Below are 56,873 nucleotides of genomic sequence, written 5' to 3'. Positions count from 1 at the left end.
TGGACGGCCTGGACGCCAGACTGCTGCTGTTGCTCACCGACGAGCCCCGGCTCGGGGTGCTGGAGTGCTCGCGCCGGTTGGGCGTGGCCCGGGGGACCGTCCAGGCGCGGCTGGACCGGCTGGTCGCGCGGGGCGTGCTGACCGGGTTCCCGCCGGCGCTGGACCTGGCCGCGATGGGGTACGGGCTGACCGCGTTCGCGGTGCTGGAGATCGCGCAGGGGCGCCGGCAGGAGGTGTCGGAGGGCCTGGCGGCGATCAACGAGGTGTGCGAGGTGCACGCGACGACGGGTCAGGGCGACCTGTTCGTGCGCATGGTGGCCCGCTCGAACGACGACCTGCAGCACGTCATCGACGAGATCGTGGACGTGCCGGGGGTGCAGCGGCTGTCCACGTCGATCGCGTTGTCGACGCCCGTCCCGCCGCGCGTGCGGCCGTTGCTGGAACGCATCCGCTGAGCAGGCCACCCACGGCGGGGGTCACACGGCGGAGGTCACACGGCGGAGGTCACACAGCGGGGGTGACACCCAGCGGGAGGGCGACACACAGCGGGAGGGCGACACACAGCGGGAGGGCGACACACAGCGGGAGGGGCGGCCACCTCGTCTCGGCGGCCGCCCCTCCCGGTGTCTGTGGGATCAGCCCGCGTACGGCACGGCCTTGATCAGTGTCACCTTCATGGTGCTGCCGTTGGGCAGTTCGTACTCGCGGGTCTCGCCGTCCTTCGCACCGTTCAGCGCCTTGCCCAGCGGGGACGAGGGGGAGTAGACCTCCAGCGCGCCGTGCGCGCCCTCCTCGCGGGTGGCGAGCAGGAACTCCTCGGTCTCGTCGTCGCCTTCGTAACGGACCGTGAGCACCATGCCGGGGGCGGCCACACCGGCCACGGTGGGCGCCTCGCCGACCTTGGCGACCCGCAGCAGCTCCTGGAGCTGGCGGATCCGGGCCTCCTGCTTGCCCTGCTCCTCGCGGGCCGCGTGGTAGCCGCCGTTCTCGCGGAGGTCGCCCTCTTCGCGGCGCGCGTTGATCTCCGCAGCAATGACCGGGCGATTCTCGATCATCTCGTCCAGCTCTCCCTTGAGCCGGTCGTAGGCCTCCTGGGTCAGCCAGGTCACCTCAGTGTCGCTCACGGTCACCAACTCCTCGTCTTGCTCCGGCCCACGGCGTGGGCTGGCAGTTCCCGGACGCACGCGCCCGGAACGGAAAAACACGGCCCGCGCCGGGGCCGTGCTGAAAGGCCAGAGTAACACGTTCACAACGTTCAGCGACGGCGTTTTGTTCCCGGGACGGCCGTTAAACCCGCAGATCACCCGCTTGGCCGCTACCTTGTGGACAGGTACGCGGGGACCTGGTAGGAGCAGCCGAACACTTCCCCGGTGGCCGGCTGTTTCGACGTTCGCAGAACCGTTGTCGCGTAGGCCGTGTCGGCGCCGGGGGGGACCAGGACCTCCCGCCGGCCCGCCTCGTCGCCGTCACCGGAGCGTGCCCGGACGATGCACACGACCGCCTGGTCGGGTGTGTCCCGGACCACCTCGAAGGTGATCTCCACCGACTGCTCGTCCAGGACCTCGAACGCGGTCTGCTTCGCCTCCACGGGCTGGGTGCCCAGGTTCCGGTAGCCGACCCAGGCCACCACCGCGCCGACCAGCACCGCCACCACCGGCAGTGACCAGCGGGCCCACTTGGGCAGGGGGCGTCGGGGCTTGCCGTACCGGCCCTCGGGCAGTGCCACTTGTCAACGCCTTCCTGCCCGTGGGGAACAATGACCCTCGATCGCCGCGTTGAGTGTCGCAGGGGCCGAGGGGGCTCCGTTCGGCAGGGGCCAAGGAGGACCACCACCGTCATGGTTGAGAAGCTGCGCCTGATGGCGGTGCACGCGCACCCCGACGACGAGTCGAGCAAGGGCGCCGCCACGATGGCGCGCTACGTGGCCGAGGGCCACCAGGTAATGGTCGTGACCTGCACCGGGGGCGAGGCGGGCAGCATCCTGAACCCCGCCATGGACCGCCCCGAGGTGCTGGCCGACATGGCCGCGATCCGGCGCGCCGAGATGGCGCGCGCCGCCGAGATCCTGGGCATCGAGCACCGCTGGCTGGGCTTCGTGGACTCCGGGCTGCCCGAGGGCGACCCGCTGCCCCCGCTGCCCGAGGGCTGCTTCGCGCTCGTGCCGCTGGAGGAGTCCGTCCCGCCGCTGGTCCGGGCGATCCGCGAGTTCCGCCCGCACGTGATCGTCACCTACGACGAGAACGGCGGCTACCCGCACCCCGACCACATCCGCTGCCACGAGGTGTCCGTCGCCGCGTTCGACGCCGCCGGCGACCCGGAGCGCTACCCCGGGACGGGCGAGCCGTGGCAGCCGCTGAAGCTGTACTACTCGCACGGCTTCTCCCGCGCCAAGCTGCTGGCGTTCCACGAGGCGCTGCTGGCGCAGGGCCAGGAGTCCCCGTACGCCGAGTGGCTGGCGGGCTGGGACGCCGACAAGCCCGACGTGATCGAACGCGTCACCACCCGCGTCGAGTGCGCCGACTACTTCCCGCAGCGCGACGAGGCCCTCAAGGCCCACGCGACCCAGATCGACCCCACCAGCCGCTGGTTCGCCGTGCCGCTGGAGATGCAGCGCGCCGTGTGGCCGACCGAGGAGTACGAGCTGGCGCGCTCGCTGGTCGACAGCACGTTGCCCGAGGACGACCTGTTCGCGGGCGTGCGGGAGAAGGTGACGGCGTGAACCCGGTCCCTTGGGGCCAGACGACGGCGATGGTGCTGGTGCAGCCCTCCACCACCAAGGACCCCGGCGGCCAGCAGGAGGACTTCGGCAAGTCCTCCCCGCTGGGCCTGCTGATCCTGGTGCTGTTCTTCATCGCGGTGTTCTTCCTGGTGAAGTCGATGAACAAGCACCTGCGGAAGCTGCCGGCCTCGTTCGACCCGCCGGAGGAGACCGCGGCGGTGGACTCCACCCCGGTGGTGGAGTCGACCCCGGCCACGAAGACCGCCCACGAGAAGACCGCTCGGGAGCAGACCGCCCGGAAGAGGGTCTCGGGGAAGAACACCGCCGGGAAGAAGACCGGGGACTAGCCGAAGCCCGCCAGCTTCACCACGCCCTTCTCGCACCAGACGACCAACTCGCGGTCATCCGTCCAGATCAGGGCCCTGATCGGCTTGTCAAGCCGGATCACCGCGAGTTCGGTCGGCGATCCGCCCCGCGCGCACGACCAGACCCACAGCCGGCCGTCGTTCGAGCCGGCGGCGACCAGGGCCCGTGCCGCGGTCGGGAAGGTGACCGCGACCTGCGGTTTGATGTCCAGGTCGCGTTGCCAGGGTTTGCTCCACGGCACGAAGTCGTCCGCGGCCAGCGAGTAGAGGCAGAACGCCGCGATGCCGCCGACGACCGCGACCGGTTCGCCACCGGCCTCGCCGATGTCCGCCGTGTCCGTGGACCGCATCGCGGTGAGCCGGGCCAGGCGGGCGCCGGGCGCCAGGATCTCCGTCCGGTCGCCGATCACCAGCGCCCGCCTGCCGGCGGCGCTCCGGTAGAGCAGCAGCTGCTCGACCAGGTTGTAGTGGTCGATCGGATCGACCGTCCGGTGCCAGGCGGTGCCGTCGTGCCGAAGCCACCACCAGCCGGTGTCACCAGGTCCCAGCAGCACGACCAGCAGGCCCTCGTCGTCCTGCACCACGTCCCCCGCGCGGTTGTGCTTCCACCCGCCGGGCAGTTCGTGGGCAGCAAGGTGCTCCGGACCGGTCGCGGTCGCCCGCCACACGTCGAGCCGCCCCGACTCGTCGCCGGTCACCGCGAGCGGCTGCCGGCGCCCGACCGCGGTGACCGTCAGCCGGTCGTAGGGCTCCGTGCCGCCCACCGTGAGCCGGTCGGTCACCGGGATCAGCGCCAGCCGGTCGTACTGCTGCATCGCGGCGACCACGGTGGTCCCGTCGACCAGAGCGAGGTGGACGGTGCCGTAGAACAGCTCCGGTAGTTCGGTCACCTCGCCGGGCGCCTGGTCGGCGTGGTCCAGGTCCCACATCCGGACGTGCCGGTCGTGGCCGTAGCTGAGCACCACGGGCTTTCCCCACGGGCCGATGCCGACGACCACCTCGTCCGCCGACAGCCGGTGGGCCCGACGCGGCTCGCCGAGCGGGACGAGTCCGTCGGTCACGTCGAACACCGCCACGTCGCCGCCCACCACCCCGGCCGCCACCGCCACCCGTCCGTTCGGCAGGACGGCCGACGCGATCGACGTGGGCTGGGCGCGGACGGGTTCGGTGCCGGTGAGCCCGCCGTCCGACACGGTCGAGCGGCGCAGCCCGCTGCCGGACGCGCTGAGCAGCAGGAGCGTCCCGTCCGGGCGCGGGACGAAGCGGACCACGGCCGGGTTGTACCGGTGGTCGTCGACCGGCTCGCCCACCTCGGCGAAAACCCCGTCGCGCAGCACCCGCAGCCGCACCAGCAGTCCGTCGAAGTGCGCCACGTGGACCTCGCCGGCGTGGACCGCGATCGCGGCACCGGGTTTGCCGTCGTCCTCCGTGGCGGAGCCGGCCTCGAACCAGTGCAGCACCTTCGGCTGGTCGGCGGTCCAGTCCACGACGTGCACCACCCGCTGGTGCGCGATCACCGCGAGCAGCCTGCCGTCGGGGGTGGCCACCGCGTCGGCGTCCCACCGGGCGCGCTCCGGCCCGAGCGGCACGGCGCCGGTCATCCGCAGGCCGCCGGTGAACGACCAGCGGTGCAGCACTCCGTCGCCGTCGACGGTGAGGCCGAACTCCCGGCCGTCCTCCGTCACGCGGTGGACGTGCGCGCGGAAGCCCGAGTAGCCGTGGGACAAGGTCAGCCGGTCGGCTTCCACCAGGCGGTAGTCCCGGAACCGGTAGAGCACCACGTCACCGTTGGTGTTCGGGTCGTCCGCCAGAGCGGCCGGGTTGCCGTGGGCGTCCAACCACAGTCCCACGTCGGAGAGCATCGGCAGTTGCAGCAGCACCTGCTGGCCGTCCTCCCGCGCCCAGGCGAGGACGTCGGCCTGCCACGGCGTCCGCTCGGTCACCTCGTCGGCCAGGTGGCCGCAGCCGGTCTGGCGGGCCACCAGGCAGAAGTACGCGGCGCGGTGGCCGGTGTCGCCGTGGAAACCGTGGGCCGCGCGCCGGTAGACGTGGCGGATGAGCTTGGCGCGGTCCGTGGTGACGTGCGGCAGGTGGGGGATGATCCGTTCCGGGTCGGCGGCGACCATGAAGCCGAGGTCTTCCACCAGCTCGTCCAGGCGGCCGGCGGCGACGGCGTGGGCGGCCAGGTGGGTGCGGATGTAGTCCGGGGCGTCGGCCCACGTGGTGACCAGGCCGCGCAGGGTCCGGTAGACGACCTGTTCCGGCTCGTGGCCCCCGTGCTCCTCGCGGAACGTGTCGTCCAGGGCCTGGTGGAACAGGCGGTAGTGCCGGCCGGTCTGCTCGACCAGGTAGCTGGCCGCCGACCTGAGCACCTCGCGCAGGTCGCGCGGTGTGTGATCGGCGACGCTGAGGGCGTTGGCGAGGGCCAGCCAGAGCGGGCCCTCGGTGAGCCCCGCGCCTTGCGCGAAAGCCAGGGGCAGCAGCAGTTCACGGACCTGCCGGGGGCGTTCGAAACGCACGTCCAGGTACTCGTCGACGGCCATGCCGACGGTGGTCGCGAGGCTGACCCCGCCGCTCAGCGCGGTCATGGCGGCGAGTTGGGCGATCAGGAAGTTGCCCTTGGCGCGGTCGGCGATGGCCGCGGCCCCGGTCCGGTCGCCGAGGCGGCGTTCCGCGTACCTCACCACGTCGTCGTGGTCCAGGTAGGCGGGGGAGTCGAGATCCAGCACGACGGGGTCGGCCAGCCGGTTGAGCAGGATGTTCGTGGTCGAACCCCGCGCGCCGACCCTGGTCCCGACGATCACGTGCCGCTTCGGGTCGGAGGCCAGCCGGTTGAGCATGGTGGCGATGGCGACCGGGTCGTCGCCCGCCGCCTCGTCCAGGGCGTCGAGCACGACGGTGATCGGGCCGCAGCGCTGCACCAGCCGCACCTGGTCGGCGGCTTCGACTTCGGCGGCGTCGGCGATCGCGCGCACGACCTGCGGCAGGGTCCTGCCCCGGGCGTGGACGGCCACCGTGACGCTGCCCACCGGGGGCAGTGACACGTCGGGGGACAGGCTGTCCGGCGGCACGAGGGCCGCGGTGATCCGGTCGGCCAGCACGACGGTCCGGGCGAGTACCGCGCTCTTGCCGCTGCCCGGCGTGCCGATGACCGCTCTGACCCGGCCGTCGCCCGGTTCCCGGAGGTAGGTCGCGAGGTCGTCCAGCGCCCGGTGCCGGCCGACGAAGTGCCACACGTCGGTGGGTTCGTGCGGCTCGACGCCTCGTGCCCGCGGGAGCCAGTGGGTGTCGAACGCGTCGTCCAGGTCGAGCCGCCAGCCGGTGTAGCGCACCGCCTCGGGCCACAGGCGGACGATCTCCTCGACCGGGATGAGCGCGCCCCAGCGGGTCGACCTCTGGGCCATCACGACGATGCCGACGACCGCGCCGATCGTGTCGTCCCACACCGGTGCGCCGGAAAAGCCCTGGTCCACGGGCTGACCCGAGGTGCCGTCGAGCTGCACCCAGCCGGGGCCGACGCGACCGCCGAGCTTGCCGCGCGACTCGGTGTGGCGGTCGGCCGCGAAGCCCTGCACGAGGTAGTCGTGGTCGCTCAACGCGGCGGGAGCCCGGAGCGGGGCGACCACCGCGTTCGGCACCGGTTCGGTCAGGCGCAGCACGGCCAGGTCGCCGCCGTCGTCGTCCGCGATCGGGACGCGGACCTCCACCCGGCCGGACGAAGCGTGGCCGTGGTGCACCAGGCTGACCGGGAGTTCGTCGGACGTCGCCACGTGCGCGCAGGTCAGCACCAGGTCGGGGGCGATCAGCACACCCGCGCCCACCCTGCCCACCCGCGCCAGCCAGGGCGGGCGCTCGCGGAAGCTCGCACGCACCAGCGGAGCCTACTGCTCGTACCAGGTGCGGCGCGCCGGGACGGAGACCAGCTCGCGTTCCGGGTAGCGCAGGGCGGTCAGCCTGCCGCCGAACACGCAGCCGGTGTCCAGGCACAGTGTTCCGTTGACCCACTGCGGGTCCTCGATCGGCGTATGTCCATAGAGGACGGTCGCGGCACCTTGGTAGTCGTCCGCCCAGGGGTGGCGGACGGGGAAACCGCGCGCGTCGAGTTCGCCGGTGCCGACGCCCCACAGGGCCAGGCTCCGCATCCGCGCGGACTCCACGCCGTGGTAGCGCTCGGGCAGCCCGGCGTGGGCGATGACCAGGCGCCCGCCGTCCAGGACGTAGTGCGGCACCAGGGAGTCGCAGAAGTCCAGCACCTCCCGGCGGAACCCGGGCGTCTCACCCGCCAGCTGCGCCAGGGACCTCTCCAGGCCGTGGTTGGCCTCGACGTCGCGGCCCTTGAGCGCCTTGACCAGCTTCTCCTCGTGGTTCCCGCGCACCGAGAACGCCGTGCCGGCCTTGACCATGCCCATCACCAGCCGCAGCACGGCCGGTGTGTCCGGGCCCCGGTCGACCAGGTCGCCGACGAACAGCGCCGTGCGGCCGTCCGGGTGGTGCGCGCCGTCCGGTTCCACCCGGTAGCCCAGGTCGCGCAGCAGGTGGACCAGTTCGGTGTGGCAGCCGTGCACGTCGCCGATGACGTCGAACGGTCCGGTCTCGTGGCGCAGGTCGTTCGGTCGGGGGTCGGCGATCTCCATGCCTCCAGTCTGGTCGAACGGTCCCCGGGGCGGGTGGGAATTACTGTGGAGCCATGACGAACCGGCTCGCGTCCTCGACCAGCCCGTACCTGCTCCAGCACGCCGACAACCCGGTCGACTGGCACCCGTGGTCGCCGGAGGCGTTCGCGGAAGCGCGGGAACGGGGTGTCCCGGTGCTGCTGTCCGTCGGCTACGCGGCCTGCCACTGGTGCCACGTCATGGCGCACGAGTCGTTCGAGGACGACGTGACCGCCGCGTACATGAACGAGCACTTCGTGAACGTGAAGGTCGACCGGGAGGAGCGGCCGGACGTCGACGCGGTGTACATGGCGGTCACGCAGGCGTTGAGCGGGCACGGCGGCTGGCCGATGACGTGCTTCCTCACCCCCGACGGCGAGCCGTTCTACGCGGGCACCTACTACCCGCCCGTGCCGAGGCCGGGGATCCCGGCGTTCCGGCAGGTGCTGGAGGCGATCACGCACGCGTGGCACGAGCAGGGCGACGAGGTGCGCGAGTCCGCCGCCGCGATCGTGTCCCAGCTCGCGTTCAAGCCGCTGCCGCAGTCCACAGTGGACTCCGATGTGCTGGAGGGCGCGGTCGTGTCGCTGCTCGGGCACTTCGACCGCGCGCACGCCGGGTTCGGCAACGCGCCGAAGTTCCCGCCGTCGATGGTGCTGGAGTTCCTGCTGCGCAACCACGAGCGGACCGGGTCGGTCGAGGCGCTGTCGATGGTGCGCGCCACCTGCGACGCGATGGCGAACGGCGGCCTGTACGACCAGTTGGCCGGCGGGTTCGCGCGGTACAGCGTGGACGCGGGCTGGGTGGTGCCGCACTTCGAGAAGATGTTGTACGACAACGCCTTGCTGCTCCGCGTCTACGCGCACCTGAGCCGCCGCGACGAATCCGAGCGGTACCGGCAGGTCGTGCGCGAGACGGCCGAGTTCCTGCTGCGGTCGTTGGGGACGGCCGAAGGCGGGTTCGCCGCGTCGCTGGACGCCGACACCGAGGGCGTCGAAGGGCTGACCTACGTGTGGACGCCCGCGCAGCTCGCCGAGGTGCTGGGGGAGGCGGAGGGCGCTCGGGCCGCGGTGCTCTACGGCGTGACGGAAGACGGCACGTTCGAGCACGGTTCGTCGACCCTGCGGATGCTCGGCGCGCCCGACCCGGAGATCGCGGCGAAGCTGCTGGCGGCGCGGGAACTCCGGCCGCAGCCCGGCCGTGACGACAAGGTCGTGACGGCGTGGAACGGGCTGGCGATCGCGGCACTGGCCGAGGCGGGCGCGGTGTTCGGCGAGCCGCGCTGGGTGGCGGCGGCCGAGCGGGCGGCCGACCTGCTGCTGGACGTGCACCTGGTCGACGGGCGGCTGCTGCGTACCTCCCGCAACGGCGTGGCCGGCACCGCGGCCGGGGTGCTGGAGGACTACGGCTGTTTCGCCGACGGCCTGCTCGCCCTGCACCAGGCGACCGGGGACGCCCGTTGGCTGACTGTCGCGAGCGCGCTGCTGGACACCGCGCTGGAACGGTTCGCCGGCGACGAGCCCGGCGTGTACTACGACACGGCGGACGACGCGGAAGCACTGGTGCAGCGGCCTTCCGACCCGTCCGACAACGCCAGCCCGTCCGGCGCGTCGTCGCTGGCGTCCGCGCTGCTGACCGCGTCGGTGCTGGGCGCGCCGCGGCAGGCGGAGTACCGGTCGGCCGCCGAAGCCGCCGTGTCCCGCGCCGGCCTGCTGGCCGCCCGTGAACCCCGGTTCGCGGGCCACTGGCTGAGCGTCGCGGAAGCTCTCGCGCTCGGACCCGTCCAGGTGGCCGTGGTCGGTTCGTCGCCCGAGTTGGTGTCTGCGGCGTGGCAGGGCGTGCACGGCGGCGGGGTGGTCGTGGCCGGCTCGCCGGACTCCGCGCCGCTGCTGGCCGACCGCCCGTTGGTCGGGGGTGCGCCGGCGGCGTACGTGTGCCGGGGCTACGTGTGCGACCGGCCCGTGACGACGGTGGACGAGCTGGTCGGAGCCCTTCACCGGTAGCCGGATCAGGGTCCTTCACCGGTAGCGGGTCGGGGGCTCTTCACCCGTAGCGAACGCCGCTTGTGCCCGCTTGTAACCGGCGTAGCGTCAGCATCAACGTAATCATGTAATCGAGGTGGTTCTGATGCGACGTGGATGGGGCGGACACGGCCGGCCGCAAGGTGACCAGCCACCGGCCGACGACGCGGCGGCCTGGTTCACCGGGCGGCTGCCCGCCGGCTGGTTCACCGAGGCACCGACGGTCACCGTCGACCGTGAGGAGATCCTGGTGGTGGGCGAACTCCCGCCGCTGGAGGGCACGTTCGCCGACGAGGCGGAACGTTCCGCGGCCGAAGCGGGGCGGATCAGCCGCTTCCGCGAGGAGACCCGCGAGGCGCGGATCGAGATAGCCCGCCAGGCCGAACACCGCTACCGCCGCAAGGTGGCGTGGGGTGCCGCGCTGGGTGGCACGACCGAGCTGTTCACCACGCTGTCCGTGCCGGTGATGACGAGGCTGCGGCAGCCGGAGCGCAAGGTGCTGGACACCCTGGTGGCGGCGGGGGTGGCGCGGTCGCGTTCGGAGGCGCTGGCGTGGGCGGTGCGGCTGGTCGGCGAACACGCGGACAGCTGGCTGACCGAACTGCGGGAAGCCATGACCCGCGTGGACGACCTGCGTGCGCAGGGGCCTGACCTGGCTTGATGTTGATCCCCCGCGGCTGCGGTAGCTTCGAGGGTCGGGGGGATCATGACTATTTCGTACGACATCACGTGGGACCTCGACCCGACGGCGGCGACGTTCCGCGGTCGGACTTCGTTGCGGTTCAACGGAAAGCGGTCGCACGCGGAACTCGCGGCGGTGCAGGTCCGTCGGGCGACGCTGAACGGCCGCGACGTGCCGTGGGACGGCTCCCGGCTGGCCTTGCGCACGCCCGACGACTCGCACGCGGCCCAGCCCTCGCGCAGCGCCGAGCCCCTACACGCTGCCGACGGCTTACACACGACCGAGCCGTTGTCCGCGACCGAGCCCTTGGGCGGGACCGGACCGTTGCGCACCGCCGAGCCGTTGCCCGCGACCGGGCCGTCGCCCGCAGCGGGGCCGTTGCCTGCGACCGGGCCGTTGTCCACGGCCGAGCCGTCGCACACCGCCGACGGCTTGCACACCGCCGACAGTTCACACGCGACCGGGTTCTCGCACGCGGGTGCGGCCTTGCACGGGCCCGACGACAACGTGCTGGAGGTCGACGCCGATTTCGCGTACGCCGAAGACCATGGCTTCCGCCGGGCGACCGTGGACGGCGACACGTACCTGTACACCTACCACTACCCGAACTGGACCCAGCGCAGCTTCGCCTGCTTCGAGCCGAACCTGCGCGGTGCCGTCACGATGAACATCAACGCGCCCGACGCTTCGGTGCTCACGAGCGACACCACGTCCCCCGTCGTGCCGTACGCCATCACGGCCGTCGTGGGGCCGTGGGCGGAGGTGGGCGGGAACGTCTACGCCATGCGGACCCGAGCCGCCGAACGCGACCACGGCGAGGCGGTGTCCCAACTCTTCGCCCGGTCCATCACGTACTTCGAGCACCTGCTCGGCATCCCGTACCCGTACGGGACGTGCGCGGCGGTGTTCGTGCCGGACATCCCGTCCCTGGCGTTCTCGTCGGCGGGGCTGGTGCTGTTCGACGACGACGCCTTCGATGCGCTGGCGACCCGCGAGCCGAGGTACGCCACGACCGTGGTGAGCCACGAGGTGGCCCACCAGTGGTCCGGCAACCTGGTCGACGCCGAACCGTGGCTGGTCGAAGGCCTGGCGACCTACCTGAGCCGCCTGGCCACCGAAGAACTCGTCCCCGGCAGCCGCCCGTGGTCGGACCTCGACAACGCCCCCTTACCGGACCGCCCCTACGCCGCCCACCTGTCCCGCATCGTCGCGGTGGAAGAGGCCATCGGCCGCACAGCACTGGTCCAAGGCCTCACCACCTACTTCCGCCGACACGCCCACACCACGGCAAGCTGGGCACACCTCCAGGCGTGCTGGCGCCAGTGACGCAGACCCGCCGGCCGGCCCACCCTGAGACACACCCCACTCCCGCCTCCCACGCGAGGACCTCCCACGCGAGGACCTCGCACACGAGGACCTCGCACACGAGGACCTCGCACACGAGGACCTCGCACACGAGGACCTCGCACACGAGGACCTCGCACACGAGGACCTCGCAGTCGAGTCCGGCGTCTGTCTCGCCTGAGGGCCGGGCATCTGCCTCGTGCGAGGCGGGCGGGTGCGTCTGTCTCGCGAGGGTGGGAGGGGCGTCTGCCTCGCGTAGGCGGGGCAGTGTCTGCCTTGCGCGGGGCGGGCAGGGTGTCTGGGGTCGGCGGGGCGTCTATACCGCCTGGGACGGCGGGGCGCCTGGCTTGTCCGAGAGGGCGGGGTGTCTGACTTGTCTGGGGCGCTGGGGCTGGGGAGTGACTGGTGGGTGGTTCGCGCGGATTCGATATCTCACCGAGTGTTTTGGTGGCTGATTTCGTACCCATTCATGTTTTGATCACTCGAAGGTGTGGCGTTTGGCCAGGTGAAGGGGCCTGGACCGACGCGGCGTCAAGAGTAGATCGCGAACCAGATGGCGATGTAGTGGCAGAGGGCCGCCAGCACGGTCGCGGCGTGGAAGAACTCGTGGTAGCCGAAGACGTCGGGCCAGGGGTTCGGCCAGCGGGAGGCGTAGAAGATGGCGCCGGCCGTGTACAGGAGGCCGCCTACGAGCAGCAGGACCAGGGCGGCCACGCCCACGTGGTGCAGGAGGTCCGGTAGCACGAAGACGGCTACCCAGCCCAGGGCGATGTAGATCGGGACACCCAGCCACCGCGGGGCGTGGGGCCAGGCGAGTTTGAGGGTCACGCCGCCCACGGCACCTCCCCACACCACGGCCAGGACCACGTTGCCCGTCGACGGGGGCATCGCGAGCAGGGCGAAGGGGGTGTAGGTGCCGGCGATGAACACGAAGATCATCGAGTGGTCGAGGCGTTTCATCCAGGTTCGTGCCCGGATGCTGACCCAGTTCACCCGGTGGTAGAGAGCGCTGACGCCGAACAGCCCGACGACGGTGGCGGCGTAGACGGAGGTGGCCAGGGCCGCCTTCGCGGACACGGTGGACGCCGCCAGTGCGATCAAGGTCGCGCCGGTCGCCACCGACACCACGAAGGACCAGAAGTGCAGCCAGCCGCGCATGCGCGGGCGCAGAGCGGGTGCCGGCGGCTGGGGTCGCGTCGACGTGGTCACCTCTTGGAGGTTACGGGAGCGTAGGGAAGCCGGTCAGCACACGACGGCGTGACCGCGCCCACCCGGCGTACGCTCTTCCAGCGTGGGTCTTCGCGAACGGGTCAAGAGCGTCCTCCTCAAGGGTTACGAGTTCCGCCTCAACCGATGGCTCGACGGCAAGCAACGGCCGCGGCACGTCGGCGTGGTGCTGGACGGCAACCGGCGGTGGGCGAAGGAGGCCGGTTTCACCGACGTTGCGCACGGTCACCGGGCCGGCGCGCGGAAGATCCTGGAGCTGCTCACCTGGTGCCGCGAGGCCGAGGTGGAGGTCGTCACGCTGTGGATGCTCTCCACGGACAACCTGAACCGGCCCCCGGAGGAGCTGGTGCCGCTGCTGGACATCATCGCGGACATCGTGGACGAGATCGCCGAACCGGGTAACCCGTGGCGGATCCGGCACGTCGGCGCGATGGACATGCTGCCGACCGAGACCGCCGCCCGGCTGTCCGCCGCGTCGCTGCGCACCAGGGGCCGCACCGGGCTGGAGGTCAACGTCGCGGTCGGCTATGGCGGCCGGCAGGAGATCGCCGACGCGGTGCGCAAGCTGTTGCAGAAGCACGCCGAGTCCGGCGGCACGATCGAAGAGCTCGCCGAGGTGTTGGACGTCGACCACATCGCCGAGCACCTCTACACGTCCGGCCAGCCCGATCCCGACCTGCTCATCCGCACGTCCGGCGAGCAGCGGCTGTCCGGGTTCATGCTGTGGCAGTCGGCGCACTCCGAGTTCTGGTTCTGCGAGGCCTACTGGCCGGAGTTCCGCCGCACGGACTTCCTGCGCGCCCTGCGCGACTACGCGATCCGGCACCGGCGCTTCGGGTCCTGAGAGGTCCGGAGACCACGTGCAGGGCCGCTTCGGTCCCGCAGGCGTTCCCGCAGGGCCGGCGACGGGGCCGCGGTGGCGAGAACGCCCGCACCCGGACGCGAGCCCCGGACGTGTTGGGAGGGGCGTCCCGCTGAGACGCCCCTCCCGCCGGCCGGGGATCAGCCGTTGACGTTGACGTCGTCGCCGTCAACGATCCCGCCCGCGGCGCAGTTGTCGATGAACACCGGCGAGTTGATCGGCACCGCGGCGCCGAGGACGCCGACGTTGTTGCCGCACGCGCCGACGACCGCGTTCACGTTGTTGCCGTTCAGCGCGCTCACGATCGGACCGTTGGTCCAGTGCGGACCGTCGTGGCCGTCGTTGGCGTGGCCGGCATCGCCGGGCTCGCCGGTGACGGCGAACGCGGGCGAGCCGAGCATCATGAAGCCGGCCGCGATGGCGGCGACAGCACCTGCCTTCTTCAGCACGTCAGCTCTCCTTCGGTAGTGGTCTGACCGGCGGAAATCTCCGAGACCCGGTTCAGTGACGCGCATTTCGACCCGAGCGGGTGAATGCGCGGGTGTTGCGCTGGACTTGCTGCCGGCACACGGCAAGGGCGTCACCGGAGTTGTCACCGGTGACGCCCCTGTCGAGTTCAGCCTGTCAACGAATCGTGCTGTCGACCGTGGTTGGTAATCAGCCGTTGACGTTGACGTCGTCGCCGTCGACAATGCCGCCCGCGGCGCAGTTGTCGATGAACACCGGCGAGTTGATCGGCACCGCGGCGCCGAGGACGCCGACGTTGTTGCCGCACACGCCCACGACCGCGTTCACGTTGTTCCCATTGAGCGCGCTCACGATCGGACCGTTGGTCCAGTGTGCTCCGTCACCGGCCGCGAACGCGGGGGAACCGAGCATCATGAGGCCCGCCGCGATGCCGACGATTGCGCCTGCCTTCTTCAGCACTTCAATCTCCTTCGTGTCGGGATTTCCCCGTACTCTCCGGAGTCTTCGGGGATCTCCGGACGCTGGGGCCCTCTGGTGGAAAATTTACCGAGCAAGTACGTGGCATCGGGGCTCGGTAACACCATCGTGTGACACGTTGTCCGTGATCTATCGCCTGTTCCGGTATTAGCCGATCGGTGATTGGGTCACGGACTGCTGACTGTGGTAGTGCCTCTGCCGACTGGCGGTGGGGCGAACTCAGTCGTCGTGGTGGTCCGAGCCGTGGCCCCAGTGGTGGTGGTGGTCCTCGTGGTCGTGGTCCTCGTCGACCTCGACGTCGGGGTTCGAGCAGTGGCCCTGGTCGTTGTTCGACAGGATCGGGACGGCGATGACGTTGACGTCCAGGTGGCAGACGTTGAGGTCGCTGAGGACCTCGGAGTCCTCCAGGTTGACCAAGCCCATCTGGTGGGTCGAGTCGATGTCCCGGGCCGAGGAGACCAAGTAGTCGACGTCGTCGGAACCACCCGGCTCGCCCGCGTAGGCGGGGGAGGCCATGAGCAGCATTCCGGCGGTGATGGCAGTGAAAGTGCCGGCCTTCTTCAGCATGCAACTACTCCCTTGTGTTTCGTTCCGACGACATTCCGCCGTCGTGGGTTCCGAACTGCGGTGCGTCGAACTGCGCGAGCCGGAGGGGCGGCGCGTGGCGCTCGCCCGATCCCACCCCTCCGGCCCGGCGTTGCTGCCCCGGATTGACCGGAACCGCCTATGTCAGTCGTCGACCTCGACCTCGAGGTCCGGGTTCGAGCAGGAGCCCTGGTCGTTGTTCGACAGGACCGGCACCGCGATGACGTTCACGTCGATGTGGCAAGCGTTGATGTCGCTCACGATCTCGGTCTCGTCGGTGTTCACCAGACCGAGCTGTTCGGTCAGGTCCAGCTCGGTGTCGGCGAACGCGGGGGAGCCGAGCATCATCAGGCTAGCGGCGATAGCGGTCGCCGCGGCCACCTTCTTGTACACGTGAATGTCTCCTTGGATGTATATCGTCGACGTGCGGTAGCTCGCCAGACCATGATCTTGCGGCTTCCGCGTGGTGCACGATACTCAGAAGATGCGTGGGATATTAAGCGGAATCATACGATAGTGGGAATCTCGGCCCTATTTTCCCTCTATCGGTGGAAATCTGCGCCTTTCGGGTTTCGCGAGCGGCTTTGGTGTGCGCCCTGGTTGTCGTAGGCTTCCCGCCCTATGGACGCCGCTGAGCTGGTGCGCGAGTACCTGGCGCTCGGGCTGCGCCTGGACCGGCTCAGCCCCGGCCTGGTCGACTCGTACACCGGCGACCGGGCGCTGCGCCGCGCGGTGGACGACGAGCCCCGGCCGCACCCCGCCACGCTGGCCCAGCGCGCGTCCCTGCTGCGCCGCGAGCTGGTCGGCAGCGACCTGGAGCCCGCCCGCAAGCGCTTCCTGGACGCCCAGCTGACGGCCCTGGAGTGCACCGCCCGCAAGCTCGCCGGGGTGCGCGTCGCCTTCGTGGACGAGGTGCGGGCGTACTTCCAGGTCGACGTCCGGCCGGGCAGCCCGGACGCCTACCGCCTCGCGCACGCCCGGCTGGACGAGGTGCTGCCCGGCGGCGGGTCGCTGGCCGAGCGGCTGGCCGACCACCGCGCGGACGACGCGGTGCCCCCGCGCAAGCTCGACGCCGCCGTGCACGCCCTGTCCAGCGCCCTGCGCGACCTGGTCCGGCGGCACTTCGCGCTGCCGGAGCACGAGGTCGTGGAGTACGAGATCGTCACGGACAAGCCGTGGAGCGGGTTCAACTACTACCTGGGCGACTTCCGGTCCAGGGTGGCCGTCAACGCCGACCTCGGCCACCGCATGTCCAACCTGCCGCACCTGGTCGCGCACGAGTCCTACCCCGGCCACCACACCGAGCACTGCCGCAAGGAGGTCGGCCTGGTCGGCAAGCGCGGGCACGCCGAGCAGTCGATCTTCGTCATCAACACCCCGCAGTGCCTGATGGCCGAGGGCATGGCGGAGCTGGGCCTGCACGCGGCGGTCGGGCCGGGCTGGGGCCGGTGGACCGAGCTGGTCCTGCGCGACGTGGGCCTGCGCCTGGAGGGTGACCAGGCCGAACGGGTCGAAGCGGCGACCGCCGGGCTGATCGCCGTGCGGCAGGACGCGGCGCTGATGCTGCACGACCGGCGGGCCTCGCCGGACGACGTGGTGGCGTTCCTGCGGCGCTGGCTGCTGGTGCCCGAACGGCGCGCGCGGCAGATGCTGCGGTTCCTGGCCGACCCCCTGTGGCGGGCCTACACGACCACCTACGTGGAGGGCGCGCGCCTGGTCGGGTCCTGGTTGGAACTGCGTCCACCTTCTGAGACACCGGCTGAGCGTTACCTGAGACTTTTGGATGAACCGATGGTGCCCCGCGCCTTGGCGGACGACCTGCGCGACGGGGTGGCCTGGCTGCCGCACAACGGTGCCTAGCAGCGCTCACCCAGGCCGGTGTACTGCAGCTGAGCTGCGCGGACCACGCCGTGTGGTGGGGACGTGACGGCCGGTTGCCGTACTCCGGAGCCGCTCCGGAGGCCTTTCCGCCGTTTTGCGGTTACGTGACGAATTGGCGAATCACCTGTGTGGCTGCCTGCAAACCGGGTGCCGGCGGAGGTAACTTCCGACTTGGCGGACCGCGTCCACTGCGGACCGCGCAGGGAGGCCCTGATCGTGGCTGTTGTCGAACTGCCGGTTCCGCCGGCGACGATGAGCGCGAGGGGGCCGGCACCCGGCCCTCGTGGCCGACGCGTCTGACACGCGCCGGTCGATCAGGGCAGTGCCTGGCCCAGCGAGGAGCGGACGCGGGTGCCGCGTTCGTGAGGGAGTTGCCGTGAACGCACGACGACCCGCGAGCCGTTCCTCAGGCTCATCGCGCAGCACTTCCCGGCGCCGTGGCGCGCCGACCGCCCATACGTACGTGGTGGACACGTCCGTGCTGCTCTCCGACCCCCTGGCCATGACGCGGTTCGCCGAGCACGAGGTCGTGCTGCCGCTCGTGGTGATCAGCGAGCTGGAGGGCAAGCGGCACCACCCCGAGCTGGGCTGGTTCGCGCGGGAGGCGCTGCGTCTGCTCGACGACCTCAGGCTCCAGCACGGACGCCTGGACCACCCGGTGCCGATCGGCGACGACGGCGGCACCCTGCGCGTCGAGCTCAACCACTCCGACCCGGAGGTGCTGCCCGCGGGTTTCCGCACGGACTCCAACGACGCCCGGATACTGGCCTGCGCGCTCAACCTCGCGGCCGACGGCGACGTCGTCACCCTGGTCACCAAGGACATGCCGCTGCGGGTCAAGGCCGGCGCGGTGGGTCTGCCCGCCGAGGAGTACCGCGCCCACGACGTGACGCTGTCCGGGTACACCGGGATGTCCGACGTGGACGTCGACCAGTCCGTGGTGGACGCGCTCTACCGGGACGGCGTGGTCGAGCCGGTCGAGTTCGGCCTGGAGCGCGTCGCGGAGCTGCCCTGCCACGGCGGGCTGCGCCTGCTGGCGGGCACGTCGAGCGCGCTGGGCCGGGTCACCCCGGACAAGCGGATCAGGCTGGTCCGCGGCGACCGCGAGGCGTTCGGGGTGCACGGCCGGTCCGCCGAGCAGCGGGTGGCGCTGGACCTGCTGCTGGACACCGAGGTCGGCATCGTCTCGCTGGGCGGACGGGCCGGCACCGGCAAGTCGGCGCTCGCGCTGTGCGCGGGCCTGGAGGCGGTCATGGAGCGCCGCCAGCACCGCAAGGTCGTGGTGTTCCGCCCGCTCTACGCGGTGGGCGGGCAGGAGCTGGGCTACCTGCCCGGTTCCGAGAGCGAGAAGATGCAGCCGTGGGCGCAGGCGGTGTTCGACACCCTCGGCGCGCTGGTCAGCCAGGACGTGGTGGAAGAGGTGATGGACCGCGGCATGCTGGAGGTGCTGCCGCTGACCCACATCCGGGGCCGGTCGCTGCACGACTCGTTCGTGATCGTGGACGAGGCGCAGTCGCTGGAGCGCAACGTGCTGCTCACCGTGCTGTCCCGGCTGGGCGCGAACTCGCGGGTGGTGCTCACCCACGACGTGGCGCAGCGGGACAACCTGCGGGTCGGCCGGCACGACGGCGTGGCGGCGGTGATCGAGAAGCTGAAGGGTCACCCGCTGTTCGCGCACGTGACGCTGACCCGTTCGGAGCGCTCGCCGATCGCCGCGCTGGTGACCGAGATGCTGGAGGACTACGCCTCCTGACGCGATGAAGGGAGGGGGAGCTTTCCGGTCGGAAAGCTCCCCCTTCCCCGTTGTCCACCGCTGTGCGGCGCGAGCCGCTAGTCGAGAGCGCGCCGCATGAAGCCGCGCATCCCGAGCGCGCCGAAGCCGATGATCGAGCCGACCAGCACCACGAAGCACACCCACAGCGGCATGTGCGGGACGTGCGGCGCCAGCACCGCCCGCGTGCCCTCGCTGACGTAGGTCAGCGGGTTGAGCGCGCACACCACCTGGAACCACCGCAGGTTGTCCAGTTCGGTCCACGGGAACTGCGCGGAGCCGGTGAACAGCAGTGGCGTCAGGATGACCGCGAACATCACGGTGATGTGCCGGGACGACACCGCGGTACCGATCACCATGCCCACCGCCGCGCCCGCCAGCGAGCCCAGGACGATCACCAGCAGCGCCACCGGCAGGCCCGACACCGGCCACGTGACGTCCAGCATGAGGAAGCCGATCGGGATCATCAGGACCGCCGCGAGCAGACCGCGCAGCGCGCCGAACACCATCTTCTCCACCGCCACCAGCGGGATCGGGATGGGCGCCAGCAGCCGGTCCTCGATCTCGCGGGTCCAGGAGAAGTCCAGCACCAGGGGCAGGGTGGTGTTCTGGAGCGCGCCGAGGAAGCCGTTCATCGCGACGATGCCGGGCAGCAGCACGGCCGCGAAGTCACCCTGCACGAAACCGATGTCGCCGAGCACCTTGGCGAAGATGAACAGGATGAAGAACGGCTGGATGATCACCTGCGCGAGGAAGCTGGGCAGTTCCCGGCCGGTGACGAAGATGTCGCGCCAGATGATGGCGTTGAACGTGCGCAGCGCGGTCATCGCAGCTCCCGGCCGGTCAGGTGGATGAACACGTCTTCCAGGCTCGGCTTGCCGATGGCCAGGTCGGTCACCGCGCAGTCCAGGCGTTCCAGGGTGCGCACGACGTCCGGCAGTGCCACGGCGGGGGCGATGTCGGTGTAGAGGCGGAACAGGTGCGCCCCGTCCGCGTCGGCGATCCGCTCGACCCGCTGCACGCCGTCCACTGCGGACAGCGCGTGGTCCACCGGGTCGGGCCCGGTGCCGTCGAGGCCGACGGTGACGCTGAGCGTCGTGCTGCCGGGCAGCGTGTCGGTCAGCGCGGTGGGGGAGTCGAGCGCCAGCAGCTTGCCGTGGTCGACGATGCCGACCCGGTCGCACAGTTTGTGCGCCTCGTCCATGTCATGGGTGGTCAGCACCACCGTCACGCCGTCCGCGTGCAGCGCCGCCACCCGTTCGTGGACGAACAGCCTGGCCTGCGGGTCGAGACCGGTCGACGGCTCGTCCAGGAACAGCACCTTGGGCCGGTGCATCAGGGCGCGCGCGATCATCAGCCGTTGCGCCTGGCCGCCGGACAGGGTGTCGACCAGGGCCTTGGTGTGGTCCTGCAAACCCATCCGGACCAGCACCTCGTCGGCCAGCCTGATGCGCTCGGCGCAGCCGATGCCGTGGTAGGCGGCGTGGAACAGCAGGTTCTGCCGGACGTTCAGCGCCCGGTCCAGGTTGTTGCGCTGCGGGACGACCGCCAGCAGTCGCCGGGCCTTCTCCGAGTCGGCCACCACGTCGACGCCCTCCACCAGGGCTCGGCCCGACGTCGGCCGCACCCTGGTGGTCAGCACCCCCACGGTGGTCGTCTTGCCCGCCCCGTTCGGGCCGAGCAGGCCGAACACCTCACCCCGGCGCACGGTGAACCCGAGACCGTCCACGGCGGGCCTCTTACCGTTCTTGTAGACCTTCACCAGGTCCGACACCACCACGGCTTCGTCCACGCGGTCCAGCGTATTCAGCCGGTGCAACCGACTTCGGCCCGCGGCGCGTCGACCAGCCGGGGGACAGTCCTGCGCGGACCCCTCACCAGCCGCCGGGCAGCGGACGTCCCTCCGCGAAACCGGCCGCCGACTGGATGCCCAGGGTCGCCCGGTCGTGGAACTCCGCGAGGTTCGCCGCACCCGCGTAGGTGCACGCCGACCGCACGCCCGCGGTGATGGAGTCCAGCAGGTCCTCCACGCCGGGGCGGTTCGGGTCCAGGCGCATCCGGGAGGTCGAGATGCCCTCCTCGAACAGGCCCTTCCGGGCGCGGTCGAACGCGTTGTCGGTCCGGGTCCGCGCGGACACCGCCCGCTTGGACGCCATGCCGAACGACTCCTTGTACAGCCGGCCCGACTCGTCGTGGTGCAGGTCGCCGGGCGACTCGTAGGTGCCCGCGAACCAGGACCCGACCATGGCCGCGCTCGCGCCGGCGGCCAGCGCCAACGCCACGTCACGCGGGTGCCGCACCCCGCCGTCCGCCCAGACGTGCTTGCCCAGCGCGCGCGCCTGCGCCGCGCACTCGGCGACCGCCGAGAACTGCGGCCGGCCCACGCCGGTCATCATCCGGGTGGTGCACATCGCGCCCGGCCCGACGCCGACCTTGACCACGTCCGCGCCCGCCTCGACCAGGTCGCGCACGCCCTCGGCGGTGACCACGTTGCCCGCCACCACCGGCACCGTCGGCGACGCCTCGCGCACGGCCCTCAGCGCGGACACCATCTTCTCCTGGTGCCCGTGCGCGGTGTCCACGACCAGCGCGTCCACGCCCGCCTTGAGCAGCTCGTCGGCCTTGGCGCGCACGTCGCCGTTGACCCCGATCGCCGCCGCGACCCGCAGCCTGCCCTCGGCGTCCACCGCCGGGGTGTAGACGTCGGCGCGCAGCGCGCCCAGCGCCGTCATGATGCCCCGCAGCCGCCCGTCGGCGTCCACCCCGAGCGCGACCTTCTGCGCACCGCCGTGCAACCGGTCGAACACCTCGCGCGGCGGGGTGTCCAGCGGCAGCGTGACGATCCGCTCGTCCGCGACGTCGAACAGCCGGGTGAACCGGTCGACACCGCCGCAGGCGTCCTCGTCCACGACGCCCACCGGCCGCCCGTCGTCGTCCACGACGACCACCGCGCCGTGCGCCCGCTTGTGCAGCAGGTTGTAGGCGTCGGCCACCGAGTCGCCGGGGTGCAGGGTGAGCGGCGTGTCCCAGACCGGGTGCCGCTCCTTCACCCAGGAGACGATCTCGGTCACCGCGTCCGGGGCGACGTCCTGCGGCAGCACCACCAGGCCGCCGCGACGGGCCACCGTCTCGGCCATCCGGCGCCCGGCGACCGCGGTCATGTTCGCGACCACGACCGGGATGGTCGCCCCCGTGCCGTCGGAGGTCGACAGGTCCACGCCGAACCGGGATTCCACGGCCGAGCGGCCGGGCACCAGGAAGACGTCGTCGTAGGTCAGGTCGTAGCTGGGCCGATGCCCTTCGATGAATCGCACGAGAGCTTGACACTACCCGTCGTCGTCCTGTTCCGCCCTCGACCGCGGACATCCGACAGCGTGCGGCGAACCGGCACCGGGTCGGGTGATCGTCCAGGTGACGACCGGCCGTCATGACCCGACACGAGGAGTGACCCTGCCCTGTCGGGTGGTCCGCGGCGGGCGGACCGTGCGTCGGGGATCAGGGTTCGGCGGTCGCCGCGGGGCCACCTCCCTTCGGCAGCAGTGCCCGGACCGCGTCGATGGTGTCGGCCTCGGCGGCGTCCTTGTCCGGCCGGTACCGCACGACGCGGGCGAAGCGCAGCGCCACGCCGCCGGGGTAGCGCGGGCTGACCTGGACGCCGTCCAGCTCGATCTCGATCACCAGCTCGGGGCGCACCTCGACCACCCAGTCGCCCCGGTCGGTCGCGATGGCCAGCAGTTCCCGGGTCTGCCAGGCGAGCAGCTCGTCGGTCAGGCCCTTGAACGTCTTGCCCACCATCACCGGCGGTCCGCCGTCCGGGTCGCGGGCGCCCAGGTGCAGGTTGGACAGCAGGCCCTTGCGCCGCCCGCTGCCCCACTCGACGCCGAGCACCACCAGGTCCAGGGTGTGCACCGGCTTCACCTTCTGCCACGACCGGCCGCGCCTGCCCGCCGCGTACACCGAGTCCAGCGACTTCACCACGACGCCCTCGTGGCCCGCCGCCAGCGCGGTGTCCAGCTCCTGCGCGGCCCGCTGCTCGTCCGGCTCGACCACGCCCGGTATGACGTGGTCGCCCGCCGCCTCGCGCAGCGCGGCCAGGCGGTCGCGCAGCGGCTCGTCGAGCAGGTCGACGCCGTCCAGGTGCAGGCAGTCGAAGAAGAACGGGCTGAGCAGCAGGTCCCGGGTGCTGCCCGCCGACGCGCGCGTCCCGGTGGCGTCGAGCAGGGCGCCGAACCGGCTCATCGTCTCCTGGAACGGCCGGGGTTTGCCGTCGTCGGCCAGCGCCAGCGTCTCCCCGTCCAGCACCACGGACGTGCACGGCAGCCCGCGCACCAGTTCCACCAGTTCGGGGACGGTCGCGGTGATCTCCCGCAGGGTGCGGGTGAACACGTGGACCTCGTCGCCGGACCGGTGCACCTGGATGCGCGCGCCGTCGAGCTTGTGCTCCACCACGCACGCGCCGAGCTCCGCCAGCGCCTCGGGCAGCGACTCGGCGGGCGAGGCCAGCATCGGGCGGACCGGCCGGCCGACCTCCAGCCGGAACGCCGCCAGCGCCGCTTCACCCGCCAGCGCCGCCACCGCCGTCTCCGGCAGCTTCCCGGACAGCATGAACGCCCGCCGGACCACCTCGCCGGGCACGTCGGCCGCCCGCGCGATGGCGTCCAGCATCACCCCTTCGAGGGCCCCTTGGCGCAGTTCACCGGTCAGCAGCCGGCGCAGGAAGTCCTGCTCCGGCCCGGTCGCCCGGCCGAACAGCGCGGTCAGCGCGTCGACCCGCCGCTGCGCCGAGCCCTTGCCGCTGATCGACGCGTACTCGCCGAGCGCCCGGTCCACCTCGGCCACCGTCAGCTCCGGCTGCGCGGCGGGCGGCGGCTTGACGTCGAACACGGTGCGGTAGCCCGCCCCGATGCGCCCCTGGCTGGGCACGCCGATCAGGAACGACACGACCGCGGGCGTGCTCATCCGGCGCACCAGCTCGGCCAGGGCGGAGACCTTGGCCAGGCGGGAGCGCGTCGCCGCCACGGCGGCGGATGTCTCGACGACTTCGGTGAACAGCACGTCGACCATGGTGCACCCGACCACCGACAATTTCCGCTTGTGGTGTCATGGCCGCGGGTCGGAGGCTTCCCGCAACTCCCGGACGGCCTGCCGGAGGCGGTCGGGGGTCAGCGCGGCGTAGCCCAGCACCAGGCCGGGGAACGTCGGCGAGCGCGCGTAGTTGGCCAGTGCGGGCGCGTTGACGCCGCGTCTGGCCAGGCGTTCCTGCAACGCCAGGTCGTCGGTGCCGTCGGGCAGGCGCAGCACCACGTGCAGGCCGGCGGCCACGCCGATCGGGGTCCACGCGGGCAGTTCGTCGGACAGGGCGTCGAGCAGCGCGTCCCGGCGGGCCCGGTAGAGCTGGCGGGTGCGGCGCAGGTGGCGGTCGTAGCCGCCGGTCCGCAGCAGCTGCGCGAACGCCGCCTGGTGCAGCGTGCCGGTGCCGAGGTCGTCCAGGCGTTTGCGTTCCACGATCGTGTCGCGCAGGTCGGGCGGCAGGACGAGCCAGCCCAGGCGCAACGCGGGTGCCAGGACCTTGCTGGCGCTGCCCTGGTAGACGACCCGCGTCGGGTCCAACGCCTGCATCGCGCCCATGGCGGGGCGGTCGTAGCGGTGTTCGGCGTCGTAGTCGTCTTCGATGACCAGGCCGTCGCGAGCGCGTGCCCAGTCCAGGAGCGCGCGCCTGCGTTCCGGGTGCAGCACCACGCCGAGCGGGAACTGGTGCGCGGCCGTGACGAGCACCGCGCGACTGTCCGTTGTGGACAGTTCATCGACCCGGATGCCCCTGTCGTCCACCGGGATCGGTCGGATGACCAGACCGTGTGACGCCAGCATGTCGGCCGCGCCGAAGTGGCTCGGCTCCTCGATCGCGACACCGGTGTGCCCCGCCGCTTTGAGCACCCGTCCCAGCAACGAGATGCCCTCGGCGGCCCCGTTCACCACGACCACCTCGGATGGCCGGGTCGCGACCGCCCGCACCCGGCCGAGGTAGTCGGCGAGTTCCTTGCGCAGCAACGGGAAGCCCGCCGGGTCGGGGTAGCCGAGTTCATCGGTGGTCAACGCGAGCAGCGCGGTCTTCTGCGCCTGCAACCACTCGTCACGAGGGAACGCGCTCAGCGCCGGCACGCCCGGCCTGAGGTCGAACTGCCAGCGCGGCGACTGCCGGGGCTGCTGCTCGAACGTGTTGGGCCACGTGCACGCCGCCGTGACGGTGGTGCCGGAGCCGCGTTTGGCGACCAGGTAGCCCTCGCCGATGAGCTGGGCGTAGGCGGAGGTCACCGTGCCCCGGGCGACGCCGAGCTGGTCGGCCAGGTCGCGGCTGGACGGCAGCCTGGTGCCCGGCTGGAGCCGCCCGTCGCGGACCGCGCGGCGCAGCTCGGACTCCACGGCCCGGCGGCCGGTGAGCCCGGGGAGCAGCAGCTCGCGATAAGTGGTCCAGTTGGCGGTCATCGAAGTGGAGCTTAATCCTGGACCACCGGTCGGTGAGGGTGGGCGGCATGAGAATCGCCATCGCATCCGGCGCGCTGACCTCGGTGATCGTGGGCGCCTCCGTCCCGGTGACCGGCATGCTCCAGGGATATCCGCTGCTCACCGGCCAGGCCATGCGGTACGCGCTGGGCGGGGTCGTCCTGCTCGGGTGGACGTTGGCGCGCGGTGGGCGGCTCGCCGTGCCCGCCCGGGGTGACTGGGCGGCGCTGTGCGCGCTGGTCGTCACCGGGATGCTCGGGTTCAACGCCTGCGTGCTCTACGCGCAGCGGTACGCCGAGCCGGGGTTCGTGGCGGCCGTGCTGGGTGCCAGCCCGTTGGTGCTGGCGCTGGTCGCGCCGGTGCTGGCCGGCCGGAAGCCCGCCGCGGTGGCCGTCGTGGGGGCCTCGGTGGTGGTCGCCGGGGTCGTGGTGCTGTCCGGCGGCGGGGCCTGGCACGGGCCGGGGCTGGCGCTCGCCGTGTTGACCATGCTCGGCGAGGCTTCGTTCACGCTGTTCGCGGTGGGCGTGGTGCGGCGGCTGGGCGGCGTCGCGGTGGCCACGTGGTGCTGCTTCATCGCGGCCGTCGTGGGCGGGGTGCTGGGCACGTTCTTCGGCGGGTGGCAGGTGCCGACGGTGCGGGAGGGCGCGGCGCTGGTGGTGCTCGGGACAGTGCTCACCGCGGTGGCGTTCGGGTTGTGGTACTTCGCGGTCGCGCAGCTGGGGGCGGACCGGGCCGGGGTGCTGATCGGCCTGATGCCGGTCGCGGGGCTGGTGGCGGCGGTGGCGTTGGGCGCGCAGGAGCTGACCGTCGTCGCGCTGGTCGGCGCGACGACGGTCGCCCTGGGCTGTGCGATCGGGTTGCGCGGCCGGGTCAGCGCCCGCCGCGCGCCATCCGCAGCACGTCCAGTGCCTCGTCCAGCTGCGCCTCGGTGAGCTTGCCGGGCACGTGGCCGCGTTCCAGGACGACCTCCCGGATCGTCCTGCGCTCCTTGAGCGACTGCTTCGCGACGGAGGCGGCCTCCTCGTACCCGAGGTAGCGGTTGAGGGGCGTGACGATGGACGGGGACGACTCGGCGTACTCGCGCAGGCGGTCGACCTGGGGCTCGGTGCCGGTCAGCACCTTGTCCGCGAGCAGGCGGGCGACGGCGGCCAGCAGGCGGGCCGACTCCAGCACGTTGCGGGCGATGACCGGGAGCATCACGTTGAGCTGGAAGTTGCCCTGCGAGCCCGCGAACGCCACCGCCGCGTCGTTGCCGATCACCTGCGCCACCACCATCATGGTGGCCTCGGAGATCACCGGGTTCACCTTGCCCGGCATGATCGACGACCCCGGCTGGAGGTCGGGCAGGGCCAGCTCGCCCAGGCCGGTGCGCGGGCCGGAGCCCAGCCAGCGCAGGTCGTTGGCGATCTTGAACAGGCCGACCGCGGTCGCGCGGAGCTGGCCGGAGATCTCCACCACGCCGTCCTGGGTGGCCTGCGCCTCGAAGTGGTCGCGGGCCTCGATCAGCGGCAGGCCGGTGACCGCCGCGAGTTCCGCGGAGACCGCCGCCCCGAAGCCCTCCGGGGCGTTCAGGCCGCTGCCGACGGCCGTCCCGCCGATCGGCAGCTCGGCCAGCCGGGGGAGGCTGGAGGCGAGCCGCTCGGCCCCGTACCGGACCTGCGCGGCCCACGCCCCGGCCTCCTGGCCGAGCGTGATCGGGACCGCGTCCATCAGGTGCGTGCGACCGGACTTGACCAGGTCGGACCACTCGGCGGCCCGGGTCTCCAGCACGCCCGCCAGGTGCTCCAGGGCGGGGATCACGGTGGTCATCACGGCCTCGGTCGCGGCGAGCCGAAGTGTGGTGGGGAAGGTGTCGTTGGACGACTGCGAGGCGTTGACGTGGTCGTTCGGGTGCACGTCCCGGCCCAGCGCCTGGGTCGCCAGGGTCGCGATGACCTCGTTGGCGTTCATGTTCGACGACGTGCCGGAGCCGGTCTGGAACACGTCCACCGGGAAGTGCGCGTCGTGCTCGCCGGCCGCGACCTCGTCCGCGGCGCGGGCGATCGCCCCGGCCACGTCCGCGTCCAGCACGCCCAGCCGCTGGTTCACCCGGGCCGCGGCGGCCTTGAGCAGCCCGAGCGCCCGGATCTGGGACCGTTCCAGCCCCCGCCCGGACACCGGGAAGTTCTCCACCGCGCGCTGCGTCTGCGCCCGCCACAGCGCGTCGACCGGCACCCTGACCTCGCCCATGGTGTCGTGCTCGACGCGGTACTCCTGTTCAGCCATGCCACCGAGTCTGGACCACCTTTCCTTGCTCGGCGCGGAAAGAGTGCACAGGGTGGGCTGGAACACCTATGGTCGAAGTCATGGACCAAGAGGTCGACCTGCTCATCGTCGGAGCCGGCCCCACCGGGCTGTTCGGCGCCTACTACGCGGGATTCCGCGACCTGTCCGTGGCGCTGGTGGACTCGCTGCCCGAGGCGGGCGGCCAGATCACCGCCATGTACCCGGAGAAGATGATCTTCGACGTGGCCGGGTTCCCCGCCGTGCGCGGTCGGGAGCTGGTCACCGCGCTCGTGCAGCAGGCGGACCAGTGGAAGCCCACCTACCTGCTCGGCAGGCAGGCCCGCACGCTGTCCACAGTGGACGACCGGTTGGTGGTCGGGCTCGCCGACGGCGGCGTGGTGCGGGCGGGCGCGGTGCTGATCACGGCGGGCATCGGCGAGTTCAAGCCGCGTCCGCTGCCCGCCGGCGGGGGCTGGCTGGGCCGCGGTGTGGTGCACTTCGTGCCCACGCTGAACGTCCACACCGGACAGGACGTCGTGGTGGTCGGTGGCGGCGACTCGGCGTTCGACTGGGCGCTGGCCCTGCACCCGATCGCCTCCAGCGTCACGATCGTGCACCGGCGTGCGACGTTCCGCGCCCACCCGCCGACCGTGCGGCAGGTGCGCGACCTTGGCGTGGAGATCGTCACCGACGCCGAAGTGCTGGAACTGCGCGGCGACGACCACGTGGCCGAGGTGGAGTTGGGCCTCAAGGGCGGCGACCGCAAGGTGCTGCCCGCGCACACCGTGGTGGCGGCACTCGGTTTCACGGCCGACCTGGGTCCCATCGAGTCGTGGGGCGTCGAACTGGACCACCGGGCGATCGTCGTGGACTCGACCATGAGGACCGCCCGCGACCGCGTCTACGCGGCGGGCGACGTGGCCCAGTACCCCGGGAAGGTCAAGCTCATCGCGACCGGCTTCGGGGAGGCCGCCACGGCGGTGAACAACATCGCCGTGGCGCTCAACCCCGAAGCACACCTGTTCCCGGGGCACTCCAGCAACGCGACCTGAGCTACCGGACCGCGGTCACCAGACCACCTGGACCTGCTCGCCGACGAACAGGTTGTCGAAGAACGTCACCGCCGCCTCGGGCGACAGGTGCACGCAGCCGTGCGACAGGTCGGACAGGCTGCCCTCGTGGAACGCGATGCCGCTGGACGTGAAGTACACCGCGAACGGCATCGGCGCGTTGTACGGCACGCTCCAGTCGTCCCTCACCTTGCGCAGCACCTGGAACGTGCCGGTGGGCGTCTCATAGCCGGGACGGCCGTGCGTGACCGGGACCGGGCCGTAGCTCACCCAGCCGTTGTAGATCAGCCACGCCTCGTTGGTGGACAGCTTCAGGCACGCCCCGTCCTGGATCGAGCAGGGTGTGCCGGTCGAAGCGCTTGCCGGGGCCGCGAGGCCGAAAGTCAAGGCCAGCGCGGCTATCACAGTGCCGAGCTTCCTCATCTCGTATCACCCCTCGGGCCCGGGGTACCCGGCCGGAGGGGAGGGCCAACCATCGGCTCAAGCGACGACCTGGACCTGTTCACCCGATTGGAGGCTCTCGAAGTACGTGGTGGCCGCGTCCATCGACAGGTGGACGCACCCGTGCGACTCGTCGGTGAGGCTGCCCTCGTGGAACGCGATGCCGTAGTTCGTGAAGTACGTCGAGTACGGCATCGGCGCGTTGTACGGCCTGCTCCACTCGTCCTTCACCTTGTGCAGCACCGGGAAGTAGCCGGTGGGCGTCTCGTAGCCGGGGCGGCCGGAGGTGATCGGCACCGGGCCGTACTCCACCCGGCCACCGCTGATCAGCCACGACTCGTTGGTGGAGAGCCGGACGCAGGCGCCCTCCGTGATGTCGCACGGGGTGCCCTCCACGGTCATCGGCGGAGGCGGCGGGGCGGGCTGCGGCGCGGGCGCCTGTGAAGTGGGCGCCTGGGGAGTGGGTGCGGGGGACGTGGGTGCCTCGGACGCCGGGGCGGGGCCGGATGTCGGTGCCGGCGAGGCGGCGGAAGGCGGTGCCGGCTCCGGGGTGGACGACGGGCCGGACGCGGACGGTCGGGCCGTCCCGCACGCCGTGGCCAGGAAAGCGATTGCCACCAACGCTGCCTTGCGCATTTCGGGTACCCCCAGGGTTGTGCCGTTCTGCCCTGGAGACGCCACCTGCGAACTGCCGGTTGCCCTTCCCGGATAACGAATCGGCCCTGGACGGGGGAAGGGCCGCCCCGTCGGAACGGGACGGCCCCTCGATCAGGACACCGGTGCGCGGCTAGCGGGTCAGACCGCACCCGCGTACGTGGTGATCCACGAGCGGAAGGCCGGGACGTCCATGTAGATCGACGGACCGGTCGCGCAGGTGGAGCTGCTGTTGCCGGCGCGGCTGGTGGCGCCGATCAGTTCCCACGTGCCGCCCACGGACTTGATCTGCGGACCGCCCGAGTCGCCGTAGCAGGCGCCCGCGCGACCACCGGGGTTGTTCGTGCAGATCTCGTACGCGCCGCTGATCCCCTGGCAGCTGCCGTCCGCCACGATGGACGTGTTCAGCTCCTGGAGGGTCACCGGAGCGCCGCCGCAGCCGCGCGGGGCGCAGGTCTGGCCCCAACCGATGATGCGGGTGGCGGTGCCGGTCGGACCGGACGCGGCAGACACCTTGATCGGCGTCTGGGTCACGTTGGTGGACAGGCGCAGCAGGGCGATGTCGTAGCTCGGGTGGTTCACGATCTGCGCACCGGTCGCGGTCGACCCGCCGCTGGAGCGGTTGGTCGAGCCGACCCGGACGCGGACCGAGGACGCCGAGCGGCCCTGCACGCAGTGCTTGGCCGTGACGACCCAGTTGGCCTTGATCAGCGAGCCGCCGCAGAAGTGGCTACCCGAGGTGCTCTGCAGGGACACCATGAACGAGTAGACCTGGGTGGCGTTGCCGCCGCCGACGATGTACGGCGTCACGCCGCCGTCCGCCTCAGGGGCCGCCGCCGCACCGCCCGCAGTGGCGAGCGCTGCCCCGACCGCCACCGCGAAAGCGGTGAACAGGGTACGAACCTTCATCATTTCCTCTCCGTGCCCGACGCAGGGGGCCGGGCACGAATCGGAAACTAGGGACGTATGGCGCTCCGTGACTACAGCCGTTCGGCCGGTTACCGCTAGTTGACTGTTAACAGATGGTCACGGGAGCGGGGGCAGCACCGGCTCGTCGGTGGGCCTCGGGTCGAAGTCGACCGAGGAGTACTCGCGCAACTTGGTCAACCGGTGGAAGCCGTCGATCATGCGCACCGTGCCGGACTTCGACCGCATCACGATCGACTGGGTCGTGCAGCCGCCCGCGCGATAGTGCACACCGCGCACCAAGTCACCGTCCGTGACGCCGGTCGCGCAAAAGAACACGTTGTCCCCGCGGACCAGGTCATTCGTGGTGAGGACCCGCTCCAGATCGTGACCGGCGTCGAGCGCCTTCTGCCGCTCGTCGTCGTCCTTCGGCCACAGCCGGCCCTGGATCGCGCCGCCCATGCACTTCAGCGCCGCCGCCGCGATGATTCCCTCCGGCGTGCCGCCGATGCCGACGAGCAGGTCGATGCCGGTGTTCGGACGCGCCGCCGAGATGGCTCCGGCGACGTCCCCGTCCGAAATGAAGTGGATACGAGCGCCCGCTTTCCGGACATCCGCCACGATCGACTCGTGCCGCGGTCGGTCCAGGATGCACACCGTCACGTCGGACACGTCGCTGTGCTTGGCCTTGGCGACCCGGCGGATGTTCTCCGCGATCGGGACCGTGATGTCGATGACGTCCGCCGCCTCCGGGCCGACCGCCAGCTTCTCCATGTAGAACACCGCGGACGGGTCGAACATCGCGCCCCGCTCGGCCGCCGCGAGCACCGCCAGCGCGTTCGGCATCCCCTTGGCCATCAGCGTGGTGCCGTCGATCGGGTCCACCGCGACGTCGCAGTCCGGACCGTCGCCGTTGCCGACCTCCTCGCCGTTGAACAGCATGGGCGCCTCGTCCTTCTCGCCCTCGCCGATCACGACCACGCCGCGCATCGAGACGGTGCCGATCAGCTTGCGCATGGCGTCGACCGCCGCACCGTCCCCGCCGTTCTTGTCGCCGCGCCCCACCCAGCGGCCGGCGGCCATCGCCGCGGCCTCGGTGACCCGCACCAGTTCCAGGGCGAGGTTCCGGTCGGGTGCTTCGCGACGACGCTCGGACGGACTGCTGCTGGACACCATGGACTCCTCCTGCGATTACCGGCCGGTAGACCAATCCTCGCACGTGGTCAGGCGTCGGCCACGTCCTCCTCGGTCACCGCGAGCGCTTGATCGATCCGTTCCCGGGCGCCCGCGAGCCGCCGCTCGCAGGTCTTCGCGAGCGCCTCGCCGCGTTCCCACAGCGCCAGCGACTCCTCCAGCGACAGGCCGCCCGCCTCCAGCCTGCGGACCACCTCCACCAGTTCGTCCCTGGCCTCCTCGTAGCCCGGCTCGCTCACCTGGACAACTTCCCCAATCGGTTCTGGACGTGCACCACGACGGACGCCACCGCCTGGTCGTAGCCGACGAACGCCTCGGCGAACTCGGCACCGTCACCCTCTCGCACCGCGTCGTCGATGCGGTGCTCGGCCTCCACGACGCGCCTGCGGTGCACCGAGCCGCGGGACAGCCACCAGCGCATCCCGGCGTAGCCCGAGGTCGCCTCGGACAGGTCGTGCAGCCTGCTGATCAGCACCTGGCCGCCGGACGTGCAGCCGGCCACCAGGGACAGCCAGCAGTCCGCGGCGGCGCGGTCGGCGGCCTCGGCGCGGTCGCGCACCGAGCGCACGCCGTCGCCGTCGCCCTCGGCGTTGCCGGCGGCGGCCATCGTCAAGGGCAGGAACGTGGGCTCACGTGCCGGAGCGGGCACCACCGCCTCCTTCCTCGACGTCCGGGCTCCCCTGGACGACCGCGTGCAAGGCCCCATCGGCCACGCGCACCCGGAGAAAGGTCCCCGCGGGCGCGTCGGAGATCGACCGGACCACCCCGTTCACCCCGTCGGGGGTGACGAGCTGCACCACGGCGTACCCACGCGCCAGCGTGGCGGCCGGTCCGAGGGTCGTCAAGCGGGCAGTGGTCCCGAGCAGCCCGGACGTCTCTGAATCGAGTCGGTTCCGGATCGCCCGGCGCGACCGCTCCCGCCACTGGTCCACGTCCTGCGCGCGCCGGTCCAGCGGCCCGTGCGGGTCGGAAAGCGCAGGACGCGTGCGCAGCGCGGCGAGCAGCTTGCGCTCCCGGTCCACCCAGCCGTGCAGCGCGCGCCGGCTGCGGTCGCGCATCTGGCGGATCCGGTCGGCCTCCTCGGCGACGTCGGGTACCACTCGTTTGCCCGCGTCGGTCGGGGTGGAGCACCTCAGGTCGGCCACGTGGTCCACCAGCGGGCTGTCCGGCTCGTGCCCGATCGCGGACAGCACCGGCGTGCGGGCCTGCGACACCGCGCGGCACAGCGCCTCGTCGGAGAACGGCAGCAGGTCCTCCACGCTGCCGCCGCCGCGGGCCAGCACGATCACGTCGACCTCGGGGTCGCGGTCCAGAGTCGACAGTGCGGTGAGGATCTGCGGCACGGCCAGAGTCCCTTGCACCGCAACGTTGACCACCCGGAAGCGGGCGCCCGGCCAGCGGGCGTGCGCGTTGGTCAGCACGTCCCGTTCGGCGGCCGACGCCCGGCCGGTGATCAGGCCGATCTTGTTCGGCAGGAACGGCGGCCTGCGCTTGCGGCGCGGGTCGAACAGGCCCTCGGCGGCGAGCAGCTTCTTGAGCCGCTCGATGCGGGCGAGCAACTCGCCGATGCCGACCGCGCGGATCTCGTCCACGCGCAGGCTCAGCGTGCCGCGGTTCGGGAAGTAGTTCGGCTTGCCGTGCACGACGACGCGGCTGCCCTCGGTCAGCTGGAGCTCGCGCACCATGTTCACCGGCGCGGTCAGCGTCATCGACATGTCGACGGACGGATCGCGCAGCGTGAGGAACGCGGTGGCGGTGCCGGGGCGCGCGCTCAACTGGGTGACCTGGCCCTCCACCCACACGTCGCCGAGCCGGTTGATCCACTCGAAGATTTTGCGGGCGACCGTGCGGACCGGCCAGGGGTTATCGGGACTGGACTTCTCGTCGGTCACGGGGTGTCAGGGCTCACAGGGGTGTCGGGGCTCACCGAGCCGCTCAGGTTGGCGATCCGGCGGGACAGCATCCCGGTGAACTCCGGCCGCCGCCCGTGCGAGCGCTCGTGCGCCAGCAGCTGCTCCAGATCCGCCGCGGACAGCGTCCGCAGCCGGGCCCTGAGCTGCGGCAACGTCAGCTCGTCGTAGTTCGGCAGGACGGCGGGCGGTTCGGCGGCCAGCGCCTGCTCCTCGGCCTCCCACGGGTCCTCGGGCTCGATCCCGGCGCCGGATCCGGCTCCGGCCCTCGGCTCGGCGAGGGGCACGTCCAGGTCGTCGTCGTCCTCGTCCTCGTCGAAGGTGGCCCACTCCGGCTCGTCCTCGGCCGGACGCAGCCCGGACAGCGCGTCGTCGCCCTTGATTGCGAGTTCCGTCACCCGCTGCTGGACCCGCATGGACAGTTGCAGCGCCTCGCTGACCACGGTCACCGGCAAGCCCGCCAGCTGCTTCGGGAGCTTGCGGGCCTGCTCGACGGCGGTGACCGCCAGTCCCGCGGCGAGGCGGACGGGCAGCGGCAGTGGCTTCATGGCGTCTAGCCTGCCGCAGTCGGGTGGTCGATGCCTACCTCCGGCACGCCCGTACCCTGGAGACATGGACAAGCGAGTGCTCCTGGCCAAGCCGCGCGGCTACTGCGCCGGCGTGGACCGCGCGGTCGTCACCGTGGAGAAGGCGCTGGAGCAGTACGGCGCGCCGGTGTACGTCCGCAAGGAGATCGTCCACAACAAGCACGTCGTGGAGACGTTGTCCAAGCGTGGCGCGATCTTCGTCGACGAGACCGACCAGGTGCCCGAGGGCGCGCTGGTGGTGTTCTCGGCGCACGGCGTGTCGCCGGCGGTGCACGCGGAGGCCGAGACGCGGCAGCTGCGGACCATCGACGCCACCTGTCCACTCGTGACGAAGGTGCACAACGAGGCCAAGCGGTTCGCCCGTGAGGACTACGACATCCTGCTGATCGGCCACGAGGGGCACGAAGAGGTCGAGGGCACGGCCGGCGAGGCCCCCGAGCACATCCAGCTCGTGGACACCGCCGAGGATGTGGACAAGGTCGTCGTGCGGGATCCGTCCAAGGTGGTGTGGCTGTCGCAGACCACGCTGTCGGTGGACGAGACCATGGTGCGGGTGCGGCAGTTGCAGGAGCGGTTCCCGGACCTCCAGGAGCCGCCGTCGGACGACATCTGCTACGCCACCTCCAACCGGCAGACCGCCGTGAAGACCATGGCGCCCGAGTGCGACCTGGTGCTGGTGGTGGGGTCGAAGAACTCGTCGAACTCGGTGCGGCTGGTCGAGGTGGCCTTGCAGGCCGGGGCCCGGGCGTCGTACCTGGTCGACTACGCGCGTGAGGTCGACCCGGCTTGGCTGGAGGGCGTGTCGACGGTCGGCGTGACCTCCGGGGCTTCGGTGCCGGACATCCTGGTGATGGAACTGCTGGAGTTCCTGGCCGAGCACGGGTACGGCGACGTCGAAGAGATCACCACGGCGAACGAGAAGATCGCTTTCGCGCTGCCTCGTGAACTGCGCAAGGACATGGTGCGCTGAGCTTCGGGGTTGGTAATCCCGTTGCGTTGAAAAAGGCGCGGGAGTTCGCGGGGACTGGGCTCAGTCCTCGTCGCGGGGGCGGGGGCGGCGTTGGGCCGGGCGCTTGGCCTTGCCCGGCTCGCGGGGCTCGCGGGGCTCGCGGGGCTGCCGCGGGCGGTCGCCGGACTGGGGGCGGGGGCGCTTGGGGCGTGGTTCGTCGCCGGTCTGGGGCTTGCGGCGGGGACGGTCGTCGTCCTCGGGCGTGGTGTCGCGGGCCGGGCGCTTGGGGCGCTCCTCGGCGGGCCGGTCCGGCTTGCGCTTGGCCTCGCGGATCTCGTCCTTGGTGAGGCGGTTCGGGTCCTTCTGCTTCATCACGCGGACGATGCCGATGATGACCGTGCAAGCGGTGGTGATGGCCATCGCCGGGAAGCCGTCGATCAGCGGTTTGCCCAGGCCCAGGCCGATCGACGGCAGGCCTCCGGCGGGCAGCCCGTCGACCAGGATCACCAGCAGCGGCACCACGATGGCCAGCACCAGGGGCGGCTGCACGATCGGGCCGAACATCGAGCGGCGTTCCACGAACACGACCGCACCGACCGCGCCGACGAAGAACGTGATGGCGAACACCCAGCCCACGGTCTTCGCCGACGAGCTCACGTCGACGTACGTGCCCACGATGGCCAGCACGAACGTCCCGAGCACCGCGGCCCACCAGGGCAGGCCGCGGAAGTTGCCGAAGAGGGCGCGGTCGTTCCAGCGGACGGGGTCGAGCTCCTCGTCCTCCGGCTCGCGCGTTGCAGCGGTCACGCCCACTCCTCGTTCGGCTCCGGCTCCGGTCACACACTCTATTACGCCTCGCGGGCGTCCAAGGGTGCACCGAGCCCCTCGTCGGTTCGCCGGACGAACGCGACGGGCGTCGGGCTGGACGAAGCGGCGGTCAACGGCTCCACGGCCGCGCGGAACCCCTCCAGGGCGTCCAGCTCGCGCCGACGGGCCGACAGGAACCGCTGGAGGTGGGTGCTGGACAGGTTCACCGCGTCGATGGCGCTGTCGGCGGCGCGGTGCGCCCGTGACGCCTGCGCGCGCACCTGCTCGACGTCATCGGCCAGCGCGCGGTCGGTGACGGCGAACATGGCGGCGGACGCGATGACCGCGAACCCGGTCGGCCCGCACAGGAACACCCGCCGGTCCAGCAGCCAGCGCAGCAGCTCCGGGTCGGTGTCCAGCGCGGCGACCACGGCGCCGTCGTTGGGCACGAACATGATCGTCCCGTAGATGGCGTCCGCCCAGCGCTGGTAGCCCTTGCCCGCCAGCTCGGCCGCGCGGGACCGGATGTTGCGGACGTGGACGCGCAGCGCGTCGACGCGTTCGGCCGGGTCGTCGGTCTCCACGGCCTCGGCCCAGGTCGCCATGCTCATCTTCGCGTCGACCGGGACCTGGCGTCCGCCGCCGACGTTCAGCACCAGGTCGGGCCGCACCGCGCCGCCGCCGGCGACGTCGACCTGGAGCCGGAAGTGCACGCCTTCCCGCAGGCCGAGCGCCCGCGCGGTCTCCACCAGGACCTGTTCGCCGAGTTCGCCCCGGCCGCTGACGGAGGAGAACGCCACCTCGTAGCGCTGGAGCGCGGCGCGGGTGGCGTCGCCGCGCTCCCGCTCCCGCTGCACGGCGGCCAGCGCGGCGTCGGCGCGCCGCACCCCGTCCTGGTAGAGCCGCCACAGGAACACCAGCGCACCGGCGAGCAGGAGCGCCACGACCACCGCCGCCGTGCTGAGGACCGCTGTCATGGGCCCGATCATCGCGCACGACGACCCGATCACACGTTCGAGCGACACGCCGAGTCGGATGGCGGGGTTCTGCCGGGGGTCGCCCCTAGGTTGGCCGGCATGAGGTTGCTGCACACGTCCGACTGGCACGTGGGGCGCACTTTCCACGGCCGGGACCTGCTCCTGGAGCAGGAATCGGTGCTGGGCGGGCTGGCCGACCTCGTGTCCGACGAGAGCGTCGACGTGGTCGTGGTGGCCGGTGACCTGTTCGACCGCGCGGTGCCCAACGCGGAGGCGGTCGCGGTGTGCACGCGGGTGCTGGAGCGCATCCGGTCGGCCGGCGCGCGGGTGGTGATCACGCCGGGCAACCACGACTCCGCCGCGCGCCTGGGCCTGTTCGGCGGGTTCGCGGCGGCGGGCGGGCTGTTCCTGCGCACCCGGATCGCGTCGCTGCACGAGCCGGTGCTGGTGCCGGACGCGCACGGACCCGTTGCGGTGTACGGGATCCCCTTCCTGGAGCCGGAGACGGCCCGGCACGCGCTGGGCGTCGAGGGCAAGGGTCACGCGGCGGTGCTGACCGAGGCGATGCGCCGGGTCCGCGAGGACCGGGCGGCGCGGGGCGTGCGTTCGGTGGTGTTGGCGCACGCGTTCGTGACCGGCGGCGAGCCGTGCGAGTCGGAGCGGACCATCGCGGTGGGCGGTGTGCAGGACGTGCCGGGCGCGGTGTTCGACGGCATCGACTACGTGGCGCTGGGGCACCTGCACGGGCAGCAGACGCTGGCCGAGCACCTTCGCTACTCGGGCAGTCCGGTGGCGTACTCGTTCTCCGAGGCGCGGCACGGCAAGTCGGTGTGGCTGGCCGAACTGGACGCGTCCGGTCTGGCCGGGGTGGAGCGCCGGATGCTGCCGGTGCCGCGCGCGCTGTCGACGTTGAGCGGCACCTTGGACGAGCTGCTGGTCGCGCCGGAGCACGAAGCGGTGCACGAGCACTTCCTGTCCGTGGTGCTGACCGACCGGGTGCGACCGCTGGATGCGTTGCGGCGCTTGCAGACCCGGTTCCCGCACGCGGTGCACGTGGAGTGGCGGCCGGAGGGTGGCCGGACCGGTGAGCTGCGGTTCGCCGAGCGCGTCCGGGGGCGCACCGACGAGGAGGTCGCCTGCTGCTTCCTGGAGGACGTGCGCGGCGAGCCGCCGGCGGAACGTGAGCTGGAGCTGCTCCGCGAAGCGATCTCCGCCGCCGCGCGGGAGGAGGCGCAGTGAAGCTGCACCACTTGGAGGTGAGTGCGTTCGGCCCTTACGCGGGCCGGGAGGAGGTCGACTTCGACCTGCTCGGCGCGGACGGGCTGTTCCTGCTGCACGGTGACACCGGCGCGGGCAAGACGACGCTGCTCGACGCGGTGGCGTTCGCGCTGTTCGGTCGCGTGCCGGGCGCGCGCGGCGATGTCAAGCGGCTGCGCTGCGACTACGCGGACCGGGACACGCCGACCGAGGTGGCCCTGGAGCTGACGGTGCGCGGTCGTCGGTTCCGGGTGGTGCGCAGCCCCGAGTACGACCGGCCGAAGAAGCGCGGCGAGGGTTTCACCCGGCAGCAGGCCAGGGTGTCGCTGACCTGGGTCAGCGGGTGGTCCGGCGAGGGGCACAGCCGCATCGACGACGTGGCGCGCGAGGTGGAGGCGCTGCTCGGGATGACCGCCGAGCAGTTCTTCCAGGTGGTGCTGCTGCCGCAGGGCGAGTTCGCGAAGTTCCTGCGGGCGGAGACGGCGGAGCGGGAGAAGCTGCTGGAGAAGCTGTTCGGCACCGAGCGGTTCCTGGACGTCGAGCGCTGGTTCCGGGAACGCCGGCTGGCGAAGCGGCGTGAGCTGGAGGCGCTCGGCCGGACCAACCGCGACCTGGTGCAGCGGGTCGCCGAGGTCGCAGGGGAGGAGCCGCCCGAGGACGGCGGCGACCGCGAGTGGCTCAGTTCCCTGCTCAAGCGGTTGGACGAGGCGGAGCGCGACGCCGACCAGGCCGCGGCGAGCGGCGCCGCGCTGCGCGCCGAGGCGGAGAAGGCCTGGCGGCAGGCCGAGGAGCTGTCCGAGCGCGTGCGGCGGGTGCGGGGCGCGCGGGACGCGCTGGCCCGGTGCGCCGACATCGAGCCGCACCGCGCGGCGTGGGTGCGGGAACGGGACGCGGCACGTCGGGCGTCGGTCGTGGTGCCCGCCCGCGAGGCCGTGCGGCGGCTCCAGCGGACGCTCGACGGCGTGGTGGCGCAGGAGGGCGCGGCGGCGGACGCCGTGGCGGCGTTCGGGTACCGGGGCACGGAGCTGCGCGCCGACGGCGAGCGGTTCCGCGAGGAGGCGGGCGGGCTGACCACGCTGGCCGCCGAGGCGCAGCGCCAGCGCGAGGACCGGCGTCGGGCGGCCGACCTGGAGCAGCGCGCGCGCACCGCCGCGACCGCGCTGGACAAGCTGGTCACCGCGTTGGCCGAGGTGCCGGACCGGCTGGCGGCGGCCCGTTCCGCCGCCGAGGAGTCCGCGCTGGCCGCAGCCCGGCTGGACGCGGTGACGGCCAAGGCCGCGGCCGCCCGCGAGCTCCCCGGTGCCGAACAGGCCCTGCGCGCGGCCGAGGAAGCGCGCCGCGTCGCGGTCGACGCCCACCAGAAGGCCAAGGACGTGCTGTTGCAGGTGCGGCAGCAGCGCCTGGACGGTATGGCGGTGGAGCTGGCGGCGTCGTTGCGCGCCGGTCACTCGTGCCCGGTGTGCGGGTCCGCCGCGCACCCCCACCCCGCCCAGCCGATGCTGAACGCGGTCACCGCGGCCGACGAGGAGCGTGCCGCGGCCGAGGAACAGGCCGCGCTGGACCGCCGGGGCGTCGCGGAGAAGTCCTGCCAGGACGCGTCGAGCCGGGTGGGTGCGCTGCGCGAGACGGTCGGCGACCAGGACCCGGCCGCCTTGACCGCCGCGCACGACTCGGTGAAAGCCCTGGCCGCGCAACGGAGTCCGCGCGCCGCCGCGCTGGCCGAACTGGAACGCGGGATCGAGCAGGCCACCCGGAACCGCACCGCGCTGGAACGCGAGGTCGCGGAACTGTCCACCCGGCACCGGGAACTCGCCGAGACGATCCGGGAACGCGCGGCCCGCCTGGAGGAGGCGCGCGGCGACTTCCCGGACGTGACCGCCCGCCGCGCCCACCTGCTCGACCTGGCCGACGCGCTGACCACCCTCGCCGACCGCCGCACCGCCGTGGCCGAGCACCGGGAACGCCTGGCCGAGCAGCGGGTGGAGGTGTCCCGGCTGGCCGCCGAAGCGGGTTTCGCGGACGTGGCGGAGGCGCTGGCGGCGGCCCGCGCCGAGTCGGCCGTCGCCGAGCTGGAGGCGAAGATCCGCAGGGTCGAGGACGCGAAGGTCACCGCCGAGGCCGTGCTGGCGGAACTGCCCGACGTGGACCCGGACACCGAGGTGGACCTGCCCGCCGCCGAGACCCGCTACCGCACCGCGCACGAGCAGGCCGAACGGGCGGCGTCGGTGCTGTCCGCGGCCCGCCGCCGGGCCACCCGGGCGAACGAGCTGGCCGAGCGGTTGGCCGCCGCGTGGGTCCGCCTGGAACCGGTGGAGGCGGAGTACGCCGAGCTGGACGCGCTGACCGACGTGATCAACGGCATGGGCCAGAACACCATGAGCATGACCCTGCGCACGTACGTCCTCGCGGCACGCCTGGAGGAGGTCGCGGTCGCCGCCGGCACCCGTCTGGAGCGCATGAGCCAGGGCCGCTACCGGTTCGTGCACTCCGTCGAAGCCGGTCCGCGCGGCACCAGGGGCGGGCTGGGCCTGGACGTGCTGGACGACTACTCGGGGCAGCAGCGCCCGGCGAAGACGTTGTCCGGCGGGGAGTCGTTCCTGGCGTCGCTGGCGTTGGCGCTGGGCCTGGCCGACGTGGTCGCGGCCGGGGCGGTGCTCGACACCCTGTTCATCGACGAGGGCTTCGGGACGCTCGACGCGGAGACCCTCGAACTCGTGATGACGACCCTGGACGAACTGCGCGCGGGCGGTCGCGTGGTGGGCCTGGTGTCGCACGTGGAGGAGTTGCGGCAGCGGATCCCGACCAGGCTGCGGGTGCGCAAGGCACGTGGCGGGTCGTCGTTGGAGCTGGTGGTCTGACCGCTCGGTGGTGTGGGCACTACCGGAGGCGGTGGGGGCAGGCCCCCGCGCACGTGGTGCTGCGGGGATGTCCGGGGGAAGGTCCGCGCTCATAGCGTGGTGATCCACCGGACTTCCAGGGGGATCTCGTGATACGACTCAAGACCACGTTGACCGCGGCGGCGGTGGCGGCCGGGTTGCTGGCAGGTACCGGCTCGGCCGCCGCGGATCCCGTCGAGGCGGAATCTGCGCAGCGGGGCGGTCTGTCCCGGTACTACGACCAGCGGCTCGACTGGGCGGCGTGCGGTCACGAGCAGTTGGACGCGGCGGGGGCGCAGTGCGCGAACGTGACCGTGCCGTTGGACTACCAGCGGCCACGAGGCCGGACGATCACCGTGGCGGTCTCGCGGTTGAAGGCGGCCGATCCGGCCCGCCGGCGCGGGATCATGCTGTCCAACCCGGGTGGACCCGGTGGAGCCGGACTCGACATGATGCTGCGGGTCCAGGGGTGGATGAGCCCCGACGTGCGGGCCCGGTACGACCTGATCGGCATGGACCCCCGCGGGATCGGGCGGAGTTCGCCGGTCGACTGCAAGTGGTCGGTCGGCCCCATGTTGCGGTCGGCCGGTGTGGACCGGGCCGGTTTCGACCGGGTGGTCGCGCTGGAATCCGACCTGGCGAAGCGGTGTGCGGAGCGGGAAGGTGACCGGTTGCCGCACATCACCACCCGCAACACCGCGCGCGACATGGATGTCGTCCGTGGTGCGATGGGGGAGCAGCGGGTCAGCTACTTCGGCTGGTCGTACGGCACCTATCTCGGTGCGGTGTACACGCAGATGTTCCCGCAGCGGACCGATCGGTTCGTGTTGGACAGTGCCGTCGACCCTCGCAAGTACGGCTTGGGCATGTTCCAGGACTTGGGCGCCCCCAACGAAGCCGCGCTGGACCTGTGGGCCGAGTGGACCGCGCGGCACGACGCCGAATACCACCTGGGCACGACCGCGAAGCAGGTGCGGGCCGGCGTGGAGGAGCTGATCCGGCGGTCCGCGCGGACGCCCATCCGGGTCGGAGACTACACCGTCGATGACAACTTCGTGCCGATCGCGCTGTTCGGCCCGCTGTCCGACCCGCGCGCCTACCCGTTGCTCGCCGGTCAGGTGCGGGAACTCACCGATGCCGCCGACGGCAAGGGCGCGCCCCCGAGCCCGGAGCTGGAGCAGGCCCTGCGCTTCATGTTCGGACCCGGCGCGCACCAGGACGGGGACGGGCAGGCCGCGGTGCTCTGCGGCGACGTGCGCTACCAGCGCGACCCGGAGTCGTACTGGCGGGACATCCAGCGCAGCCGCGCCACCCAGCCCGTGTTCGGGGCGTTCGCCAACAACATCACCGCATGCGCGTTCTGGGCGCAGCCGAAGGAGAGGCCGACCGTCGTCCACAACAACCGGCCGGCGCTGATCGTGCAGGCCACCGGCGACACCCGCACCGCGTACCAGCACGGCGTCGCACTGCACAAGGCGATGACCGGTTCCCGTCTGGTCACCCTGAAGGACGTCCCGGTGCACGCGGTGTTCGGCAACTACCCCAACACCTGCACCGAGAACGTGGTCAACACGTACTTCGCCGACGGCACGCTGCCCGCGAGGGACCTCACCTGCCAGGACGACGCCCGCTGATCGCCTGCGCACAACCGGGCACCCGAACCGGCGTGGTGGACTCCTGTCGACCACGCCGGTTCCCCGTGCGGCAGAACCGGCGGTGCCGCGGCGACGTTCAGGTCTAGGGTGCGGCATGGGTTTTCGTTCCGCGTTCCCGATGCTGGTCTGCGACGACCTGGCGCGCTCGCTCGGCTTCTACCGCGACGCGCTCGGTTTCGTCGTCACGTACGGGTTTCCCGCCGAAGGCGATCCGGTGTACGTGGCCCTGGAACTGCCCGACGGGTCGAAGCTCGGGCTCGGCCAGGTCGCGCCGGACGGCAAGGGTGTGCACGGACGGCCGCAGCGACCGTCGTCCGGCCACGCGTTCGAGCTGTGCGTGTACCACGACGACGTGGACGCGGCGGTGGCCGAGTTGGCACGGCTCGGCCACCCGGTGCTGCTCGCGCCGGCCGACACGCCGTGGGGCGAGCGGATGGCGTTCGTCGCCGATCCGGACGGCAACCCGGTGATGGTCGCCGCCGAACCGGCCGCGCGGGACTGACGTCTCAGCCCGCCTGGGCGGGTTGGGCCAGCAGATTGCCCCGGTACGCGGAGGCCTGGAGTTCGAACAGCTCGAAGTAGTGGCCGCGCAGGGCCATCAGCTCGTCGTGGGTGCCCTGCTCCACGATCCGGCCCTGGTCCAGCAGCACGATCCGGTCCGCGTTGCGGATGTTCGCCAGCCGGTGGGTCACCAGGATCGTGGTGCGCCGGGCGGTCGCCTGGCGCAGCCCCTCGAACACGCGCGCCTCGGCCTTGGCGTCCAGCGCCGCCGTCGGCTCGTCCGCGACCAGCACCGCCGCGTCCCGGTACATGCCGCGCGCGATGCCCATCCGCTGCCACTGGCCGCCGGACAGGTCCTGGCCGTCGTTGAACTGCCGTGACAGCACGGTGTCCGGTCCGGCGGGCAGCGTGGCGAGCACCTCGTCCGCCCCGGACTTGGCGACGGCGTCCTGCCACGCGTCGTCGTCCTCGCGCTCCAGCCTGCCGACCGTGACGTTGCGCCGCGCGGTCATCGGCCACTGCGCCGGGTCCTGCGCGATGACCGCGATGGACGAGTGCACGGAGGTCGTGTCGGCGTCCGCGAGGTCCACGCCGTCCCAGTGCACGGTGCCGGACGTGGTCGGGAACAGCCCGGTCAGCACCTTGCCGAGGGTCGTCTTGCCGGAGCCGTTCTCGCCGACGAGCGCGACCACCTCGCCCCGCCGCACGGTCAGGCTCACGTCGTCCAACGCGGGCGTGTCCTTGCCGGGGTAGGTGAACGTCACGTTGGTCAGCGTGATCAGCTCGGGGTCGGGCGGAGCCGTCACCGGCGACGACTTCTGGGCACGTTCCGCGCCCTCGGCCAGCAGCTTGCGGTAGAAGTCGATGTAGAAGGAGTCCTCGTACAGCGCGTTGACCGACCGCGTGGTCGTCGACAACGACGAGAACCCGGTCCGCATGGCCAGCAGCGCGGTGCCCGCCAACGCCAGCTCCATGCCCCCGGTGTGCAGCAGCAGGCCGAGCACGACGTACGCGATGCCGGTGCCCAACCCGGCCAGCGCCCGCCCGCCGAGCCGGACCATGTTGGTGCGGTGCGCCATGCGGATCTCGTCCTCCATCAACGAGTCGGCGATCCGCCGGTGCTCGCCGAGCAGCCGCTCCTGCAGCGTCAGCGCGTGCCGCTCCAGCGCGAACTCCCGATGGGTGGCGACCTCCTCCACCACGCCCTTGCGGAGGTTGCGCGTCACCGAGTCCAGGAAGTGCTCGTACCGCAGCTTCGACACCCGCGCCGACGCCCAGGCGTTCGCCAGCGCGGCCAGCAGCAGGGCCGGTGCGAGCCAGGCGTCGAGCAGCCCGACGGTCACGATCGCGGCCACCATCGTGATGCAGGACGACACCAGGTCGGCGAGGTGCCGAAGACTGCTCTCCAGGCTCCGCACGCCGTGCCGCCCGCCCTGTCGGGCCAGCTCGCGGAAGTCGGCGTCCTCGAACGCCAACAGCTCGGCCCGCACCAGCACCGCCGTGACTTCGTCGTTGGCCGCGCGCGTGACCCGTGGCCGCAACGAACTCTCCACCGTCGCGACAGCCGCGTCGAGCAGCGCCCGAGTCGCGTAGGAGGCCACCACGACCGCTAACGCGGGCAGCGAGGACGCCAACCGCTCCGGCGTCGGCCCGTCCCGGAGCAGGGCGGAGAACACGTCGGCGGTGGCGAGCAGCCCGAACGCCGTAACGCAGCCCGACAGCACGTGCACCACGCCGGCCAGCACCGTCAACCGGGGCGACGTCCGCCAGGCCAGCCGCAACACCACCCGGATCGCCTCGGGCAGGCTGCGCAACGCCTTGCCGAGACTGACCGAGGCCGCCCGCCGCCCGACCTTGGCCCACTTGGGCGTCGAGATGTTCTCGACCCCGATCAACACGGAACTCATGCCACCCAGGTAACCCGCGAATCCGCCGGGCGCCAACCTGGTGAGCCCATCGGCCCAGGTGAGCCGGCTCGTCCTGGCGGGGATGTCGTACCCCTGTGGCAGGCTGGAAGCAGGCGTCCACGGATTCGCGTCGGCGGCACCAATGACGGCGCCCATGACCTGATCCGGGTCATGGGCGCCGCCCCGGGATCGAGGTGTCCGACGAGGTCCGCGCCACCGGTTCCGCTAGGCCTGGTCCTCGTGGTCGAGGAGCCAGCGCTTCACGTCGACACCCCAGCGGAAGTTGCCGATCGCGCCGCCCGTGCGGACCACGCGGTGGCACGGGACGAACAGGGTGGCGGCGTTGCGGGCGCAGGCCGTGGCGGCTGCGCGGACCGCCGAGGGCCGGCCGGCCAGCAGGGCGTAGTCGGCGTAGCTGACCGGCTTGCCGGCCGGGACGGTGCGCAGGGCCGCCCACGCCTGCTCCATGAACTCGCCGGAACGCTGCCGCACCGGCACGTCGGCGATCGCGTCCAGGGTGCCCGCGTGGTAGTCGCGCACCGCCTTGGTCACGGCGCCGAGGTCGCGGCGCGGGGTCAACGTCTTCGGGCGCAGGGACGGGGACACCTGGGGCAGCAGGTCGTCGAGGGACGCCGTCCAGCCGCTGGCCAGCACCGCCCCGTCCGACACCACGAGGGCCGTGAACGGGCCGATCGGGGTGTCGGTGGTGGACGTGTATCCGATGCTCACGCGGTCCTCCTGAGGTGCATTGCGGCGTACGAGCGCCAAGGGCGCCAGGCCGCGTTGTCCGTGGTCAAGGGAACGTCGGGCGCGCCGAGCACGCGCATCACGACGTAGCGGGCGATGTCCGGGCCGACGCCGGGGAACGCGGCGAGTTCGGCGTGCAGTTCGTCGGCGTCCCGGCCGACGTCCACCACGAGGCTGCCGTCCGCCAGGGCCGCCGCCACCGGCGAGTCGATCGCCGACGGCGCCGGGTAGAGGTGGGTGACCGGGCCGTCCGGGATGTCCAGGGGCTCGCCGGGCGACACGTGCCCGAGCGCCCGCAGCAGGGTCTCCGCCCCGTCGACGCTGCCGGGCACCCGCACGCCCGGCCGGGAGCGCACCAGCGGGCGCAGCAGCGGGTCGTCGCCGAGGAAGTCGTCCACGGCCTGCGGGTCCGCGTCCAGGTCCAGCAGTCGCCGCACGCGGCTCACCGCACTGCCCAGGTCGCGCAGGTCGGTGAGGCGCAGTGAGCACGTCACGTGACCGTCGGCGGGCTCCAGGATCACCGTCGCCTGTCCGTGCGGCAGGCGCAGCGAACGGGCGTAGGCGGTGTCCGTCACGTGTTCGACGCCGGGGATCGCGGACGCCCGGAAGTAGGCGAGCAGCCCCGCGGCGTCGAACGGCGGGCGGTAGGGCAGGCGGAGCGTGATGCGGCCGGCTTTGCCGACCACCGAGCGCTTCGACCGCAGGTCGGACGGCGTGGACGCGAACACGGTGCGGATCGTGTCGTTGAACTGCCGCACGCTGGCGAACCCGGCGGCGAACGCGATGTCGGTGAACGACAGGTCCGTCGTCTCGATCAGCAGCCGCGCGGAGTGCGCCCGGTGCGCCCGCGCCAGCGCGAGCGGCCCCGCGCCGAGTTCGGCGGTCAGCACCCTGGTCAGGTGGCGTTCCGAGTAGCCGAGCCTGGCCGCCAGACCGGGCACGCCGTCCCGTTCCACGACACCGTCGGAGATCAGCCGCATCGCCCGCGCGGCCAGGTCGGCGCGCAGGTTCCATTCCGGCGAGCCCGGCACGGCGTCCGGCAGGCACCGCCGGCACGCTCGGTAGCCGGCCGACTGCGCGGCGGCGGCCGTCGGGTAGAACTCGGCGTTGCGCTGCTTCGGCGTCACCGCCGGGCAGGACGGGCGGCAGTAGATCCGGGTGGTCCGCACGGCGAGGATGAAGCACCCGTCGAAGCGGGCGTCGCGGGCGGCCACGGCCCGGTAGGCACGTTCGGCGTCGACCAACATGACAGTCACTCTGCCACCGCCGGCACCAGCGGTCTCGCGGAAATCGGACACCGCGTCCCACCGCGTAGACTCACCGACCGTGAGTTTGACCCTCGGTATCGTCGGCCTGCCCAACGTCGGCAAGTCCACCCTGTTCAACGCCCTCACGCGCAACGACGTGCTCGCGGCGAACTACCCGTTCGCCACCATCGAGCCGAACGTCGGCGTGGTGCCGTTGCCGGACGCCCGCCTCGGCCGGCTGGCGGCCATCTTCGGCTCCGAGCGCGAAGTGCCCGCCGTGGTGTCGTTCGTCGACATCGCGGGCATCGTCAAGGGCGCGTCCGAAGGCGCGGGCCTGGGCAACAAGTTCCTCGCCAACATCCGCGAGGCGAACGCCATCTGCCAGGTCATCCGGGTCTTCGACGACGAGGACGTGGTGCACGTCGACGGCCGCGTCGACCCGGTGAGCGACATCGAGACGATCAACACCGAGTTGATCCTCGCCGACCTCCAGACCCTGGAGAAGGCCGTTCCCCGGCTGGAGAAGGAGGCCCGGACCCAGAAGGACCGGCGACCGGCGCTGGAGGCCGCGGTCAAGGCCCGCGAGGTCCTCGACTCCGGTCGCACGCTGTTCTCCGCGCAGTCCGAAGTGGACGGTGAGCTGCTGCGCGAGCTGAGCCTGCTCACCACCAAGCCGTTCCTCTACGTCTTCAACGCGGACGAGGCCATCCTCACCGACGAGGCGAAGCTCAAGGAACTGCGCGAACTCGTGGCGCCGGCCGACGCGGTCTTCCTGGACGCCAAGGTGGAAGCCGAGCTGCTCGAACTGGACGAGGAGTCCGCCCGCGAGCTGCTGGAGTCCATCGGCCAGCACGAACCCGGCCTGCACGCCCTCGCCCGCGCCGGCTTCCACACCCTGGGCCTGCAGACCTACCTGACCGCGGGCCCCAAGGAATCGCGCGCGTGGACCATCCCCAAGGGCGCGACCGCCCCGCAGGCGGCCGGCGTGATCCACACGGACTTCGAGCGCGGCTTCATCAAGGCCGAGGTGGTCTCCTTCGCCGACCTGGTCGAGGCGGGCTCGATGGCCGCCGCGAAGGCCGCGGGCAAGGTTCGCATGGAGGGCAAGGACTACGTGATGGCCGACGGCGACGTGGTGGAGTTCCGGTTCAACGTGTGATGCGTCACCAAGCGGTCTCGCGAGGTGACGTGTCGGCGGGGTGATGTGTCGGTGCGATGACACCGGGTCGCGGCGGCACCGGGATGTGGTGGCACCGAAATCCCTTGTGGTACCAGGAAGATGTGACGCAGCGCACGACGTGAAAAGGGGCCTCCCGCACTTGGCGGGAGGCCCCGGTAGCGACGTCAGTTGGTCACGGCGTCAGCGCACGTGGTTGCGCTCGTGCCGGGCGAGGGCGAAGACGCCCCCGGCGGTGGCGAGCATTCCGAGTGCTGCGACGGTGAACACGACGATGTCGGCGGTCATGCGAATCCCCTTGCGTTGATCTCCCACTCGTCTTGACGTACGGGTACCCGGTTTCGTGGCCCGGCAGTCGTCCAATTCACACGAACGTGGAGGTACTGGTGGTGAAGCTGCGAGCGGTCGAGGCTCGGGTGCTCGCTGTCGCGCCGTGGCTGTTCGGGCTCTCGCTGGTCGGGCACCTCGCGATGGTGGCGTTCCAGACCAAGATGACCATGGTAGACCTGTTGGTCTACCGGAACGCCTCGCCCGAGCTGTTCACCGGCGACCTGTACCAGTGGCGGCTCGAGGAGTTCTCCGACCAGTTCGCCCTGCCGTTCACCTACCCGCCGTTCTCGGCGTTCGTGTTCGTGCCGCTGTCCTGGGTCTCCTGGGACGTGGCGCGCTGGTTCTGGCAGCTGCTCAGCCTCGCCTGCCTGTGGTTCCTGGTGCGCAAGTCGCTCGAACTGGTCGGCAGCAGGGATCCCCGCCGCGCCATGCTGTGGACGGCGCTGTTCGTGTGGGTCGAGCCGGTGCGAACGACCCTCAACTACGGGCAGATCAACCTGGTCCTCGCGGCGTTGCTGCTGGCCACCATGGTCAGCGCGAAGCCCTGGGCGGCCGGCGCGGGTGTCGGGCTGGCGGCCGGGGTGAAGCTCACGCCGGCCATCTCGGGCCTGTACTTCCTCGTCACGCGGAACTTCAAGGCCGCCGTCTGGTCGTTCGTCGCGTTCGCCGGCACGGTCGGCCTCGGTTACCTGATCTCCGCGAGCCAGTCGCACCAGTTCTGGTTCCAGCTGCTCGGCGACGCCACGCGCGTCGGCCCGGTCGGGTCGGCGATCAACCAGTCGCTGCGCGGCGCGCTGTCCCGCACCGTCGGCTACGACGTCCAGACCGGACCGCTCTACCTGCTCGGTGTCGCGGTGGCCGTGGCGTTGACGGTGTGGGCGCTGCGCTCCGCCGTGAAGGCCGAGGACACGCTGGCGATGCTCGTCACCGTGCAGTTCCTCGGTCTGCTGGTGTCGCCGATCTCCTGGAGCCACCACTGGGTGTGGGCGGTGCCCGCGTTGATGTGGCTGATCTACGGCGTGCGCCACCGGCTCGCGGCGGTCACCGCCTGGGCGTGGCTGTTGGCGATCGGCAGCTACCTGATCTCGTACCTGCTCATCGTGCAGCCGTCGATCTGGACCATCCCGCGCCCCTGGTACTTCTCGCTGTTGGGTTGGGTGTACCCGGCGGTGGGCCTGCTCACGCTCGTCACGGTGGCCGTGGTGCTGCGGCAGAAGTCACGCCAGAGCGTCGAGCACGCCGTCGATCTCCTCCGCCAGTGACACGTCCAGGGCGGTGATCCCACCGATCGAGTGCGTGCTGCACCGGAACGTCAGCGTGCGCCACCGGATGTCGATGTCCGGGTGGTGGTCGTCGTTCTCGGCGATCTCCGCGATCCGGTTCACCACCTGGATCGCCTGCGGGAAGCTCGCCAGCTCCACGGTGCGCACCAGCGCCGCGTCCTGCGCCCGCCAGTCCGGGAGGGTGGACAGCGCGTTGGTCACCTGGTCGTCGGTCAGCAGCTCTGCCATGCCCCGATGGTCCCACCGCATGGCGTAGGCTGCGCGGTTGCCACGGGAGTCCGGTGCTGCGCCGGGCTGAGAGGAGGGCGCGCCAGCCCTCGACCGTCCACACCTGATCCGGGTCATGCCGGTGTAGGGAGAGATGATGCTTCGACGAGTGCTGACCGCTGTCTTCGCCGGCTCGCTGCTGGCCGCGTGCTCGGTGGCGGGCAACCAGGCCCCGCCGGGCGAACGGGTCGTCACGCTGGTGACGCACGACTCGTTCGCGGTGAAGCCCGAGCTGCTGGACGCGTTCAAGGCCGAGACCGGGATCACCATCAAGCCGCTGGCCAGTGGTGACGCGGGTGCACTGACCAACAAGCTGGTGCTCACCAAGGGCAGCCCGATCGGCGACGTGGCCTTCGGCGTGGACTCGACGTTCGCGTCCCGGGCGCTGAAGGAGGGCGTGTTCGCCGAGTACGCCAGCCCCGAGGCCGGCAAGGGCGCGCAGCGCTACCGGCTCGACCCGCCCGACCGGCTGCACGCGGTCGACGTCGGCGACGTGTGCGTGAACATCGACGTGGCGGCGCTGAAGGACAAGGGCGAGCCGAAGTCGTACGCGGACCTGACCGACCCGAAGTACCGCGACCTGCTGGTCGTCCAGGACCCGGCCACGTCCTCGCCCGGTCTGGCGTTCCTGCTGGGCACGATCGCCGAGTTCGGCGAGTCCGGCTGGCAGGACTACTGGACGAAGCTGCGCGCCAACGGCGTCAAGGTGGTCAGCGGCTGGGAAGAGGCCTACACGCAGGACTTCTCCGGCTCCAGCGGCAAGGGCCCGCGGCCGGTCGTGGTGTCCTACGCGTCCTCGCCGTCCGCCGAGATCGGCGACGACGGCAACCCGCGCACCAAGGCGCTGCTGGACACCTGCTACCGGCAGGTGGAGTACGCGGGCGTGCTGAACGGCGCGAAGAACGCCGACGACGCGCGCAAGGTGGTGGACTTCCTGCTGTCGGAGAAGTTCCAGGCCGACGTGCCCGGTCAGATGTACGTGTACCCGTCGCGCGAGGGCGTGGCGCTGCCCGAGGCGTGGACCAAGGCCGCACCGCTGCCGGACCAGGCGCGCACCCTGCCGGCCGGCCAGGTCGACGCCAACCGCGAGCAGTGGGTTGCGCAGTGGCGCTCGCTGGTCCAAGGCTGACCTGGTCGCTCGCCGCCCTGCTGCCCCTGGTGTTCCTGGGCGTGTTCTTCGCCTGGCCGGTGGCCGCGATCGTCGCCCTCGGCCTGGGCGAGGGCGGGGTGTGGCCGGCGCTGGGCGATCCGGGGACCTGGAGCCTGGTCGGGTTCACCCTCGGCCAGGCCGCCGCCGCGACGGTGCTCGCCCTGGTCGCGGGCCTGCCGGTGGCGTTCCTGCTGGCCCGCTGCCGGGTCCGGGGGACGGGGCTGGTGCGGGCGGCGGTGATGGTGCCGTTCGTGCTGCCGACCGTGGTGGTGGGCCTGGCGTTCCGGGCGCTGTGGCCGGACGGCGGCGTGCTGCCGATCGTGCTGGCGAACGCGTTCTTCAACGTCGCCGTGGTGGCGCGGACCGTGGGCGGGCTGTGGGCGAAGGTCGACCGGCGGGCCGAGGACGCGGCGCGGGCGCTGGGTGCGTCGCGGCTGCGTGCGTTCACCTCCGTCGTGCTGCCCGCGCTGGGTCCGGCGATCGGGTCGGCGGCGTCGGTGGTCTTCCTGTTCTGCGCCACCAGTTTCGGCGTGGTGCTGGTGCTCGGCGGGGCGCGGTACCGCACGTTGGAGACCGAGATCTACCTGCGCACCGTGGAGCTGTTCGACCTGTCCGGCGCGGCGGCGCTGTCGTTGTTGCAGTTCGCGGCGGTGCTCGCGGTGCTGCTGGTGGGCGGCGCGGCGCGGCGACGGCGGGAGAAGGCGCTGCCGTTGCGGGTGGAGGTCCGGCGGCGGCCGGTCGGCGGCGAGTGGGGTGTGGTGGCGGCTGCCTGGCTGGTCATCGGCGCGTTGCTGGTGCCGGTGGTGGGCCTGGTGGTGCGTTCACTGTCCACTCAGGACGGTTGGAGTCTCGCGGGCTACCGGGCGCTGGCGGGCACGGGGGATCGCGGGACGCTCGCCGTGACCGGGTGGCAGGCGGCTGCCCAGTCCCTGCGCACCGCCACGGACGCGACGGTGGTCGCGCTGGTGGTCGGCGTGGTGTCGGCGGTGGTGCTGGTCGGGTTGCGTCGGCACGGGTCGTGGTTCGCGGAGACCCTGGACACCGCGCTGATGCTGCCGTTGGGGGTGTCGGCGGTGACGGTCGGGTTCGGGTACCTGATCACCATGGACGCGCTGCCCGGCGACTTCCGCACGTCCCCGCTGCTGGTGCCGTTGGCGCAGGCGCTGGTGGTGACGCCGCTGATCGTGCGGATCGTGCTGCCGGTGCTGCGGGCCGTCGACGAACGGCTGCGACAGGCCGCCGCGACGCTCGGCGCCAGTCCGTGGCGGGTGTGGCGCGAGGTGGACCTCCCGCTGGCGTCGCGGTCGTTGGTCGCGGCGGCGGGGTTCGGGTTCGTGGTGGCGCTCGGGGAGTTCGGGGCGACGAGCTTCCTGGCCCGGCCGGACGCGCCGACGCTGCCGGTGGTGATCGCGCGGCTGATGTCGCGGCCGGGGGAGTTGAACAGCCAGCTGGCGTACGCGGCGTGCGCGCTGCTGATGGTGGTGACCACGGCGGCCGTGCTGCTGATCGAACGGCTGCGGGTGCCGTCGGGCGGGGAGTTCTAGATGTCGTTGGAGCTGAACGGGATCAGCGTCCGGTACGGGGCCGTGGCGGCGGTGTCCGAGGTGGGCTTGACGGTCGGTGACGGCGAGGTGGTGGCGCTGCTCGGGCCGTCCGGCTGCGGGAAGTCGACGCTGTTGCGGGCCGTCGCCGGGCTCGAGGTGCCGTCGGCGGGGGTCGTGTCGTGGGACGGGGTCGACCTCGCCGGCACGCCGGTGCACCGGCGCGGGTTCGGGCTGGTCTTCCAGGACGGCCAGCTGTTCCCGCACCGGGACGTGGCGGGGAACGTCGCGTTCGGGCTGCGGATGCAGCGGGTGGAGCGGGAGGCGCGGCGCAAGCGGGTCGACGAGCTGCTGGAACTGGTCGGTCTCGGCGGCTACCAGCGGCGGAAGGTCACCGAGCTGTCGGGCGGCGAGCAGCAGCGGGTGGCGTTGGCGCGCGCCCTGGCGCCCCGGCCCCGGCTGTTGCTGCTGGACGAGCCGCTGTCGGCGCTGGACCGGGCGTTGCGGGAGTCGCTGGCGGTGGACCTGGCCCGGGTGCTGCGGGAGGCGGGGGCGACCGCGTTGGTGGTCACCCACGACCACGACGAGGCGTTCACGCTGGCGGACCGGGTGGCGGTGATGAGCGCGGGCCGGATCCGGCAGGTGGGGCCGCCCGCGCAGGTGTGGCGGTCGCCGGTCGACGTGGAGGTGGCCCGGTTCCTCGGCTGCGGGAAGGTGCTGGGGGCCGAGGCTGCGCAACGACTCGTCGGCGTGTCCGCGCGGGTGGGGCTGCGGGCGACGGCGCTGCGCGTGGATCCGGACGGGCCGTTGGAGGCCGAGGTCCTGGAACGCGTCCACCGCCGCGACCACGTCCGGCTGCTGGTCCGGCTGCTCCGGTCGGACGCTGGTTCCGGCGGTGGTGCGGGTGTCGATGCTGGTGGGGCTGGGGTCGGGGCTCGTGGCGAGGCTTCGGCCGGTGCCGCGTCGGATGCCGCCGACTCGGCCGGTCCGGTCGGTGGCGAGGTCGGTGCCGTGGCCGATGTCGGTCGTGGTGGTGCCGGGTCGGCGGGTACGAAAGCGGGTGCCGGCGGCCGTGGTGGTGGCGCCGAGGCCGGTGCCGGTGCCGGTGCCGGTGCGGGCGCTGGTGCCGGCGGGGTGGCTTCGAGCGGTGCCGGGGCAGGTGCCGGTGGGGTGGGCGCGGGGGAGTTCGAGGCGGTGGCCCCGGTCGCCGCGCCCCCTGGTCCCGGCGACCGGGTCCGGTTGGCCGTCGACCCCGACGGCGTCGCCGTCATCGGGTAGTGGCCCAGTCCTCCCGGTCGAGCGCGTACTCGACCTCGCCCTGCTCGGAGCCGGGGATCGGGTCCGGCCAGTCCTGGAAGAAGGTCCGCACGAAGCGCAGTCCCGCCTTCTCCAGCACCCGGCGCGAGCCCGCGTTCACCGCCATCGTGGTGCCGAACACCCGGCGCACGCCCAGCGCGCGGAACCCGTTGTCCACCAGCGCCCGCGACACCTCGGTCGCGTAGCCGACGCCCCAGTGCCTGCTGTGCAGCCGATACCCCAGCTCCCGCACCCCCGGCTCGGTCTCGCGGAACTCGAAGGCCCCGATCAGCACGCCGGTCGCCTTGTCGACACCGGCCCACCAGCCGGTGGCGCCGAGGTAGCGCGGCAGCAGGTCCCCCCGCACCGCCGCGCGGTCCAGCGGCCGACCGCCCTCCAGGTACCGCATCACGGCCGGGTCGGCGTGCAGGTCGGCCAAGGCGTCCACATCGGACGCCGTGAAGTCCCGCAGCGCCAGCCGTTCGGTTTCCAGGAACATGAGGCAGAAGATGCCTCAGCTGTCCTTGGTTGCCAACCGCATTGCCGCCAGCGACAGCCCGATCAGGATGTAGCACCCGGCCAGCGCGGTGCTGTTCCACAGCTGCTCGGTGGGCAGCGGGTCGCGCATCACGTCGATCAGGCCGTTCCACCCCGAGGTGATCAGGTACGGCTGCAACCAGTCCAGCGCGCTGAACAGGCCCAGCACCCCGGACACGATCACCCCGGCCATGGTCGCCGCCATCACCACCAGCGGGTGCTCGGTGCACGCCGAGATCGCCAGCGCGATCGCCGCCACGCCCCACACCTGGATCGTCACCAGCACGATGGTCAGCAGGATGCGCCCCAGCGCGTCGAGGAACGGCAGGGTGTTGCCGGACAGCGTGAGCAGCCCCTGGCCGCCGAACAGGACCGCGCCGACGATCGCCCCGACGAACGCGATCAGCGTCACCGCGAACAGCGTCATGGTGGCCACGCCGAAGGACTTGATCGCCAGCAGCCGCAGCCGGCCCACCGGCGAGATCAGCAGCCCGCGCAACGTGCCGTGCTGCGACTCGCCCGCCAGGCCGTCCGCCGCCCAGATCGCCCCCACCAGCGGCAGCAGCAGCGGCAGGGCCAGGAACAGGGTGAAGATCGGCAGCACCAGGCCGTTGCCGGAGACGATCGCGGCCAAGCCCGGTCCGGCCGCGCCGTCGCCGTCCACCGCGAACCACAGCCCGATCCCGGCCAGCACGGGCACCAGGCACAGCGCCGACAGCCCGATCACCGTCCGCGGCCTGCGCACGATCCACCGCAGCTCCGACCGCAGCTGGCGGCCCAGCGGAGCGCGGCTCGCGACCAGAGTGCCCATCACGCCTTCTCCTCGATCGTGTCCACCGCGGACAACCCCTCGTCGGTTTCCTCCGCCTCGGTCAGCCGGGCGAACAGCTCCTCCAGCCCGGTCCGCTGCCGGCGCGCCTCCCACACCGGGATACCGGCCTTGACCAGCGTCTCCAGCACGGCGGGCGGGGTGGTGCCGATCAGTTCGACGCGCAGGCCGTCGTCGGTGGCCCGCGCCGAGATCCGGCCGTCGCGCAGGACGTTCAGCGCCTCCAGCCACTCCGGTGTGACCACCAGCAGCGCACTGCTCTCGGCCTGGAGCAGCTCGGTCAGCCCGCCCTGGGCCACCACGGTGCCCCGGTGCAGCACGGCCACGTGGGTGCAGGTCGCCTCGATCTCGCTGAGCAGGTGCGACGACACCACGACCGTCGTGCTGCCGTTGCGCAGGTCGGCGATGACGTTGCGCACCTCCCGGGTGCCCGCCGGGTCCAGGCCGTTGGTCGGCTCGTCCAGCACGATCAGCTTCCGCTCGACCAGCAGCGCGGCGGCCAGCCCGAGCCGCTGCTTCATGCCCAGCGAGTAGCCGCGGTACCGGCGGTGCGCGGCCGAGGCGAGCCCGACCCGCTCCAGCGCGTCCTCCACGGCCTGCTTGATGGAACCGGTGGCGAGCAGCGGCTCGAACGCCGCGACCCGCCGCAGGTTCTCCCGCCCGGACAGGAACGGGTGGAAACCCGGCCCCTCGACCAGCGCGCCGACGTGCGGCAGCGCCGCCGCCGCGCCGTCGGGCAGCGCCTTCCCCAGCAGCTCGACCTCCCCCTCGGTCGGCCGCACGAGCCCGAGCAGCATGCGGATCGTGGTGGTCTTGCCCGACCCGTTGGGGCCGAGCATCCCGAGCACCGCGCCTTGCGGCACTTCGAGATCCACCCGGTCCACCGCGACGGTGTGCCCGTACACCTTGCGCAGCCCTCGCGTCCGGGCCGCGAGGACCGGGGCGTCACCGGCGTCGG

At 72.0% G+C, this 56,873-nt stretch carries 51 protein-coding genes and 2 pseudogenes (2 of these 53 only partly in view); 21 read left to right on the top strand and 32 right to left on the bottom strand.

The genetic code is table 11. The features are described 5' to 3' along the window. A protein-coding gene (locus tag FHS29_RS14110) for an Lrp/AsnC family transcriptional regulator (protein ID WP_184691084.1) crosses the window boundary here: on the top strand, window positions 1-455 show its 3' portion. Its footprint begins 40 nt before the window's first position; only the last 455 of its 495 coding nucleotides appear in the window; its start codon lies beyond the left edge, outside the window; the stop codon is at window positions 453-455. 180 nt (window positions 456-635) lie between these two features. Here FHS29_RS14110 and greA read toward each other — a convergent pair whose 3' ends face one another. Continuing rightward, a complete protein-coding gene (gene greA, locus FHS29_RS14105) occupies window positions 636-1,124 on the bottom strand; it encodes a transcription elongation factor GreA (RefSeq protein ID WP_312864911.1) in 489 nt (162 codons plus the stop codon). 191 nt (window positions 1,125-1,315) lie between these two features. Further along, entirely contained in the window at window positions 1,316-1,726 is a 411-nt protein-coding gene (locus tag FHS29_RS14100) for a DUF4307 domain-containing protein (protein WP_184691082.1), read from the bottom strand. Window positions 1,727-1,837: 111 nt separating this feature from the next. Here FHS29_RS14100 and mca point away from each other — a divergent pair, with 111 nt between their 5' ends. Both mca and FHS29_RS36780 read left to right on the top strand, forming a co-directional pair. Further along, window positions 1,838-2,719, top strand: coding sequence for a mycothiol conjugate amidase Mca (mca, locus tag FHS29_RS14095; protein WP_184691081.1), 882 nt, complete (start codon window positions 1,838-1,840; stop codon window positions 2,717-2,719). A 29-nt stretch (window positions 2,720-2,748) separates the two neighbouring features. Continuing rightward, a complete protein-coding gene (locus tag FHS29_RS36780; protein WP_246440356.1) occupies window positions 2,749-3,066 on the top strand; it encodes a hypothetical protein in 318 nt (105 codons plus the stop codon). On the opposite strand, the gene FHS29_RS14085 is transcribed toward FHS29_RS36780, so the two are convergent. Together FHS29_RS14085 and FHS29_RS14080 are read right to left on the bottom strand one after the other, a co-directional pair. Further along, on the bottom strand, window positions 3,063-6,956 hold the full coding sequence (locus tag FHS29_RS14085; RefSeq protein WP_184691080.1) for a S1 family peptidase: 3,894 nt from the start codon (window positions 6,954-6,956) through the stop codon (window positions 3,063-3,065). The two genes, FHS29_RS36780 and FHS29_RS14085, sit on opposite strands and share 4 nt — an antisense overlap. 15 nt (window positions 6,957-6,971) lie before the next feature. Further along, window positions 6,972-7,703 (bottom strand): annotated as a pseudogene (locus FHS29_RS14080) (metallophosphoesterase); the annotation flags it as partial. A gap of 68 nt (window positions 7,704-7,771) precedes the next feature. On the opposite strand from FHS29_RS14080, the gene FHS29_RS14075 reads away from it, so the two are divergent. The 3 genes from FHS29_RS14075 (at window position 7,772) to FHS29_RS14065 (ending at window position 11,765) form a co-directional block, all read left to right on the top strand. Further along, entirely contained in the window at window positions 7,772-9,739 is a 1,968-nt protein-coding gene (locus tag FHS29_RS14075) for a thioredoxin domain-containing protein (RefSeq protein WP_184691078.1), read from the top strand. A 124-nt stretch (window positions 9,740-9,863) separates the two neighbouring features. After that, window positions 9,864-10,418 carry an ATP-binding transcription factor AbmR gene (gene abmR, locus FHS29_RS14070; protein WP_184691077.1) on the top strand — a complete coding sequence of 185 codons (555 nt, stop codon included), beginning with the start codon at window positions 9,864-9,866 and terminating at the stop codon, window positions 10,416-10,418. A 45-nt stretch (window positions 10,419-10,463) separates the two neighbouring features. Further along, a complete protein-coding gene (locus FHS29_RS14065; protein WP_184691076.1) occupies window positions 10,464-11,765 on the top strand; it encodes a M1 family aminopeptidase in 1,302 nt (433 codons plus the stop codon). Between the two features lie 549 nt (window positions 11,766-12,314). On the opposite strand, the gene trhA is transcribed toward FHS29_RS14065, so the two are convergent. After that, entirely contained in the window at window positions 12,315-12,941 is a 627-nt protein-coding gene (gene trhA / locus FHS29_RS14060; protein ID WP_184691519.1) for a PAQR family membrane homeostasis protein TrhA, read from the bottom strand. 133 nt (window positions 12,942-13,074) lie between these two features. Between trhA and FHS29_RS14055 the strand changes: the two genes are divergently transcribed. Further along, entirely contained in the window at window positions 13,075-13,854 is a 780-nt protein-coding gene (locus FHS29_RS14055) for an isoprenyl transferase (RefSeq protein ID WP_184691075.1), read from the top strand. Window positions 13,855-14,012: 158 nt separating this feature from the next. Here FHS29_RS14055 and FHS29_RS14050 read toward each other — a convergent pair whose 3' ends face one another. From FHS29_RS14050 to FHS29_RS14035, 4 genes are all read right to left on the bottom strand, one after another. Further along, on the bottom strand, window positions 14,013-14,321 hold the full coding sequence (locus FHS29_RS14050) for a hypothetical protein (protein WP_184691074.1): 309 nt from the start codon (window positions 14,319-14,321) through the stop codon (window positions 14,013-14,015). A 208-nt stretch (window positions 14,322-14,529) separates the two neighbouring features. Then, window positions 14,530-14,799, bottom strand: coding sequence for a hypothetical protein (locus tag FHS29_RS14045; RefSeq protein WP_184691073.1), 270 nt, complete (start codon window positions 14,797-14,799; stop codon window positions 14,530-14,532). A 237-nt stretch (window positions 14,800-15,036) separates the two neighbouring features. Then, window positions 15,037-15,384, bottom strand: a complete 348-nt coding sequence (locus FHS29_RS14040; protein ID WP_184691072.1) for a hypothetical protein — start codon at window positions 15,382-15,384, stop codon at window positions 15,037-15,039. A gap of 162 nt (window positions 15,385-15,546) precedes the next feature. Continuing rightward, complete coding sequence (locus FHS29_RS14035) at window positions 15,547-15,795, bottom strand: hypothetical protein (protein WP_184691071.1); 249 nt, start codon at window positions 15,793-15,795, stop codon at window positions 15,547-15,549. Between the two features lie 228 nt (window positions 15,796-16,023). Here FHS29_RS14035 and FHS29_RS14030 point away from each other — a divergent pair, with 228 nt between their 5' ends. Both FHS29_RS14030 and phoH2 read left to right on the top strand, forming a co-directional pair. Further along, complete coding sequence (locus FHS29_RS14030) at window positions 16,024-17,262, top strand: DUF885 domain-containing protein (protein WP_184691070.1); 1,239 nt, start codon at window positions 16,024-16,026, stop codon at window positions 17,260-17,262. A gap of 484 nt (window positions 17,263-17,746) precedes the next feature. Further along, a complete protein-coding gene (phoH2, locus tag FHS29_RS14025; protein ID WP_184691069.1) occupies window positions 17,747-19,036 on the top strand; it encodes an RNA 5'-3' helicase PhoH2 in 1,290 nt (429 codons plus the stop codon). A 77-nt stretch (window positions 19,037-19,113) separates the two neighbouring features. Here the strand turns inward: phoH2 and FHS29_RS14020 are convergent, their stop codons facing one another. From FHS29_RS14020 to pdxR, 5 genes are all read right to left on the bottom strand, one after another. Next, on the bottom strand, window positions 19,114-19,881 hold the full coding sequence (locus tag FHS29_RS14020; RefSeq protein ID WP_184691068.1) for an ABC transporter permease: 768 nt from the start codon (window positions 19,879-19,881) through the stop codon (window positions 19,114-19,116). Further along, the gene (locus FHS29_RS14015; protein ID WP_184691067.1) at window positions 19,878-20,846 is read right to left on the bottom strand and encodes an ABC transporter ATP-binding protein; all 969 of its coding nucleotides are present in this window, start codon (window positions 20,844-20,846) and stop codon (window positions 19,878-19,880) included. The genes FHS29_RS14020 and FHS29_RS14015 overlap by 4 nt, the downstream gene beginning before the upstream one ends. 82 nt (window positions 20,847-20,928) lie before the next feature. Then, the gene (locus FHS29_RS14010; RefSeq protein ID WP_184691066.1) at window positions 20,929-22,368 is read right to left on the bottom strand and encodes a GuaB1 family IMP dehydrogenase-related protein; all 1,440 of its coding nucleotides are present in this window, start codon (window positions 22,366-22,368) and stop codon (window positions 20,929-20,931) included. 181 nt (window positions 22,369-22,549) lie between these two features. Then, window positions 22,550-24,109 (bottom strand): ATP-dependent DNA ligase, encoded by a 1,560-nt coding sequence (locus tag FHS29_RS14005; RefSeq protein WP_184691065.1) that lies wholly within the window; start codon window positions 24,107-24,109, stop codon window positions 22,550-22,552. A gap of 45 nt (window positions 24,110-24,154) precedes the next feature. After that, on the bottom strand, window positions 24,155-25,537 hold the full coding sequence (pdxR, locus tag FHS29_RS14000) for a MocR-like pyridoxine biosynthesis transcription factor PdxR (protein WP_184691064.1): 1,383 nt from the start codon (window positions 25,535-25,537) through the stop codon (window positions 24,155-24,157). Window positions 25,538-25,584: 47 nt separating this feature from the next. Between pdxR and FHS29_RS13995 the strand changes: the two genes are divergently transcribed. Continuing rightward, window positions 25,585-26,487 (top strand): DMT family transporter, encoded by a 903-nt coding sequence (locus FHS29_RS13995; protein ID WP_184691063.1) that lies wholly within the window; start codon window positions 25,585-25,587, stop codon window positions 26,485-26,487. Here FHS29_RS13995 and FHS29_RS13990 read toward each other — a convergent pair. After that, window positions 26,426-27,820 (bottom strand): class II fumarate hydratase, encoded by a 1,395-nt coding sequence (locus FHS29_RS13990; protein ID WP_184691062.1) that lies wholly within the window; start codon window positions 27,818-27,820, stop codon window positions 26,426-26,428. The genes FHS29_RS13995 and FHS29_RS13990 overlap by 62 nt on opposite strands. An 80-nt stretch (window positions 27,821-27,900) precedes the next feature. On the opposite strand from FHS29_RS13990, the gene FHS29_RS13985 reads away from it, so the two are divergent. Continuing rightward, window positions 27,901-28,872: an NAD(P)/FAD-dependent oxidoreductase gene (locus tag FHS29_RS13985; RefSeq protein WP_184691061.1), complete on the top strand. Its 972-nt coding sequence runs from the start codon at window positions 27,901-27,903 to the stop codon at window positions 28,870-28,872. A 15-nt stretch (window positions 28,873-28,887) separates the two neighbouring features. On the opposite strand, the gene FHS29_RS13980 is transcribed toward FHS29_RS13985, so the two are convergent. The 8 genes from FHS29_RS13980 to FHS29_RS13945 form a co-directional block, all read right to left on the bottom strand. After that, window positions 28,888-29,313: a L,D-transpeptidase gene (locus FHS29_RS13980; protein ID WP_184691060.1), complete on the bottom strand. Its 426-nt coding sequence runs from the start codon at window positions 29,311-29,313 to the stop codon at window positions 28,888-28,890. Window positions 29,314-29,370: 57 nt separating this feature from the next. Next, a complete protein-coding gene (locus tag FHS29_RS13975; RefSeq protein WP_184691059.1) occupies window positions 29,371-29,733 on the bottom strand; it encodes a L,D-transpeptidase in 363 nt (120 codons plus the stop codon). 393 nt (window positions 29,734-30,126) lie between these two features. Beyond that, window positions 30,127-30,894 (bottom strand): S1 family peptidase, encoded by a 768-nt coding sequence (locus FHS29_RS13970; RefSeq protein WP_184691058.1) that lies wholly within the window; start codon window positions 30,892-30,894, stop codon window positions 30,127-30,129. 117 nt (window positions 30,895-31,011) lie between these two features. Next, window positions 31,012-32,067, bottom strand: a complete 1,056-nt coding sequence (gene glpX / locus FHS29_RS13965) for a class II fructose-bisphosphatase (protein ID WP_184691057.1) — start codon at window positions 32,065-32,067, stop codon at window positions 31,012-31,014. A gap of 47 nt (window positions 32,068-32,114) precedes the next feature. Then, window positions 32,115-32,324: an exodeoxyribonuclease VII small subunit gene (locus tag FHS29_RS13960; RefSeq protein WP_184691056.1), complete on the bottom strand. Its 210-nt coding sequence runs from the start codon at window positions 32,322-32,324 to the stop codon at window positions 32,115-32,117. Next, window positions 32,321-32,734 (bottom strand): sugar ABC transporter substrate-binding protein, encoded by a 414-nt coding sequence (locus tag FHS29_RS13955; protein ID WP_312864910.1) that lies wholly within the window; start codon window positions 32,732-32,734, stop codon window positions 32,321-32,323. Before FHS29_RS13955 ends, FHS29_RS13960 begins: the two co-directional genes overlap by 4 nt. Further along, complete coding sequence (gene xseA, locus FHS29_RS13950; protein WP_184691055.1) at window positions 32,715-33,977, bottom strand: exodeoxyribonuclease VII large subunit; 1,263 nt, start codon at window positions 33,975-33,977, stop codon at window positions 32,715-32,717. Before xseA ends, FHS29_RS13955 begins: the two co-directional genes overlap by 20 nt. Then, window positions 33,974-34,543 (bottom strand): lipid droplet-associated protein, encoded by a 570-nt coding sequence (locus FHS29_RS13945; protein WP_184691054.1) that lies wholly within the window; start codon window positions 34,541-34,543, stop codon window positions 33,974-33,976. Before FHS29_RS13945 ends, xseA begins: the two co-directional genes overlap by 4 nt. Before the next feature lie 64 nt (window positions 34,544-34,607). Between FHS29_RS13945 and FHS29_RS13940 the strand changes: the two genes are divergently transcribed. Next, on the top strand, window positions 34,608-35,552 hold the full coding sequence (locus tag FHS29_RS13940; RefSeq protein WP_184691053.1) for a 4-hydroxy-3-methylbut-2-enyl diphosphate reductase: 945 nt from the start codon (window positions 34,608-34,610) through the stop codon (window positions 35,550-35,552). A 60-nt stretch (window positions 35,553-35,612) separates the two neighbouring features. On the opposite strand, the gene FHS29_RS13935 is transcribed toward FHS29_RS13940, so the two are convergent. Both FHS29_RS13935 and FHS29_RS13930 read right to left on the bottom strand, forming a co-directional pair. Next, window positions 35,613-36,338, bottom strand: coding sequence for a DUF6542 domain-containing protein (locus tag FHS29_RS13935; RefSeq protein WP_184691052.1), 726 nt, complete (start codon window positions 36,336-36,338; stop codon window positions 35,613-35,615). A gap of 41 nt (window positions 36,339-36,379) precedes the next feature. Continuing rightward, the gene (locus tag FHS29_RS13930; protein ID WP_184691051.1) at window positions 36,380-37,315 is read right to left on the bottom strand and encodes a DNA recombination protein RmuC; all 936 of its coding nucleotides are present in this window, start codon (window positions 37,313-37,315) and stop codon (window positions 36,380-36,382) included. A 99-nt stretch (window positions 37,316-37,414) separates the two neighbouring features. On the opposite strand from FHS29_RS13930, the gene FHS29_RS13925 reads away from it, so the two are divergent. From FHS29_RS13925 to FHS29_RS13910, 4 genes are all read left to right on the top strand, one after another. Beyond that, window positions 37,415-38,554, top strand: a complete 1,140-nt coding sequence (locus tag FHS29_RS13925; RefSeq protein WP_184691050.1) for an exonuclease SbcCD subunit D — start codon at window positions 37,415-37,417, stop codon at window positions 38,552-38,554. Continuing rightward, window positions 38,551-41,430 carry an AAA family ATPase gene (locus tag FHS29_RS13920; protein ID WP_184691049.1) on the top strand — a complete coding sequence of 960 codons (2,880 nt, stop codon included), beginning with the start codon at window positions 38,551-38,553 and terminating at the stop codon, window positions 41,428-41,430. Before FHS29_RS13925 ends, FHS29_RS13920 begins: the two co-directional genes overlap by 4 nt. A gap of 128 nt (window positions 41,431-41,558) precedes the next feature. Continuing rightward, window positions 41,559-43,082 carry an alpha/beta fold hydrolase gene (locus FHS29_RS13915; RefSeq protein ID WP_184691048.1) on the top strand — a complete coding sequence of 508 codons (1,524 nt, stop codon included), beginning with the start codon at window positions 41,559-41,561 and terminating at the stop codon, window positions 43,080-43,082. Between the two features lie 115 nt (window positions 43,083-43,197). Further along, entirely contained in the window at window positions 43,198-43,605 is a 408-nt protein-coding gene (locus tag FHS29_RS13910) for a VOC family protein (protein WP_184691047.1), read from the top strand. A gap of 4 nt (window positions 43,606-43,609) precedes the next feature. Here the strand turns inward: FHS29_RS13910 and FHS29_RS13905 are convergent, their stop codons facing one another. The 3 genes from FHS29_RS13905 to FHS29_RS36770 form a co-directional block, all read right to left on the bottom strand. Further along, complete coding sequence (locus tag FHS29_RS13905) at window positions 43,610-45,511, bottom strand: ABC transporter ATP-binding protein (protein WP_184691046.1); 1,902 nt, start codon at window positions 45,509-45,511, stop codon at window positions 43,610-43,612. Window positions 45,512-45,736: 225 nt separating this feature from the next. After that, entirely contained in the window at window positions 45,737-46,240 is a 504-nt protein-coding gene (locus tag FHS29_RS36775; RefSeq protein ID WP_184691045.1) for a methylated-DNA--[protein]-cysteine S-methyltransferase, read from the bottom strand. Then, the gene (locus FHS29_RS36770) at window positions 46,237-47,505 is read right to left on the bottom strand and encodes a DNA-3-methyladenine glycosylase 2 family protein (RefSeq protein ID WP_184691044.1); all 1,269 of its coding nucleotides are present in this window, start codon (window positions 47,503-47,505) and stop codon (window positions 46,237-46,239) included. Before FHS29_RS36770 ends, FHS29_RS36775 begins: the two co-directional genes overlap by 4 nt. 79 nt (window positions 47,506-47,584) lie before the next feature. Here FHS29_RS36770 and ychF point away from each other — a divergent pair, with 79 nt between their 5' ends. Continuing rightward, window positions 47,585-48,664: a redox-regulated ATPase YchF gene (ychF, locus tag FHS29_RS13890; protein ID WP_184691043.1), complete on the top strand. Its 1,080-nt coding sequence runs from the start codon at window positions 47,585-47,587 to the stop codon at window positions 48,662-48,664. A 404-nt stretch (window positions 48,665-49,068) separates the two neighbouring features. After that, a complete protein-coding gene (locus tag FHS29_RS13885) occupies window positions 49,069-50,274 on the top strand; it encodes a mannosyltransferase (protein ID WP_312864909.1) in 1,206 nt (401 codons plus the stop codon). Here FHS29_RS13885 and FHS29_RS13880 read toward each other — a convergent pair. Beyond that, window positions 50,230-50,523, bottom strand: coding sequence for a 4a-hydroxytetrahydrobiopterin dehydratase (locus tag FHS29_RS13880; RefSeq protein WP_184691042.1), 294 nt, complete (start codon window positions 50,521-50,523; stop codon window positions 50,230-50,232). The genes FHS29_RS13885 and FHS29_RS13880 overlap by 45 nt on opposite strands. Window positions 50,524-50,659: 136 nt before the next feature. Here FHS29_RS13880 and FHS29_RS13875 point away from each other — a divergent pair, with 136 nt between their 5' ends. From FHS29_RS13875 to FHS29_RS13865, 3 genes and pseudogenes are all read left to right on the top strand, one after another. Then, window positions 50,660-51,691, top strand: coding sequence for a thiamine ABC transporter substrate-binding protein (locus FHS29_RS13875; protein ID WP_184691041.1), 1,032 nt, complete (start codon window positions 50,660-50,662; stop codon window positions 51,689-51,691). Further along, window positions 51,667-53,256 carry an ABC transporter permease gene (locus FHS29_RS13870; protein ID WP_376774429.1) on the top strand — a complete coding sequence of 530 codons (1,590 nt, stop codon included), beginning with the start codon at window positions 51,667-51,669 and terminating at the stop codon, window positions 53,254-53,256. The genes FHS29_RS13875 and FHS29_RS13870 overlap by 25 nt, the downstream gene beginning before the upstream one ends. After that, window positions 53,257-54,171 (top strand): annotated as a pseudogene (locus FHS29_RS13865) (ABC transporter ATP-binding protein); the annotation flags it as partial. It abuts the gene before it with no gap. Between the two features lie 349 nt (window positions 54,172-54,520). Here the strand turns inward: FHS29_RS13865 and FHS29_RS13860 are convergent. The 3 genes in view from FHS29_RS13860 to FHS29_RS13850 are tightly spaced (at most 15 nt apart) and all read right to left on the bottom strand, a layout consistent with a single transcriptional unit that may run on beyond the window. Continuing rightward, the gene (locus FHS29_RS13860; RefSeq protein ID WP_184691039.1) at window positions 54,521-55,048 is read right to left on the bottom strand and encodes a GNAT family N-acetyltransferase; all 528 of its coding nucleotides are present in this window, start codon (window positions 55,046-55,048) and stop codon (window positions 54,521-54,523) included. 15 nt (window positions 55,049-55,063) lie between these two features. Then, complete coding sequence (locus FHS29_RS13855) at window positions 55,064-55,897, bottom strand: ABC transporter permease (protein ID WP_184691038.1); 834 nt, start codon at window positions 55,895-55,897, stop codon at window positions 55,064-55,066. Next, window positions 55,897-56,873 carry the 3' portion of an ABC transporter ATP-binding protein gene (locus FHS29_RS13850; RefSeq protein ID WP_184691037.1) on the bottom strand. Its footprint extends 34 nt past the window's final position, so only the last 977 of its 1,011 coding nucleotides appear in the window; the start codon falls outside the window, past its right edge; its stop codon occupies window positions 55,897-55,899. The genes FHS29_RS13855 and FHS29_RS13850 overlap by 1 nt, the downstream gene beginning before the upstream one ends.

Origin of the sequence: Saccharothrix tamanrassetensis, assembly GCF_014203665.1 — a bacterium.
Classification (GTDB): domain Bacteria; phylum Actinomycetota; class Actinomycetes; order Mycobacteriales; family Pseudonocardiaceae; genus Actinosynnema; species Actinosynnema tamanrassetense.
This window is presented reverse-complemented; position numbering and strand designations above follow the sequence as displayed.

Excerpts from the sequence above, each read along its gene's own strand:
- FHS29_RS13925 (WP_184691050.1), top strand. The coding sequence starts at position 37,415 with ATGAGGTTGCTGCACACGTCCGACTGGCACGTGGGGCGCACTTTCCAC.
- FHS29_RS36770 (WP_184691044.1), bottom strand. The coding sequence starts at position 47,505 with ATGTTGGTCGACGCCGAACGTGCCTACCGGGCCGTGGCCGCCCGCGAC.
- abmR (WP_184691077.1), top strand. The coding sequence starts at position 9,864 with ATGCGACGTGGATGGGGCGGACACGGCCGGCCGCAAGGTGACCAGCCA.
- FHS29_RS36780 (WP_246440356.1), top strand. The coding sequence starts at position 2,749 with ATGGTGCTGGTGCAGCCCTCCACCACCAAGGACCCCGGCGGCCAGCAG.
- FHS29_RS13940 (WP_184691053.1), top strand. The coding sequence starts at position 34,608 with ATGGACAAGCGAGTGCTCCTGGCCAAGCCGCGCGGCTACTGCGCCGGC.
- FHS29_RS13995 (WP_184691063.1), top strand. The coding sequence starts at position 25,585 with ATGAGAATCGCCATCGCATCCGGCGCGCTGACCTCGGTGATCGTGGGC.
- FHS29_RS13930 (WP_184691051.1), bottom strand. The coding sequence starts at position 37,315 with ATGACAGCGGTCCTCAGCACGGCGGCGGTGGTCGTGGCGCTCCTGCTC.
- FHS29_RS13905 (WP_184691046.1), bottom strand. The coding sequence starts at position 45,511 with ATGAGTTCCGTGTTGATCGGGGTCGAGAACATCTCGACGCCCAAGTGG.
- glpX (WP_184691057.1), bottom strand. The coding sequence starts at position 32,067 with ATGGTGTCCAGCAGCAGTCCGTCCGAGCGTCGTCGCGAAGCACCCGAC.
- FHS29_RS13990 (WP_184691062.1), bottom strand. The coding sequence starts at position 27,820 with ATGGCTGAACAGGAGTACCGCGTCGAGCACGACACCATGGGCGAGGTC.
- trhA (WP_184691519.1), bottom strand. The coding sequence starts at position 12,941 with ATGCGCGGCTGGCTGCACTTCTGGTCCTTCGTGGTGTCGGTGGCGACC.
- FHS29_RS14020 (WP_184691068.1), bottom strand. The coding sequence starts at position 19,881 with ATGACCGCGCTGCGCACGTTCAACGCCATCATCTGGCGCGACATCTTC.
- FHS29_RS13975 (WP_184691059.1), bottom strand. The coding sequence starts at position 29,733 with ATGACCGTGGAGGGCACCCCGTGCGACATCACGGAGGGCGCCTGCGTC.
- FHS29_RS13985 (WP_184691061.1), top strand. The coding sequence starts at position 27,901 with ATGGACCAAGAGGTCGACCTGCTCATCGTCGGAGCCGGCCCCACCGGG.
- FHS29_RS13855 (WP_184691038.1), bottom strand. The coding sequence starts at position 55,897 with ATGGGCACTCTGGTCGCGAGCCGCGCTCCGCTGGGCCGCCAGCTGCGG.
- FHS29_RS13910 (WP_184691047.1), top strand. The coding sequence starts at position 43,198 with ATGGGTTTTCGTTCCGCGTTCCCGATGCTGGTCTGCGACGACCTGGCG.
- FHS29_RS13980 (WP_184691060.1), bottom strand. The coding sequence starts at position 29,313 with ATGAGGAAGCTCGGCACTGTGATAGCCGCGCTGGCCTTGACTTTCGGC.
- FHS29_RS13945 (WP_184691054.1), bottom strand. The coding sequence starts at position 34,543 with ATGAAGCCACTGCCGCTGCCCGTCCGCCTCGCCGCGGGACTGGCGGTC.
- FHS29_RS14030 (WP_184691070.1), top strand. The coding sequence starts at position 16,024 with ATGGACGCCGCTGAGCTGGTGCGCGAGTACCTGGCGCTCGGGCTGCGC.
- FHS29_RS13860 (WP_184691039.1), bottom strand. The coding sequence starts at position 55,048 with ATGTTCCTGGAAACCGAACGGCTGGCGCTGCGGGACTTCACGGCGTCC.
- pdxR (WP_184691064.1), bottom strand. The coding sequence starts at position 25,537 with ATGACCGCCAACTGGACCACTTATCGCGAGCTGCTGCTCCCCGGGCTC.
- FHS29_RS14040 (WP_184691072.1), bottom strand. The coding sequence starts at position 15,384 with ATGCTGAAGAAGGCCGGCACTTTCACTGCCATCACCGCCGGAATGCTG.
- FHS29_RS13875 (WP_184691041.1), top strand. The coding sequence starts at position 50,660 with ATGCTTCGACGAGTGCTGACCGCTGTCTTCGCCGGCTCGCTGCTGGCC.
- FHS29_RS13880 (WP_184691042.1), bottom strand. The coding sequence starts at position 50,523 with ATGGCAGAGCTGCTGACCGACGACCAGGTGACCAACGCGCTGTCCACC.
- FHS29_RS13970 (WP_184691058.1), bottom strand. The coding sequence starts at position 30,894 with ATGAAGGTTCGTACCCTGTTCACCGCTTTCGCGGTGGCGGTCGGGGCA.
- mca (WP_184691081.1), top strand. The coding sequence starts at position 1,838 with ATGGTTGAGAAGCTGCGCCTGATGGCGGTGCACGCGCACCCCGACGAC.
- FHS29_RS14065 (WP_184691076.1), top strand. The coding sequence starts at position 10,464 with ATGACTATTTCGTACGACATCACGTGGGACCTCGACCCGACGGCGGCG.
- FHS29_RS14075 (WP_184691078.1), top strand. The coding sequence starts at position 7,772 with ATGACGAACCGGCTCGCGTCCTCGACCAGCCCGTACCTGCTCCAGCAC.